This is a genomic window from Oculatella sp. LEGE 06141 (assembly GCF_015207605.1).
Taxonomy (GTDB): Bacteria; Cyanobacteriota; Cyanobacteriia; order Elainellales; family Elainellaceae; genus Oculatella.
On sequence record NZ_JADEWO010000018.1, the window covers coordinates 1 to 57671 of the forward strand.

General features: G+C 51.2%; 49 protein-coding genes (1 of these 49 running past the window's edge). 33 read left to right on the plus strand and 16 right to left on the minus strand.

Annotated elements, in window-relative coordinates:
* From ssuD to IQ268_RS14085, 7 genes are all read right to left on the minus strand, one after another.
* A partial coding sequence (gene ssuD, locus IQ268_RS14055; protein WP_193879866.1) for an alkanesulfonate monooxygenase occupies window positions 1-885 on the minus strand: 885 nt, incomplete at its 3' end.
* Window positions 886-907: 22 nt separating this feature from the next.
* Complete coding sequence (locus IQ268_RS14060; protein WP_193879868.1) at window positions 908-1990, minus strand: sulfonate ABC transporter substrate-binding protein; 1083 nt, start codon at window positions 1988-1990, stop codon at window positions 908-910.
* Window positions 1991-2084: 94 nt separating this feature from the next.
* Window positions 2085-3122 carry a sulfonate ABC transporter substrate-binding protein gene (locus IQ268_RS14065; RefSeq protein ID WP_339383303.1) on the minus strand — a complete coding sequence of 346 codons (1038 nt, stop codon included), beginning with the start codon at window positions 3120-3122 and terminating at the stop codon, window positions 2085-2087.
* 267 nt (window positions 3123-3389) lie between these two features.
* On the minus strand, window positions 3390-4583 hold the full coding sequence (locus tag IQ268_RS14070) for a benzoate/H(+) symporter BenE family transporter (RefSeq protein WP_193879870.1): 1194 nt from the start codon (window positions 4581-4583) through the stop codon (window positions 3390-3392).
* A 74-nt stretch (window positions 4584-4657) separates the two neighbouring features.
* Window positions 4658-5491 (minus strand): AraC family transcriptional regulator, encoded by an 834-nt coding sequence (locus IQ268_RS14075; RefSeq protein ID WP_193879872.1) that lies wholly within the window; start codon window positions 5489-5491, stop codon window positions 4658-4660.
* Between the two features lie 71 nt (window positions 5492-5562).
* Window positions 5563-6621 carry an aromatic ring-hydroxylating dioxygenase subunit alpha gene (locus IQ268_RS14080; protein ID WP_193879874.1) on the minus strand — a complete coding sequence of 353 codons (1059 nt, stop codon included), beginning with the start codon at window positions 6619-6621 and terminating at the stop codon, window positions 5563-5565.
* Between the two features lie 111 nt (window positions 6622-6732).
* Window positions 6733-8673 (minus strand): FAD-dependent oxidoreductase, encoded by a 1941-nt coding sequence (locus IQ268_RS14085; RefSeq protein ID WP_339383304.1) that lies wholly within the window; start codon window positions 8671-8673, stop codon window positions 6733-6735.
* 21 nt (window positions 8674-8694) lie between these two features.
* On the opposite strand from IQ268_RS14085, the gene IQ268_RS14090 reads away from it, so the two are divergent.
* The 3 genes from IQ268_RS14090 to IQ268_RS14100 all read left to right on the plus strand — a co-directional run bounded on the left by IQ268_RS14090 (window position 8695) and on the right by IQ268_RS14100 (window position 11176).
* Window positions 8695-9468 carry an ABC transporter permease gene (locus IQ268_RS14090; protein WP_193879875.1) on the plus strand — a complete coding sequence of 258 codons (774 nt, stop codon included), beginning with the start codon at window positions 8695-8697 and terminating at the stop codon, window positions 9466-9468.
* 50 nt (window positions 9469-9518) lie between these two features.
* Window positions 9519-10415: an ABC transporter ATP-binding protein gene (locus IQ268_RS14095; protein WP_193879877.1), complete on the plus strand. Its 897-nt coding sequence runs from the start codon at window positions 9519-9521 to the stop codon at window positions 10413-10415.
* Between the two features lie 236 nt (window positions 10416-10651).
* Window positions 10652-11176, plus strand: a complete 525-nt coding sequence (locus IQ268_RS14100) for a DUF1822 family protein (protein WP_193879879.1) — start codon at window positions 10652-10654, stop codon at window positions 11174-11176.
* Between the two features lie 234 nt (window positions 11177-11410).
* Here the strand turns inward: IQ268_RS14100 and IQ268_RS14105 are convergent, their stop codons facing one another.
* Window positions 11411-11566 (minus strand): hypothetical protein, encoded by a 156-nt coding sequence (locus IQ268_RS14105; RefSeq protein WP_193879881.1) that lies wholly within the window; start codon window positions 11564-11566, stop codon window positions 11411-11413.
* Between the two features lie 541 nt (window positions 11567-12107).
* Here IQ268_RS14105 and IQ268_RS14110 point away from each other — a divergent pair.
* Window positions 12108-12332, plus strand: coding sequence for a DUF2811 domain-containing protein (locus IQ268_RS14110; RefSeq protein WP_193879884.1), 225 nt, complete (start codon window positions 12108-12110; stop codon window positions 12330-12332).
* Window positions 12333-12513: 181 nt separating this feature from the next.
* Here IQ268_RS14110 and IQ268_RS14115 read toward each other — a convergent pair whose 3' ends face one another.
* Window positions 12514-13119, minus strand: a complete 606-nt coding sequence (locus IQ268_RS14115) for a J domain-containing protein (protein ID WP_193879886.1) — start codon at window positions 13117-13119, stop codon at window positions 12514-12516.
* A gap of 202 nt (window positions 13120-13321) precedes the next feature.
* On the opposite strand from IQ268_RS14115, the gene IQ268_RS14120 reads away from it, so the two are divergent.
* A complete protein-coding gene (locus IQ268_RS14120) occupies window positions 13322-13510 on the plus strand; it encodes a hypothetical protein (protein ID WP_193879889.1) in 189 nt (62 codons plus the stop codon).
* Window positions 13511-13573: 63 nt separating this feature from the next.
* Window positions 13574-15508 carry a tetratricopeptide repeat protein gene (locus IQ268_RS14125; protein ID WP_193879892.1) on the plus strand — a complete coding sequence of 645 codons (1935 nt, stop codon included), beginning with the start codon at window positions 13574-13576 and terminating at the stop codon, window positions 15506-15508.
* Window positions 15509-15567: 59 nt separating this feature from the next.
* Here the strand turns inward: IQ268_RS14125 and IQ268_RS14130 are convergent, their stop codons facing one another.
* The 4 genes from IQ268_RS14130 to IQ268_RS14145 all read right to left on the minus strand — a co-directional run bounded on the left by IQ268_RS14130 (window position 15568) and on the right by IQ268_RS14145 (window position 19647).
* Window positions 15568-16086 (minus strand): DoxX family membrane protein, encoded by a 519-nt coding sequence (locus IQ268_RS14130; protein ID WP_193879894.1) that lies wholly within the window; start codon window positions 16084-16086, stop codon window positions 15568-15570.
* Window positions 16087-16677: 591 nt separating this feature from the next.
* Window positions 16678-18708 (minus strand): glycine oxidase ThiO, encoded by a 2031-nt coding sequence (gene thiO, locus IQ268_RS33405; protein ID WP_193879897.1) that lies wholly within the window; start codon window positions 18706-18708, stop codon window positions 16678-16680.
* 62 nt (window positions 18709-18770) lie between these two features.
* Window positions 18771-19166: a hypothetical protein gene (locus tag IQ268_RS14140; protein ID WP_193879899.1), complete on the minus strand. Its 396-nt coding sequence runs from the start codon at window positions 19164-19166 to the stop codon at window positions 18771-18773.
* Window positions 19167-19437: 271 nt separating this feature from the next.
* A complete protein-coding gene (locus IQ268_RS14145; RefSeq protein WP_193879902.1) occupies window positions 19438-19647 on the minus strand; it encodes a hypothetical protein in 210 nt (69 codons plus the stop codon).
* A 165-nt stretch (window positions 19648-19812) separates the two neighbouring features.
* Between IQ268_RS14145 and cimA the strand changes: the two genes are divergently transcribed.
* The 24 genes from cimA (at window position 19813) to IQ268_RS14265 (ending at window position 52562) form a co-directional block, all read left to right on the plus strand.
* Entirely contained in the window at window positions 19813-21492 is a 1680-nt protein-coding gene (gene cimA, locus IQ268_RS14150) for a citramalate synthase (protein WP_193879904.1), read from the plus strand.
* Window positions 21493-21612: 120 nt separating this feature from the next.
* The gene (locus IQ268_RS14155) at window positions 21613-23241 is read left to right on the plus strand and encodes a hypothetical protein (RefSeq protein ID WP_193879907.1); all 1629 of its coding nucleotides are present in this window, start codon (window positions 21613-21615) and stop codon (window positions 23239-23241) included.
* Window positions 23242-23270: 29 nt separating this feature from the next.
* Window positions 23271-23432: a hypothetical protein gene (locus IQ268_RS14160; RefSeq protein WP_193879909.1), complete on the plus strand. Its 162-nt coding sequence runs from the start codon at window positions 23271-23273 to the stop codon at window positions 23430-23432.
* Between the two features lie 38 nt (window positions 23433-23470).
* Window positions 23471-23683 carry a hypothetical protein gene (locus IQ268_RS14165; protein ID WP_193879911.1) on the plus strand — a complete coding sequence of 71 codons (213 nt, stop codon included), beginning with the start codon at window positions 23471-23473 and terminating at the stop codon, window positions 23681-23683.
* Between the two features lie 59 nt (window positions 23684-23742).
* Complete coding sequence (locus IQ268_RS14170; RefSeq protein ID WP_193879913.1) at window positions 23743-25194, plus strand: serine/threonine-protein kinase; 1452 nt, start codon at window positions 23743-23745, stop codon at window positions 25192-25194.
* Between the two features lie 368 nt (window positions 25195-25562).
* Window positions 25563-27761 (plus strand): polysaccharide biosynthesis tyrosine autokinase, encoded by a 2199-nt coding sequence (locus IQ268_RS14175; protein WP_193879915.1) that lies wholly within the window; start codon window positions 25563-25565, stop codon window positions 27759-27761.
* Window positions 27762-27818: 57 nt separating this feature from the next.
* Entirely contained in the window at window positions 27819-28997 is a 1179-nt protein-coding gene (locus IQ268_RS14180; protein WP_193879917.1) for a polysaccharide biosynthesis/export family protein, read from the plus strand.
* Window positions 28998-29974: 977 nt separating this feature from the next.
* Complete coding sequence (locus IQ268_RS14185; protein ID WP_193879919.1) at window positions 29975-31777, plus strand: ABC transporter ATP-binding protein; 1803 nt, start codon at window positions 29975-29977, stop codon at window positions 31775-31777.
* A 621-nt stretch (window positions 31778-32398) separates the two neighbouring features.
* Window positions 32399-33430: a nitroreductase family protein gene (locus IQ268_RS14190; protein WP_228035359.1), complete on the plus strand. Its 1032-nt coding sequence runs from the start codon at window positions 32399-32401 to the stop codon at window positions 33428-33430.
* A gap of 332 nt (window positions 33431-33762) precedes the next feature.
* Window positions 33763-34968, plus strand: a complete 1206-nt coding sequence (locus tag IQ268_RS14195) for a polysaccharide pyruvyl transferase family protein (protein ID WP_193879921.1) — start codon at window positions 33763-33765, stop codon at window positions 34966-34968.
* A 4-nt stretch (window positions 34969-34972) separates the two neighbouring features.
* Window positions 34973-36265, plus strand: a complete 1293-nt coding sequence (locus tag IQ268_RS14200; RefSeq protein ID WP_193879924.1) for a glycosyltransferase — start codon at window positions 34973-34975, stop codon at window positions 36263-36265.
* An 18-nt stretch (window positions 36266-36283) separates the two neighbouring features.
* Window positions 36284-37354, plus strand: a complete 1071-nt coding sequence (locus tag IQ268_RS14205) for a glycosyltransferase family 4 protein (RefSeq protein WP_193879926.1) — start codon at window positions 36284-36286, stop codon at window positions 37352-37354.
* Window positions 37355-37430: 76 nt separating this feature from the next.
* Window positions 37431-38711: a glycosyltransferase family 4 protein gene (locus tag IQ268_RS14210; RefSeq protein ID WP_193879929.1), complete on the plus strand. Its 1281-nt coding sequence runs from the start codon at window positions 37431-37433 to the stop codon at window positions 38709-38711.
* A 63-nt stretch (window positions 38712-38774) separates the two neighbouring features.
* The gene (locus IQ268_RS14215; protein WP_193879932.1) at window positions 38775-39686 is read left to right on the plus strand and encodes a glycosyltransferase family 2 protein; all 912 of its coding nucleotides are present in this window, start codon (window positions 38775-38777) and stop codon (window positions 39684-39686) included.
* The gene (locus IQ268_RS14220) at window positions 39686-40957 is read left to right on the plus strand and encodes a glycosyltransferase family 4 protein (protein WP_193879935.1); all 1272 of its coding nucleotides are present in this window, start codon (window positions 39686-39688) and stop codon (window positions 40955-40957) included. The genes IQ268_RS14215 and IQ268_RS14220 overlap by 1 nt, the downstream gene beginning before the upstream one ends.
* 98 nt (window positions 40958-41055) lie before the next feature.
* Window positions 41056-42333, plus strand: a complete 1278-nt coding sequence (locus IQ268_RS14225; protein WP_193879938.1) for an O-antigen ligase family protein — start codon at window positions 41056-41058, stop codon at window positions 42331-42333.
* 142 nt (window positions 42334-42475) lie between these two features.
* Window positions 42476-43303, plus strand: a complete 828-nt coding sequence (locus IQ268_RS14230; RefSeq protein WP_193879941.1) for a hypothetical protein — start codon at window positions 42476-42478, stop codon at window positions 43301-43303.
* 63 nt (window positions 43304-43366) lie between these two features.
* The gene (locus IQ268_RS14235; RefSeq protein WP_193879943.1) at window positions 43367-44137 is read left to right on the plus strand and encodes a glycosyltransferase family 2 protein; all 771 of its coding nucleotides are present in this window, start codon (window positions 43367-43369) and stop codon (window positions 44135-44137) included.
* A 20-nt stretch (window positions 44138-44157) separates the two neighbouring features.
* Complete coding sequence (locus IQ268_RS14240; RefSeq protein ID WP_193879946.1) at window positions 44158-45294, plus strand: glycosyltransferase family 4 protein; 1137 nt, start codon at window positions 44158-44160, stop codon at window positions 45292-45294.
* A gap of 126 nt (window positions 45295-45420) precedes the next feature.
* On the plus strand, window positions 45421-46602 hold the full coding sequence (locus tag IQ268_RS14245) for a glycosyltransferase (RefSeq protein WP_193879948.1): 1182 nt from the start codon (window positions 45421-45423) through the stop codon (window positions 46600-46602).
* Between the two features lie 266 nt (window positions 46603-46868).
* Window positions 46869-47942, plus strand: a complete 1074-nt coding sequence (locus IQ268_RS14250; RefSeq protein ID WP_193879950.1) for an acyltransferase — start codon at window positions 46869-46871, stop codon at window positions 47940-47942.
* Between the two features lie 51 nt (window positions 47943-47993).
* Entirely contained in the window at window positions 47994-49193 is a 1200-nt protein-coding gene (locus IQ268_RS14255; protein WP_193879952.1) for a glycosyltransferase family 4 protein, read from the plus strand.
* Between the two features lie 435 nt (window positions 49194-49628).
* Window positions 49629-51059 (plus strand): sugar transferase, encoded by a 1431-nt coding sequence (locus IQ268_RS14260; protein ID WP_193879954.1) that lies wholly within the window; start codon window positions 49629-49631, stop codon window positions 51057-51059.
* 144 nt (window positions 51060-51203) lie between these two features.
* A complete protein-coding gene (locus IQ268_RS14265) occupies window positions 51204-52562 on the plus strand; it encodes a hypothetical protein (protein WP_193879955.1) in 1359 nt (452 codons plus the stop codon).
* A 56-nt stretch (window positions 52563-52618) separates the two neighbouring features.
* Here the strand turns inward: IQ268_RS14265 and IQ268_RS14270 are convergent, their stop codons facing one another.
* The 3 genes from IQ268_RS14270 to IQ268_RS14280 are packed head-to-tail and all read right to left on the minus strand — an operon-like array spanning window position 52619 to window position 54426.
* Window positions 52619-53761, minus strand: coding sequence for a PRC-barrel domain-containing protein (locus tag IQ268_RS14270; protein WP_193879957.1), 1143 nt, complete (start codon window positions 53759-53761; stop codon window positions 52619-52621).
* Window positions 53722-53883 (minus strand): hypothetical protein, encoded by a 162-nt coding sequence (locus IQ268_RS14275; RefSeq protein WP_193879958.1) that lies wholly within the window; start codon window positions 53881-53883, stop codon window positions 53722-53724. The genes IQ268_RS14270 and IQ268_RS14275 overlap by 40 nt, the downstream gene beginning before the upstream one ends.
* Window positions 53884-53901: 18 nt before the next feature.
* A complete protein-coding gene (locus tag IQ268_RS14280; RefSeq protein ID WP_193879961.1) occupies window positions 53902-54426 on the minus strand; it encodes a lytic transglycosylase domain-containing protein in 525 nt (174 codons plus the stop codon).
* A gap of 439 nt (window positions 54427-54865) precedes the next feature.
* Between IQ268_RS14280 and IQ268_RS14285 the strand changes: the two genes are divergently transcribed.
* From IQ268_RS14285 to IQ268_RS14295, 3 genes are all read left to right on the plus strand, one after another.
* Window positions 54866-55243, plus strand: a complete 378-nt coding sequence (locus tag IQ268_RS14285; RefSeq protein WP_193879964.1) for a hypothetical protein — start codon at window positions 54866-54868, stop codon at window positions 55241-55243.
* A gap of 411 nt (window positions 55244-55654) precedes the next feature.
* A complete protein-coding gene (locus tag IQ268_RS14290; protein ID WP_193879966.1) occupies window positions 55655-56050 on the plus strand; it encodes a hypothetical protein in 396 nt (131 codons plus the stop codon).
* A 161-nt stretch (window positions 56051-56211) separates the two neighbouring features.
* Window positions 56212-57671, plus strand: the 5' portion of a protein-coding gene (locus IQ268_RS14295; RefSeq protein WP_193879969.1) for a S9 family peptidase. 436 nt of this gene lie beyond the right edge of the window; the window shows 1460 of its 1896 coding nt (coding positions 1-1460); it begins with the start codon at window positions 56212-56214; its stop codon lies beyond the right edge, outside the window.

Below are 57671 nucleotides of genomic sequence, written 5' to 3' on the forward strand. Positions count from 1 at the left end.
CACTAGCCCCACCCCTGCCCACAAATTGGGACTAATTTCTAGTGAGTTGCGGCTGCCATTATGAAGCTGTACCATGCGTCGCTGGCCTTCAGAATCGGCGCGAGACAGTGCAGCCTGAGCAGCGGCGATCGTTTCATCATCCAGATACTTGATTAAATCATTGGCCGCATCCCACGCCTGGGAGGTAGTTTCGCGCACAATGACATGAAGGCGAATGCCAAATCTGACCGTTCTGCCGTTCTCTGCCGCGAGTTGTCTCACCTCAGCGATCTTTTCGGCTACCTGCGGCGGCGGTTCTCCCCAGGTTAAATACACATCCACATGTTTGGCCGCAACTCGCTTGGCAGGTGCCGATGAACCACCGAAATAAAGCGGCGGATAGGGAGACTGCACGGGTGGAAACAGCAATTTGCCCCCTTTGATCGTGAGATGTTTTCCTTCAAAATCAACGACATCTCCTTGAATGATGCTGCGCCAGACCGCGAGAAATTCATCCGTCATTTCGTAGCGCTCGCCGTGGCTTAAGTGCAGCCCGTCTCCCGCCAACTCAACCGGATCGCCACCCGTGACAATGTTAATGAGCAGCCGCCCGTTGGAAATGCGATCGAACGTTGCCGCCATCCGAGCCGCCATTCCAGGAGACGAGATACCCGGACGAATCGCCACCAAAAACTTCATGCGTTTTGTGACCGCAATTAAGGAAGCCGCCGTGATCCAGGCATCTTCACACGATCGCCCCGTGGGTAGCAATGCTCCGGCAAAGCCTAAGTGATCGATCGCCCCTGCCAGTTGGCGCATGTAATCTGCCGTTACAGCACGTCCACCAACTGAGGTGCCTAAATAACGACCATCACCGTGAGTTGGGATAAACCAAAGTAAGTCCATAAGTCCTCATGCTCGTCAACGTCTACGTCGGTTGCCAAATGGCATCAGCAATTTTGATCTCGTTGGGAATTAGTCCCAGTTTCAAGAACGTATCCGCAATTTCTTGCTGTTGAGCGACAACCTGCTCTGTTAATGGCTCGACCCCGTAACCGCGTCGCTTTTCTGCTAAATCGAGTGCGGCTTTATCAATTCCGAGTTCTGCCGACAAAAACTGTGCAACATCATCCGGGTGCGTCTTTGCCCAATCGCTGACAGTACGCAACTCCTCTAACAGTTTCTCTAACAGGTCGGCATGTTGTTGGCTAAAGGACTGAGTCGATAGGAAAAACCCACGATTGGCTACCAAATCGGTGCCATCTGCCAACACTCGCGCCGCAATGGATGTTTCTGCGGCGGCCTGAAACGGGTCCCAAATCACCCAGGCATCGACGCTACCCTGCTCAAACGCAGGTCGAGCATCACCGGGAGGCAGAAACACGGTTTGGATATCGCTGTACTGTAAGCCAGCATCTTCTAAGGCTCGTACCAGCAAGTAGTGAACGTTCGAACCTTTGTTCAATGCCACCGATTTACCTTTGAGGTCAGCGACCTGCTGCACTGGAGAATCTTGCTGTACCAGGATGGCTTCTGCTCGAGAACCCAACGGTTCATAGGCAACATAAACCATGGGTGCGCCTGCGGCCTGGGCAAAGACGGGTGGCGTTTCTCCGGTGTACGCAAAATCAATGCTGCCTACATTCAGCGCTTCTAACATTTGTGGGCCAGCGACAAATTCGTTCCACTCAACCGAAACGCCTTCTTCACCCAACCGCTTTTCCAATGTGCCTTGATTTTTGAGTAAATTCAGCGCTGTTGACGACTTTTGATAACCAATGCGAATGGTTTGACTGGCCGTTGCGCTAGGGGTGGAATTGGCTGAATTGCTGGATGGAGGTGTGGGGCTACAGGCCGCAACAGACAGGCTCAACCCCAGACCAATCGCAAACCAGAGTAATAGTGACTGAAGCGATTGCCCTCGATGCAGCCCCTGCCATTGAAACCGCCGTTGAAATAGATGCGAGAGTTGCCCAATGAAGGATTGCAGCGATCGCACTTGACTGTTCATTCTTCTAAGTTCCCCCGTTTCAAATCACTCTGCTCAATTCGTTTCAACCGCTGGACTTTTGCCGGGTGCAATTGGCTCATATGTACATCAATGATTAAGGATTCAACACAATGTCTGATACCTGAACCGGTTTTGGAATCAGCTTCAACTCAAAGAAGGTGTCTGCAATTTGCTGTTGCTCTGCGATCATTTCGTCGTTCATTGGCTCAAAGCCATAATTCCGCCGTCGCGTCACCACATCCAGCACAGCTTCATCAATTCCCAACAAGGGAGAGAGGATTTTTGTTACCTCTTGAGGATGGTCATCAGCCCATGCCGCAACCGCTTGCGTCTCTGCCGCTAGAGCCTGAATCACGTTTGAATTCTGTTCGGCAAACGAACGGGAGGCAAGGTAAAAGTCACGGTTTGCCACCAGACCCTCACTATCACGAACCACCCGTGCACCTTGCTGCTCAGCCGCTGCATAGAAGGGGTCCCAAACCGCCCAGGCATCAATACTGCCCTGTTCAAAGGCAGACCGGGCATCCCCAGGCGATAAATACACGGGTTCAATGTCATCAATGCTTAACCCAGCGCTCTCTAACACCTGCACAATGAAGTAGTTAGAACTTGATCCTTTGGCAAAGGCAATTTTCTTGCCCCGCAGGTCAGCCACCGTTTGAATCGGTGATTCTGGTCTCACCAGCACCGCAGAACTTTTGTCCTTAGGAGCGCTGCCGCCGATGTAAACCAATGGTGCATCTGCGGCTTGGGCAAAGACCGGAGGCGCATCTCCGGTTCGCCCGATGTCAATGCTGCCCACGTTCAGCGCTTCCAGCAGCGGCGGCCCCGCTTGAAATTCTGTCCATTCCACGGCAATTCCAAGGGGTTGCAGCCGCTTTTCCAAACCGTTGCGGGCTTTAACCAGGGTCAACGGATCAAACTTCTGATGACCAATGCGAACAACCGTGGTAGCTGGTGCAGAGGCTGGACTGGCAGACCCGGTGGCATCAGGAGTAGGGCTACAGGCGGCGATCGCCAAACTGACACCCACCCCAACAGCAAACAGCAGGGCAAACGATCGGACAGAACGATGCTGCCACCCTTTGAGCCATTGACGAATGCTTCTAAAAACCGCAAATTGTCTTGCCACGCTCACTTACAACCTCCGCACCTGTTGCTTTGTGTGTTCTGTCTGACTAACTCATATTACGGTAACTCGATCAAGTTACCGTACTTTACTATTACAGGAATATGACACACCACGCCAGAGAAATCAACCCTCATAGCTGATACAACCAAACAGCCTGGGAGCGCCAACATGATGGGACTTCCAGGCCGTTTTAGTGCTAGAGTTTCCAGGTTTGAAGATTCGAGGATGCTACAACATACGTCTCCAGGCAGAGATACGTAACAGGCTCTAAGGGCGTTTGAATGGCAACAGCATCTGACGGTAACTGGCCTGCAACACCACGATCGCCATTGCCCCTGCAACCAGTCCCCAAAAGGCCGAACCAATGCCAAATAAGGTCACACCCGATGCCGTTACCAGAAAGGTGATGAGGGCGGGTTCTCTGCCATTTTCCTGCGACAATGCGGTGATCAGGCTGTTGCCGATAGTGCCTAATAGCGCCAGTCCGGCGATCGCCAGCACTAACTCCTGAGGAAAGGCAGCAAACACGGCTGCAACCGTTGCACCAAACACACCAATCACGATGTAGAAGACACCTGCGGCGATCGCTGCAACATATCGTTTGGCCGGATCGTCGTGGGCTTCTCGTCCCATGCAAATGGCAGCAGTGATAGCAGCAAGATTCAGGGCAAAGGCACCGAAGGGCGCTAATACAACGGTTGTGGCTCCTGTCCATCCAATTAATGGAGAGATCGGCACCGAGTAACCAGAGGCGCGAATTACAGCAACTCCAGGCACGTTTTGCGAAGCCATCGTCACTGCGAATAAAGGCAGAGCCACACCAATCAGGGCACCCAGTGAGAACTGCGGCAGGGTCAACACAGGCTGCGCCAGTTCCAGGCGAATGGACTCAATCTGAAGCAGTCCCTGCGCTCCTGCAATCAAAATTCCCAGCACCAAGGCCAACATCACCGCATAGCGCGGCAAGAGACGACGGGCAATCAAGTACATGCCAAACATGGCGAACGTCATTACAAACTGCGTTTGCATGGCAACAAATACATCCAGCCCAAACCGCAACAAAACGCCAGCCAACATCCCCGAAGCGATCGAAATGGGAATGCGGTTTATCATGCGCTCGAACCAGCCCGTGAAGCCGCAAAGCGTGATCAACACCGCTGAGATCAGAAATGCGCCGATCGCTTCTTCCATGCTCACCCCAGCCGCTGTTGTAATCAGCATTGCTGCCCCTGGCGTAGACCAGGCTGTGACCACCGGAACCCGATACCGTAACGACAGGACAATGCACGTTAGCCCCATGCCAATGCCAAGGGCGCACATCCATGAGCCAATTTGAGTTGGAGAAGCACCAAGGGCTTGGGCGGCCTGGAAAACAATAACGGCTGAGCTGGTAAACCCAACTAATACAGTGACGAAACCTGCAATGATTGCAGAGGCAGAGATGTCCTTGAGTAAAGCCATGATTGGGCTAAAGAGCGAAAGTGCCAGAACTCAGATTAAAGGCGCTCAGGCTGCACTGTATTGGATCAAATTGCTCATCGGCTCAAATAGCTCTTTTGATATTGGCCTGGGGCAATTCCAAACGTTCGCTTAAAATAGCGATTCAAGTGGCTCTGGTCATAGAATCCATGTTCGATCGCAATTTCAGCGAGGGATGTTGGGGTTTGTAGCGATCGCTTAGCTTGAAGGAGTTGCCAATGCCGTTGATAGCCATGCGGCGGCAGACCCACCTGTTGATGAAAACTGCGAATCAAGTAATAGGGGCTTAGCCCCGCCAGGTGCGATAGGGTATCAATGGAGATTGGTTCAGTATAGTGGGCTTCCAGGTAAGCCCGAATCAGGGAAATGGCTTTTGTTTCTGGTTTGGGCGATCGCAACGGCTGATGCGGTTCGGTATGCCTCAAAAACAACCGTGAGAGAAACTCAATCATACGAGTCTCTTGCTCTAGCTGAGTTGTGGGTTCATTGAGTGCCTTAAACAGGTAGCCAAAGGAAGATTGTAGTGGCCTATCCCAAACAACAGGTTCAACAAAAGAGGGGAGTCCGTGACTGCGCCATTCCAGTTGAGCCAAAACATGTTGAGTCTGTGGAACGCTAATGTAAATGTTGCGAAACTTCCAGCCAGACGTGCGCTCAGCCTGCCCCGTATGCACTTCCCCCGGATTAATCAGATTGAAACTTCCGGGGTAGGCAAACCGGGCTTCCCCACGATACGTGTAGCACCCCCGCCCGCCGTCATTCATACCAATCGTGTATTCCTCATGCATATGCTTGGCAAAGGAATGACGAAACAATTGAGCGCTAAACAGCTCAACACCGGAGATGCCAGCAGGTTTCCATAAGCGAGCAAATTCTAGACGGGTATCCATGACAAGACGGTGAGCGATGGCGACATGCAGCCCATTCTAGAGGGGATCAGTACGATTCCCTGTCTACTTTCTCAGGAATGGGCTTGAGTTCGCATCAACCGCTGCACGCTGACCAACGCTCGATTCAGTTCATGATTTTTGCGTTCGGGATGTGCCAAGTAGGACTGCTGTTCTTCTTCAATCATCAGCACATCCTGACGTACCAATCCATCCAGCAGCTTTTGGGCAGAACCAAACAGGCTGTCTTTGACGAAGCGACGAAACGCTACAGGCAGTTTGTGCAGTCGCCAAAACGCATTCAATGAAGTGAAGTGAATCAGGTAAGCACGGGTTGCCGTTTGGCTAATAGGACACACTAAACAGTAAATCTTGAAATCACTGCCCAATGTAGAAGTCCAATGAGGATACACATAACTGACATCTAATGGCTCTGGATGCAGTCGCCGCAGTGCCGGGAAGAATAGCTGTGAAATAGACCAAATTTTGTCGATTTTGTAATAGCTTTGGGCTTGATAATGGGCATCAACGCGATCGCCATCTTCCTGTAAGTCTTGCAGCACCGGATCAGCCCACGCCTGATAGTCTTGATGGAGATGACCATGATACATATCCATCAAGTTTTCTATTAAATAGGAATAGTGAGCCTCACAATCAATGACAGAAACCGTAGCAATGTAATTGAGATGATCCCATTCGGGCAGGCTCAATGGAGCCGTTGAATTAACCTGCTCGACCGCACCCGGAAACAGCCAAATGAAGCCGTCTTGCTCACGGATAGGATAAGTGCGGATTTTACAATTTGGCAGTTTTTGATTGTCGGCAAGATAGGGAACAACAGCGCATTCCCCTTTGGCGTTCAATTGCCAGCCGTGATAAGCGCATTCCAGATGATTGCCAATCACATGACCGTGGCTCAACTTCACCTGCCGATGGGGGCAACGGTCTTCTAAAGCGTGAACCGCTCCCTTCCCATCCCGATACAGTACGATCGCCTGTTGCCAGAGCGTTCTGCTGATGGGCTGCGTGGTTACTTCAGTGCTGCGAGCGATCGCATACCAATGATTGAAATTGATGGCGAGCTGCCGCACATCCTGCTGTTGTGTTGATGGTGATGATATTGTTTCTGGCATTAGCAAACCTCCCAAATATCCAACGGCTGTAGACTCCCCTAACGTCCTGTTCTGTTGCGCTGTTTTACGAGTCGAAACCCTGGAACGGTATCGTAGGGGAGAGCGATAAAGTTAGATTTGAAGCACCCCCTCTGGACTGACCGAGAAGATCGATCGCCGCTGTAATCCTTCGCGCCGCAAGATTTCATTGGATGCCAGCAAGCCGCTGCTCACGGCTCGTTCCATCAAGCCACAGGGGAACGGCATCTTCACCCAATCTCCGGCAAACAAGAGATTAGGAATGTTGGTCAGGGTTTCTGGACGTTCCGCATAACTGTTGGGCGGATAGCCAGAGAAGTTCTTTTGATTGACCAACTCTCGATGCAACAGAGTGGCCTCTTGGAGAGAGGGCACAATTTCAAACAATTCCTGTTCAAAGGTGGCTAACAGCGTTTGCTGATCGGGAAACTCTTTTTCTTTGTAGCAGTAAGCATGAAGTTCCACGACGCTGCCGCCTGTCTTTTCCGCCCAGGCAATGTATTCATCCTGAATGCGATGATAGAGCGTAATGCTGTCGGTGAGTTTATAGCCCGACAGTGAGGCAAAATCACTGTGCTGCCAGTCAAAATCGCGATCGAACCAAAAGCGGCAAACCGCAAACGGATCGGCAGTACACAGCTTGTCTACCTGCGACTGTACTGAGGGATCAACATCATTGGTGATGAGCGTGAAGAGTTGCTTGACTCCCGGCACATCCGTTGCAAAGACATAGTAATCGGCTTCCAGCGTTTCCTGCGCCAGGGTTTCGTGTGCGGCACTCACAAGCTGCACCTGATCCGCTTGCCGCTGGGTAATTTGGTAACGAGGCAGATCGGCTTTGGCCGGCCCTTTAACCACTCGCCCCTGACGATCGAACACCGCTCCATGACAGGGACAATGAAACTCACCGTTTTCCTGGGGCTGCACCGTACAGCCTTGATGCGTACAGGTGAGTGAAACGGCTTCGGTTGCGCCCGGTGCCGCTGCATAAACGCGATCGCCTGCGCCAAAATAGTCCAGGCGATCGCCTTCTAAATACGGATTTAGCTGCACCCAAAAGGGTACAGTTTGTTCCGTTCCGGTTTGATAACCGAGGGACTTAATCTGCCCCTGTTTCGCTGAGATATGGCTCACGGTTGCACCCGTGACCACCTTGCCTCCTTTGCGTTCGATCGCATCTGCAATCGGCTGCACCAGGCTAGTGCCCATATCTTGCCGGGTACCATTGAAGGCCAGCCCTTCCGGATTGCCAAAGAAATAGAAGTGGAAAAATTGCATTAACTCGCCCACACTCATAACATCGGGCGCATTCAGACTCGATTTGGCAAAGGGCAGAAAGTACAAATCATACAATCCCCTGGGAAAATCGCCCTCCACCCATTCCGCCACAGACAGGTGATCGAGCCGCTTGAAACTCTTTTGGGGTTGAAATCCGGTAATGGCTCGAAAAACTTGCCAGTGTCCCGGTTTGGTCAGGTCAATTCCCCAGCGCAGGCGATTGGGAGACGAAATCGCTAAATCAACAATATTCCACGGAAAAGCAGAATGGCTGGGGCGAAACACTTCTGGTGCATATTCATTGTTGCGGAATACCACTGAATAGGACTTTAAATCCAGGAAGTTGCCAACAATGCCCAACTCAGTGACCAGGCTCTTGAGGTTATAGTACTGAGGAAAAAAGCCATGAAAGCCATGCTCCATCATGAAGGTTTTACCCGCCGCCTGGACTGACCAACTGGCAATCTTGCCGCCGAGCTGAGGCGATCGCTCCAGTAGGGTTACAGCAAACCCACGCTGGCTCAGTTCATAGGCACAGGCCAGCCCTGCCAAGCCCGCTCCCACCACCACTACCCGCTTTGAACCGTTTTCCAAAAACCGGGGCAAATCGAGAGAGTCTTTTTGGAACACAGTGGGCTGCGGCTTAGAGAAGCGAGAATAGCTAACCGCTCCAGCCACAGTACTAACACCAAACATTTTCAGCAATGAACGTCGAGAGACATTCTGCAACGGTGTTGAATTAGATAATTGACTCACTTAACCGAACCACTCCTCGAAATGAAATACTGGCGTGAAACGTTCGCGGTTGCCCAACGAATCTTAATTGAGTTGCTTCGACGACGGCGAAGCCTGGTCTTCTGGAGTATCTTTCCGATTTCTGTCCTCCTGCTCAACGGCTACATTTTGGCGGAACGGGCAAACCTAACGATGGCGCAAGCCTTTGAGAGTGCTGCCCCGTCCACGCTGGTCGGCGCGGCGCTGTTCTTTAGCTGTTTGGGTGGCAGTGTTGCCACCGTAGTAGCCGAACGGGAACAGCAAACCCTCAAACGTTTATTTATCTCACCCATTAGCGGTACGTCCTACTTCTTAGGGATCTTTCTAGCCCATAGTTTTATTGGCATTGGTCAAACTCTGTTAGTGTATGCTACCGCAGCTTTTTGGGGCGCTCAATTCAATGGGTCTGTGCTGTTGGGGGGATGTATTATCGTGCTGAGCATCATTTCCTATGTTGGGGTTGGTTTTGTGTTGGGCACCCAGTTGGCTCGTCGTACCGAGGATGTTAATGCGCTGGTGGCTGCATTTGGAGTGCCGTTGTTGATTTTGGGAGGGGCATTTTTGCCAACGTCTCTTTTCCCAGAAACGCTGCTGAATGTGGCTGAGTTTAACCCGATTTACCACATGAATGAGGCTTTGTTAGGCGTTTCTGCCGGAGGAGATGAGATAACAGAGATTGAACCACACTTTTTGTTTTTGTGTGCATTTGCGATCGCCATGGTCATAGCCGGATGGTTGTCCTATCGGCGGATGCTCAGCGTTGAGCGCAGGTTATAGTGTCTGCTGCGTTCGCCCCACCCTCATGACCTATTATCAAACTTAAACTTGTGCTGAGAATTGAAACATTAAATAAGTCCTACGGCGATCGCGCAGTGCTACAGGATTTGACGCTCCACATCCCACCGGGCGAGGTGTATGGGCTGCTAGGCTCCAATGGTGCGGGCAAAACCACCACCATCAACATCATCTGCAATTTGCTGAAGGCCGATCGCGGCACAATTCTAATTGACAATCAGCCCGTTTCAAATGCAACCCAACCGTTGATTGGCATTGCCCCACAGGAAAACCTGCTGTATAAAACGCTGACCTGTGAAGAAAATCTGCAATTCTTTGGCCGCATTTATGGATTGCGGGGGCGATCGTTGCACCAACAGGTAGAGAAATGTTTAGACGCGGTTCATTTAGCCAGTCGAGCCAGAAGCCCGGTGGAGACGTTAAGCGGCGGTATGCAGCGGCGGATGAACATTGCTGTGGCGCTGGTGCATCAACCCAAACTGGTGATTTTAGACGAACCAACAACCGGATTAGATATTGAAGCCCGATACGAGATCTGGGAACTGATTCGCACCTTGCAGCAACAGGGCATCACGGTGCTGTTGACCACGCACCTGCTCGACGAAGCAGAACGCCTTTCCTCTCGCATTGGTATCCTCAAAGGCGGGCGAATTGTGGCGGAGGGCAGCATGGAGCAGTTGCGGCAGCGGATTCCAGCACAGGAGATTGTGATCGTAGAAACAGCCGACGAACAGCAGGCGATCGCCCGTGCCCAGGCGCATGGCTTTACCGAGCGACGCTATGGCAATGACCTCGCCTTCTGGTTACCAGAACCATTGGAGTTGCAAGAGATAATTGCCCGATTTGACGGAATTACCTTAAAGTCGATCGCCCGACAGCCCGTGCGGTTAGAACACATTTATATTGAAGTGACGCAGGCCGAACCCTGAGGTTTGCATGGTACCCTGTTGCCAACTTTAAGTTAGGCTCGCCAGGACGCGATACATTAAACGCGATAGGTCGAAACAGTACGCCGTCAATGGTGGCCTATCTGGATTGGTGCCCGGAAATACCGAATCGAGTAGACAGGTTGCACAATACTGCTGCTATTTAGTTGATATGTGGACAGACAACCCACCCTTTCCAAATCAAACGTTAATGCCGTTTAGGAGCAAGGCTTGAGTCCATGTTGAATGCTCCCGGTGATGACCCTGGTCAAAACGGCAGTTTAACAGACCGCCAGAAAGCACAGGCTGAGGTTTTAAATTCAACTCCCACGGTTCATTTAAGCCAGTGGTTTCAAGGTGAGTTTGAAGCAGGCTGGCAAGCAGTGGACGAATTGCTCAGCCCGATGGCGGGTTTAGGGCTTACACAGACAGAGTCTGTGTCTATTCAGCGAGCAACCCCAATCTGGCTAGATCTCCAATCGGCTCGGCAAGCCGACGGCATTTTGGTAGTTACCCTGAGCCAGGGAAGCGATCGCCAGATTGCAATTCAGCTTCAGGTTCATGCCATTGACGACACAACCCCATTGGTCGAACAGTTGACCCTCACGGTCATTGATGAAGCGGGAGCCACTTTTTTGGAGACAGCAGCGGCAGCAGGCGATCGCCTGCTGCAAACGCCCCGGTTTCAGGGTCGCCCCGGCGAACGCTTTCGCGGGTTAGTGGCATTAGACCAGGACAGCGTGGCGCTCGACTTTGTGATTTGACTCAATCCCTGCCTCTCTCATAAAACCAGCTCGCATGAATGCGGCACTCCCAGAAACCAGGTGTGCCACTTTTCCACAGCCTTTATGAGAAAAATAGTTCTTCCGGTAGAAATGAATTGATATTGAAAACTCTGATAGGACGCATGGAGTTTTCTACATTAATCTGAACAAAATAAATTCTTAAGAAACAGCGGAGCTAGGTTAAGGCTCGATCTAAAAAGTTTTCCTGTTTTTTCAGATCTTGTTGCCCAAATCACGGTAATTTACAGAGTAGTTCATGCGATCGCCCTTGATCCCCAGCGTTTCAGCCCTTAATCTTCCCATCTTCTCATTTTTTGCAATTCTTATCTTTTGATCGGTTTTTCCCCATTCATTCCACAGAGTTTCCACAGGGCAAGCAAGGTTTTTCCACAACCCAACCGAAGTTTTCCACAGGGAACAACGCAATAATCACGGCTTGCTGAGTTCTTGGGGATTATTACAGTCGGACGCGATTTTACTCATAAAAGCGGTTTTCCATGAAGTAATGTAACAACAATAAGAGCAAAAGCCGCATTCTTTCGTTAGTTTGTTTTTGTCTCGCATTGCTTCTCAATATTCGGCAACGTTGACAACACCACCCCCCCCTGACGCAAAATGATTCGACTACCAACAAAAGCGTACTGACTTGCCGCCTGCCTGGGGACACCATCAGACACCTGTGGAAAACCTGAGGTTTCAGCACCAGTCAGCTAGCGCTCGTTTTGGCTGCGACAATACGGAACTTTAAGCTATGAACTTTAGGATTAGACATTGATGATTTCAGCGTTCAGTAGAGCGGTTGAGACATCTTGCTAGCCAACGTCGCAGCTTTTCAGTCTCCAGATTCAGTTGTTGCTGTGGTAGCTCCCCCAGAGTTCTCTTTTATCCACACGCTATATCGAGGTTTCCAATGAACGCAACGATCAGCATTCTGGTAGAAGTTCCAGAAGACCTGCACGAATCTCTCGCCAGCTTCTTAGAAGCTCGTCCTGATTGGGATCAAGACCGGGTATTCTCAGCGGCTCTGTCGTTGTTTTTGCTCCAGCACAGCAACAGCAACACCCCCGATCGGTCTTTGAACTATCGGCGGGCTGCGCGGGTTTATCTTGATACGCTGTTCAAAAATGCTGTGTAACGGGTCACTCGTAGAATGGCAGTAAAGGCTAAATGCGATCGGAAAAAGACCGCTAGAGCCGTTGATTGGTTAGAAAAAGTTAGCGGTATTCGTTTTAACCCTCCAACGTTCAACCGTTCTAACCGTCGCGCTGTTTGCCGCTTGAACCCAGTTATTGTTAGGCATTGCTCCTCCATGCCCGTTATTCAGTTTTTGCAACTTTGGCCTCTGAATATGCTCGGTTCAACTCTGCCATCGCTTCATGACTGCCGCCTTGATCAGGATGATAATCTCGGGACAAGCTTCTGTAGGCTGCTTCAATCACGGTTAACGGTGCATCTGGAGATACATACAGGACGCGCCACCACGGTAAGCTACGCGCCGCACCCGGTTTAGGAATAAAGGCTTTCTTTGCCCGATAGCCCACAAATTCCTTTTCCAGGGTAGTGCAGCGACGTTGGCGGATTGAGCGCTTTTGGGCAATGGCTAGCCCGATGTCTCGCATGTTGCCCGTGACCGTATCCCACACACTACAGGTGAACGCATACTCAACGCCCTTTAGCTTGAACGATATCGCAGCGCTAGGGTCGATCGGTTGTTTGTAGTCTTCGGGATAGCCAATGAAACCATTCAACGGCTGCACATCGCACGAAATAACGATATCAGTAGCCTGAAGCAGGGTCAGTTCATAAATTAAATCATCAGCTGCGCGAGCCAGCGAAACTTGAGTTTTCGTTGGCTCGCTTTTCGTCGTCCGCAGCGCACCAGGGGGCAGGATGTGAGGGTACTGAAGTTTGACGGCACTCATAAGAACGGTTCTGTGATGAAGCTAATACGGTTAACAGGGACAGGAGCAAGGGGCACTAACAAACCATCAGGAACAGATCAGGGGATGAAAATTGCATAGATGTCCGGAATGGAACCAGAGAATTGGTTTTAGAGAAAGTAGAGGAACGGATCTGTCTGGGGGGTGAACTGATCGCGACCAGGGCAGACTTGAATTGAGAGGGGTGCTTCAACTGAACGAACGCATTGAAACGAATGCGGTTCAGGCAGACTTTGAGATATACGCTAAACCCCAGAAGACAGGCTATCCAGCGATTATTGTCCATCCAAGAATTGTCTATCCAATAATTGTCTATCGCTGTTTGACGATGAACAACCAGATTGGCGCGAACGACTGGCACATCCTCTACTGAATTCATCCGCCGCCTTAGAAAGAATAGTGAGGCGAATAGCAACTGCTCTGAAGTGGGCAAAGCATGGGACTGAACCTCTTTCGATTCCGAAAATCAACAAACTCTGACCAACCGCTGGCAAGGCGCTATCAAGTTGTCAGCCAGCTTGGTTCCGGTGGATTTAGTCAAACCTTTCTGGCTGAAGATTTGCACCTTCCTGGTCACCCCCGCTGTGTGGTTAAGCAGTTGAAGCCACAGGTGCGTGACCCCAGCGGCCTGCAAACCGCTCGACGCTTGTTTGATACTGAAGCGCAGGTGCTGTACCAACTGGGGACACACCAGCAAATTCCGCGTCTGTTAGCTCACTTTGAAGATAATCAAGAGTTTTATCTGGTTCAAGAACTGATTGATGGCAATCCGCTGACCCAGGAACTGGCAGCAGGGCAAAGGTGGCCAGAGCAAGCCGTAGTAACGATGCTGCTCGATTTGCTTCAGGTGCTGGTTTTTGTCCATGCCCAAAACGTGATTCACCGCGACATCAAACCTTCTAACCTGATTCGTCGTCATCAAGACAATCGCATCGTTTTAATTGATTTTGGGGCAGTGAAGCAGGTTAGCACCCAGATTATTAACCCTAATTCCAACCCGACTCAAACGATCGCCATTGGCACCCAGGGCTACATGCCCAACGAGCAGCTCTGTGGCAATCCTCGGTTTAGCAGCGATATTTATGCCGTGGGAATGCTGGGAATTCAGGCATTGATCGGCATTCACCCCAAGCATTTGAGCATCGATCCCGATACCTATGAGGTGAACTGGCGCGATCGCCTTCCAACCCGAGCAGATGGCACACCGCTGGTGAATGCTGAACTGGCCGCCATTTTAGATCGAATGGTGTTCTACGATTTTCGCGATCGCTATGCCACTGCCGCAGAGGCGATCGAAGCATTGCGAACTGTGGCGATCGCACCCATCCACTTAGAGGTCACTGAACCCTATCTGCCGTCGCCAACCCTACCACTGGCCGCTGGAGTTCCCCCGGATGACGAGTCCGAGTGGACTGAACACGCAGCCGATGCCTCCAGTGAACCATCTGAGGCAACGGCACCGCCCCCAGCAGCGGGTTCATCCTTTCAGGCCGCGTTTAACTCCAGCAGCCCAACCCAGGCTCTTACCGCTTCTAATCGCCTCAACTCGTCGCAGCAGACCAGTGCGTCTGCTCGACCCACTCCATCAACCATTCAAACCCACTCCAACCCATCACCTTTCCTGACCTGGCAACTGGGATTAATTCCACTCGGACTGGGTGCAGCTATAGTAGCGGCTGCCGCCACTGGCCTGATTGCGATTCCGGGGTTCGCACCTCAGTCCAATTCCCGCCCCGACCCTGCGGAAACATCGAGTGAGGAATCGCCCCGAAACGATGCCGTCTCCCAAACGCCCGATCCCCAGGCTCAGCTAGCCGCAGTGTTAAACCAGGCCAACCGTCTGCGAACGGGAGAACGCTACAACGAATCACTGCAACTGTACGACCAGGCGATCGCACTGGATGCCACTAATGTAGAAGCCTTGTGGGGACGCTGCTATAACCTGAACCGCTTACAGCGAGTAGAGGAGGCGATCGCCTCGTGCGATGCGGCCTTGCAGATTGAGCCAAATAACCCACAAGCGTTGTGGAGCAAGGGCTATGCCCTGGATCAGCAGCAAAACCATCAAGGCGCATTGCAGTTATATGATCAGGCGATCGCCCAACAACCAGATTTTGCAGAAGCGTGGAGCAACAAAGGAACGGCCTTGCTGCTGTTGGGGCGTGCGCCTGAATCCATCACCGCTTTTGACCGAGCCATTCAGTTGGACTCAACCCTGGCGGAAGCCTGGAACAATCGCGGAGCAGCGCTATGGAGCGCTGGACGGCAGAGCGAAGCGATCGCCTCTATCGATAAAGCGATTGAGCTGAAACCAGATTATGCAGACGCGCTGAGTTTACGGCAACAGATGCGGGACGCGATCGGGCGTTAACCCTGAAGGATGGAGGGTTTGGAACGAATTTGCCCCGCAACCCGGCACCGCTAATTCGCCTAGCTGTCTTCTTTGGCGATCGCCGACTCGGACTGTTTCATCCACGCTTCAGATCCCGGTTCATGAGGAAACAGCTTGGCCAACCAGGAATAGGGCACGATCGACGCTTGAGGGTAATCTGTGGTGAGTTTGGTATACCAGTAGGCCCAGGCAATTAACACACCCTGCAATGGTAGCCGAATCGCCTGCACCCAGGGAGACGTATCGGGAACCCCATCAATGATGTGAATACGGTTCACGGCCATGTTGATGTTGGCTGGAAATACCGCAATGTAAAGCAGGATCAATCCCCATGCCGCCGCCTGACTGGTTGGCGGAATCATCAACCCAATGCCGCCCAAAATTTCAAAAAAGCCGCTGAGATACACCAAAAACTCCGGCGCAGGCAACGCAGACGGCACGATTTTGGTGTAGGGTTCCGGGACAACGAAATGAGTAATACCGACCACAATGATTGCGATCGCCAGGACAACCCTGAGACGTTCCTTATTTTGCTTACTGGTAAACTTTTGCAGCATGGCAGTTGTGAGCTTATGGAGAAGCGATCGCTCCTCCCCCAAGGTAGGCCAGTAACCGCAATTGAACTAGCCTCTTTCGATAGAACCCTATCTTTCAAGCGAGTGATCCTGCTTTTCCCAAATTCTTGCAAAACAGAACGCCCCAAGAGGTTGGTTCATAAAGTAGCAAATGAGCTGTGTTGACCCCTTACAGCAGTTCCCAATCGAGTCAGCGACAGTCTCGCCAAGATGAATGTGGAGTGTAGGGTTTAAGGCGTGGTGAATGCAAATGATAAATGGCTGTAAATTCCCTATTCTGGGGAATTGAAACAGCATCAGCTCAGAGGTTCTCCAAGTTTGGGGTTGTAGCACCTGCGGCAAGCCAGAAAAGGGAACGGTTCGAGCGACCATCAGTCCTTTTTAAACAGCCTCTAACGACTCAAGCAATGCAACGCGACGGATACCACCAACCCGCAACACCTTACGGAGGGGGGCTGGGGGACGCGCTTCGTCCCTCAGTGGGGATTTGGGGGCTAGCCCCCAAATCTTAAACCAGGTCAGCAACCTGCACGGCTCTCTAACCCCAAACCGAAACAGCCCCCTTCTATACCCCTAACTGTTAATCGTCCCCGTCAACGGCGAACTCGCACTGGCATAGGTTTTCACCGGAATTCGACCCGCCAAATACGCTAACCGTCCCGCTTCTGCTGCCATTCCCATCGCCCGTCCCATTAACACCGGGTTTTTAGCTTGGGCGATCGCTGTATTAATCAACAGCGCATCTGCCCCCATCTCCATCGCCTCCGATGCCTCACTCGGAGTACCAATTCCAGCATCCACCACCACCGGAATCCCAGCATTTTCAATGATAATTTCAATATTCGCTGCATTGCGAATTCCCTGCCCCGACCCAATAGGCGAACCCAACGGCATCACCGTCACACAGCCTACCTCCTCCAGCCGTTTCGCCAACAGCGGATCGGCATTAATGTAGGGCAACACCGCAAAGCCTTCTTTCACCAACTGTTCTGCTGCCTCTAACGTCCCAATTGGATCAGGCAACAGATACTTAGCATCAGGAATGACCTCAAGCTTGACAAAATTATTGTCTTCCTGACCCAACAGTTTCGCCATTTCTCGTCCCAACCGAGCCACCCGCACCGCTTCCTCCGCCGTTTGGCACCCAGCCGTATTCGGCAACATCCAGATTTGACTCCAATCGAGCGCCTCCGCCAACCCCTCATGCCCCGGCGCATTAGTCTGCACCCGACGCACCGCCACCGTCACAATCTGGCTACCGCTAGCCGCAATACTCTGACGCATTAGATCAAAATTGCGATACTTTCCCGTCCCGGTCATCAACCGCGATCGAAACTGCCGTCCGGCAATCACCAAAGGCTGATCGGCTGTAGCTGATGTCGCAGAGGTTAACGGTTGTACCTTGATATCTGAACGAGACTCTGACTGATATTGCACCATTTGAACAGACGTTTGATGAGTTTGAGTTGAATGAGTTTGAGTTAAATGATTAGAAGTCGAACTGGAATGGGTTGGCGTGCCAAAGAAACGGTTCCACGAGAACGACTCCAGCAACGGATCGGTTTGCCGATTGTAGATGCGATCGCCTAACAGCTTTGCCGTAATAGGAGCCAGTAAGATACCGTTGCGATAGTGTCCAACCGCCAACGTTAAATTGTCACACAGGCTGGAGCCTAAAATAGGCAACTCATCGGGTGTTGCCGGACGAAACCCCCACCAGCATTCGTCGATCGGCCACTCCTGCAAACAGGGATAAAGGCGCAATGCCCGATTGAGCAACGATTGGATTCCACCTGGCGTGTTGTAAGGCGTAAACCCAACCGACTCGCTGGTTGCCCCAATCACAATTCGCCCGTCTCGACGCGGCACAATGTAGATCTCTTCCCCAAACAAAATCCGCTGTAGCGGCAACTCTGCCGCCAAACCGTGAGGCACCCTGACCGAAAGCATTTGCCCTTTGCGCGGCTGCACCGGCACCGGCAGCAACGCCTGCGACCATGCCCCCGTGGCTAACACATAATGGTCGGCTTGCCAGTCCCCGGTTGCCGTTCTAACGCTGCGAACCTGCCCCCCTTGCTGCTGAAACGACTCGACCGCCACCCCTTCTTCGATCGCCACACCCAGGGTTTGAGCCGCTACCCGCAGCACATTGGCCAGGGCACGGTTGTCCACCTGCCCGTCTTCTGGAAACCACCAGCCACCCATCACTTCGGCACTCAAACCAGGTTGAGCCAGATGAATCGCCTCACGCTCCAACCATCGCGCCGCAGGGTTGGCGGTAGCCAGCGACGAGGGTTCTGGCAACTGATAAACCGGGGCAAAAATGCCGCATCCCCAATAGTGTGCCAGCAAGCCGCTGGTATCTTCCAGCTTGCGAATCCACTCTGGATACAGCGTTTGGCTCCGAAGGCAAAGGTCTTGCAACGGAGCAGAAGCGATCGCCTCTGCCTGGGGAGCCAGCATCCCGGCAGCAGCATGGGTCGCCGCCTGCTGAAAATCACGGCTGAGCAAAGTGACACTTGCCCCGCGCAGCCGCAACTCAACAGCGATCGCCATGCCAACAATGCCACCGCCAACAATTAAAACGTCAGATGTCGTACTCATAAAATCTTAAAATCAACAGGGGCGGCACACTACCATTGTCACCAGACATTAATCACCGGGACTTACCAAAACGCTCCAACCGCAGGAACAGAATCAGTTTGACCCGTTCCAGAGCCATTTCCAGAGCCATTGGAAGGTGGCGGAATGCGGCCTGGTTGAGATTGTCCTGGAGCTGGAGTCGCTGTTGGCGAGGTCGTTCCCGATCGGCCAAACGGTTGCACAACGCGATCGCTATTTTGAGCGCTATTGCTGTTTGTGGTTCCAGGCCCATAGCCTTGTTGAATGGCAGCATTGGGATTAATGAAGTCTGCAATTCCAGTTCGCAACCGGGGCAGCATCGTAAGCGCCAGGATAGCAATCAACCCGAACCCAATAAGCCGAACGACTCCCTTTGCCAGAACCGAAACAATAAAAATAATGATCGTCAGAATCAGGACAACTAGAACTGATTCAGGCACTCTTCCGCCTCCCTCACGCTACTAATTTCATCATCTCTCAAGCGTTATGTTCTCAACCAATCAATTTTGGCTTGGCAAAACGCTGTTGTTAGTCTAAACGACTCACCCCGCAAAGGTGCCTGACAAAGGGCTGAGTTCAGCATCGGTCGTTATTTAAATGGGTCAATGGGGAGCAGCCCCTACCTCAAAACCGATAAAACTTAATGACTCGAAATGACTCGAAATGCCCCGGTAAATAACTCGGAATGGCTCGGACGTTGCTAGCCGCGAGTTAGTCGTGCCAGCCACCGCTCCTGCACGCCAAGATAGGAGGAAGCGACACCGGGTGCGATCGCACCCATTGGGTTCTCCAAATCTGCTTCAGCACAGGGCAGGTGCCACAGGCAACCAGCACAACAGCGTATCTGCCCAGCTCGATCGTCGTAACGCTTGCCCCCGATTCGCACTCTACCGTTTTTTCCCAAGCTGTTACGTTAAACATGGTACGTTCTCCGCTTCAAGCTGTGGGAATTCTGAAGGTGTTTACGTTCTAAATCTAGTTTAAATTTTGATCTCACTTCTGCGCCATAGCAGTAGGATGAGCGCAATCTCGTTACTCTGTGATCTGGCCTCCATTTGACTTGTATTCCTTTAACACTCCAACCTCATGATCCCAGCGACTACCCCTGCGAACCACATCTGGATTTATGACACAACCTTAAGAGACGGTGCCCAAATGGAAGGGTTATCTCTTTCCATTGACGACAAACTACGCATTGCGCGTCAGCTCGATCGGCTTGGCATTCCGTTCATTGAGGGAGGATGGCCGGGTGCCAATCCTAAGGATGTTCAGTTTTTTTGGCGGCTTCAGGAAGAACCGCTCACCCAGGCGGAAGTCGTTGCCTTTTGTGCCACTCGTCGCCCCGGCAGAACGGCGGCAGACGATCCAATGCTGCAACCCATTCTGGCTGCCGGAACGCGCTGGGTAACGACATTTGGCAAATCGTGGGATTTGCATGTGGTGGAAGGGCTAAAAACAAGCCTGGACGAAAACCTGTCGATGATTCAAGACACGATCGAATTCTTTCGGCAGCACAATCGGCGCGTGATCTACGATGCCGAGCATTGGTTTGATGGATATAAGCAAAATCCAGACTATGCACTCAAAACGCTGGAAGCCGCGATCGCAGGTGGGGCAGAGTGGCTGGTGCTATGCGACACCAACGGCGGCACATTACCCCACGAAGTAACGGCGATCGTTCAACAGGTAGTAGAGGCGATCGGTCTAAAGCAGCCAACCAACCAGGGAGAAGGCGATCGTCTGGCGGTGCCACAGCTAGGCATTCACACCCACAACGATGCCGGAACCGCCGTTGCTAACGCGCTCACCGCCGTGGTCGAAGGGGCACGGATGGTACAGGGCACGATTAACGGCTACGGCGAACGCTGCGGCAACGCCAACCTCTGTAGCCTGATCCCCAATCTGCAACTTAAATTAGGCTACAACTGCGTCCGTGCCGATCAACTGGCGCAGTTAACCGACTCTAGCCGCCTCATTAGCGAAGTCGTGAACCTGGCACCAGACGATCACGCTCCTTTTGTCGGTCAATCGGCCTTTGCCCATAAGGGCGGCATTCACGTTAGCGCGGTTGAGCGCAACCCCCTCACCTACGAACACCTTCAACCAGAGCTAGTTGGCAATCGTCGTCGCATCGTCATCTCCGAGCAGGCCGGGTTAAGCAACGTTCTGGCGAAAGCTCGGAGCTTTGGCATCAATTTAGATAAGCAAGACCCCAGTTCGCGTCAAATTTTGCAGCGGCTAAAAACTCTGGAAAATCAGGGCTATCAGTTTGAAGCGGCTGAAGCCAGTTTTGAGCTGCTGATGCGTGAGGCGCTGGGGCAGCGCCAATCTTTCTTTGAAGTCAAAGGCTTTCAGGTGCATTGCGACATGGCGACGCAAACGGAGATGTGGGAAAGCCATTCGCTCGCAACGATTAAGGTTGCAGTGGAAGGGCAAGACGTGCTGGAAGCGGCAGAGGGAAATGGCCCCGTTTCGGCGTTAGATGCGGCTCTCCGCAAAGCTTTAATGAACTTCTATCCCGTCATCGCCACCTTCCAGTTGAGTGATTACAAAGTTCGAATTTTAGATGGAACCGCCGGAGCCGCCGCCAAAACACGGGTTCTGGTGGAATCCAGTAATGGGCATCAGCGCTGGACAACCGTTGGCGTGTCTGAAAACATTATCGAAGCCTCCTACCAGGCGTTAGTAGAAGGTCTGGAATATGGATTAATGCTGCAAAACCAGGCTAAAACAGCGCTGACCTCTTCTCACGTGGCACAGGATTGAAGCCTGACTCAGTTTGTATCCTGGCGTAGAGACGTTGGTGCAAAACGTCTCTACAATACGGATGGTTTTCATCAGTGAAACCACAACGGCAGTTTAGTGTTAGCTGCTGTATCAGCTAAAATGCGCCCCAAATCTCTGAAGGCTAGCATCACACTTAAAGCGGAACAGGTGGAAGAGGCCGTTGTTGAACTGGCCAATCGCTATCTGCGTGCGACCAAAACTGGATGCAGAGTGATCCGTCAGCCGACTGCGTTTAACCTGGCTGAGCTATGCGAGCCTTTAGTAGAGGGATGGCGCAACGGCAAAGTTGCCTACACCAAAGGAGAAATCACGCTAGTCTTTAGCACGGGCGAACTTACCCCCGACGCAGACTTAATCGTTTATGCCTCAGGAACAGGAGAACGGTTTCTCTATTCCAAGCCGCAGACCTCGATCCCTGACCTGCCCTCCAGCGAACGGCCTGATCTGCCTGACTCACCTGAACTTGAGGTCGTACCGGATATCGAGCCAGATTTAGAACAGCCTGTAGAGTCAGAGCTAGATGTAACGCCAGATTTAGAACAGCCTGTAGCGCCAGAGCCGTCAACCGCACCTGATTTGGCGCACTCGTTACTTACCATTGCCGAAACGCTGGCACAGCTTGTAGCCAAACAAAACTCTCTAGACACGCTGCTAAACCAGGTGCTAACGCAAATGGCAACCGTGGAACGCAAGCTCAACGTTCAGGCGGCTGAGTTTGAAACCGCTGTTCGACAACGCATTGAACGGCAGGCCACCGAATTTACCCACCAGATGCAAACGGCGTTAAAAACCCAGCAGACTAACTTCACCGAGCAAATTCAAGTGGTGTTAGAAGCACAAACCGCTACCTTCGCCCAACTGCTCGCGAAACAAATTAGCGCCACGGCTCTGCAATTTAGCGATCGCCTCGACACAATTACCACCCAACTGCAAGACATCACCACACGCCTGGACGACCTGGACGTAATAGACGAGGCAGAAGACACATCAGCAGAAACAATTCCCATTCCCCAAACCGAAGCCGAATGGCTAACCCGCTTCCGGGATGCCTGGGGCAGCGTCGGAGATTATGAGGAGTTTTTGTTTAACGATCGAATTGCCCATGCCGAGACTCCGCTGTTTTTTACGCCGGATTGGGTCGCGCTTTGCGAATTTGCCTGGGTTCGCAAACTGTCCCCGGTGCTGGCCTTGCTCTATGACTTGATTCACACCGACGATGGGATTGGATATGCCGGTGCCGATATTTTGCAGCAGTTTGGGTTGCACCTTGATCCGCAGACGGGCGATCGCTACTATATCTACCAGCGCAGCGGCTTCACCGCCTATGAGGCACTCTGGCAAACAGCCAACGACCCGCAGCATTCCTGGCTACCTGAACTAGAGCGGCTGTACGCTACGCAACCCAGCCGCCGCAACGAGATTTTTCAGCTCTTTGGTTGGGAACAAGAGGCGATCGACTCCCTGGAGAGCGTAGTAGAGCGAGCCTACCGGGAACGTGACACGGTGCGTAACCCGCAGCAAGAGCGGCAGGAAAAAGCGCTGAGAGATTATTTGATTTTGCTCAACCTTAGCCCATTGACCCCAATCACGCTAGAGTCAATTAAGCGAGCCTATAAGCAGGCAATGAAAGCCGCCCATCCCGATACGGGAGGCAGCAAAGAGCAGGCTCAAAAAGTGAACGAGGCATATCGAGCGGTGCTGGACTATTACTTTCCGCCAACCACTTAATTTGGCTAAGGAGGCAGAGAGTTGCTAACTTGTACCATACCCGATGGCGATCGCTCACCCTGATGCAGTGGACAAATGGCGGGGTTTCAGTCAGGATTAGCAATGGACTCGCGCCCAACCGCCGATTGAGCCAACCATCGTTAAGGGGGTGCCGCCAGGGCGATCGCACGGTTTCACATAACAGGGTCTAGTTCGGTCAAACTATTAATAGAATTACGGCAGTGTGGCAATGGATGAAGATCTACTGATTGCATACGGCTCTGAAGGGTTAATTGAAACCTTTTCGATCCTGCTTCTCCTGAGTTTGGTTGGGGTGCTAGTCGTGGTTAGGCGCAACTTCGAAGGCAGCTTCTTTGTTGAAAGTCTGGCCTTATTCACACTGCTAAGTGCAGCAGCCGTTATGCTGCTGTTGCTGGCAACCAACTTAGCGGCAGCAGACTAAATTAGTCATGCTGACTGTCCAGTTGTGTAACGTTACTGCGTGGTCAGCTCATTCTGCGTATGAACACATTAGTTGGAAAAACTCTGCAAGGGGGAAAATACACCCTCGACCAGGAATTAGGTCGAGGGGGGTCTGGTGTAACCTTCAAAGCAACCCACCATTTGTTAGATCAGGTGGTGGTGATCAAAACCCTGAACGAAACGGCATGGCGTGACCCCAACTATGCCGAGCTAAAACGAAAATTTCAAGACGAGGCTCGTCGGCTCGCCCTGTGCGTTCATCCCAACATTGTGCGAGTGAGCGACTTTTTTGAAGAAGACGGATTGCCGTATACCGTCATGGATTATATTCCGGGGCAGACGCTACACGATATAGTGTTTCCGGATCAGGCACTGCCAGAAACAGCGGCGATTCACTACATTCGCCAAATCGGAGCCGCGCTAGAGGTGGTGCATCGCAACGGCATGTTGCACCGAGACGTGAAGCCACAAAACATCATGCTGCGGCAAGGAACTCAAGAAGCCGTGCTGATTGATTTTGGCATTGCCAGAGAATTTACAGCCGACCAAGCTCAGACCCATACCAGCATGATTTCAATGGGCTATGCTCCGGTTGAGCAATATCTGGCTCACGGCAAGCGAACTCCGGCGATCGATGTCTATGGGTTGGCTGCCACGCTGTATGCCCTGTTAACGGCTCATGTTCCGGTGGCCTCTATTTTGCGCGATCGCCAGCCAATGCCCACCCCGCGCGATCTGCGCCCCGACTTGAGTCCGGCGGTAAACCAGGCGGTGATGCGAGGCATGGCGCTAGACGTACAATATCGACCGAACACCATCAGCGAATGGCTTGATCTTTTGCCAGATAGTACTGTAGTGAGTCGGTCATCCTCCCAGAGTCAGCCGTCGATAACCTCAGCGGCAACGGTAGCCGTGTCCCCTCGCTATCAACCGCAACCCCAGCGTCCGGTACGCTCGGCTCCGCCTCCGTCTCATGCCGCACCCGATACAGCACCGCCTCCGTCTCGCAGCAACAAATGGGTGATCTGGACAATTGCCGCGATCGCCGCCGCCGTGTTGGCCGGGTTAGCAGCGGCGCTGTTGCGCCCTCAACCTCAACCTGACGGTGAACCGGAGTTCTCTCCTTCCCCTCGCCCCAGCCCAAGGATTGAGCGGGTAACGCCGACTACTGAGCCAGTGCCCGATGACTCGATCGATCAAACAACCGAATCGGATGTGCCTCTGGAGGACAGCGAGGATGGCGAGGACGAATTGGAAGAACCTCCCACTCCCCCGTCGGTTGAGGGATCGCCCAGCAACGATTCGCCGATTGACGAGGTAAGCCCCATCCCCACAGACGGACTACCGGAAGCGTCACCGCCGACGGAGGCCGTGGAAGAACCGCCTGCACCGCCCGAACCACTGCCACCGCCACCGCCATCCCCCGATGCGAACCAATCCACCTCCCGAATTCCGGCTAAAATCACAGGCCAGCGCTTGCCAAAACTATAGGCAATTTGTTTCAGGCAGGAACATAATGGGTGAAATGGTCATCAAACAATGAAACCCCTTAGTCCAAGTTGAGGATTGACGGCACAATTCCTAAGGTGACGAATAGAGTGTCAAAATCGGCAGACAGCTATTATTGTGTCTGTATTAGCATCAACCACCCCCGCTTAGGCGAATCGTCAGATCCATAACGCAGGTCGAATCTACCGGGTCGATCAGTATAGTAGATGTCAGATGTTATTCCTCACGTTCGCTAAAAAAACAGCTAGAAAAACAACTGAACTTGCGTTCCGATAATACTGAGTTTCGATCGCCACACCACATCCGTTCCACCCCTTCTGCTAATTGCCCACTCGTTCGGTCATGTTCCTATGGAATCTAGAGAGTTCTCCGAAGAGTTAGATTTCACCAAATACTGGTTGGTGCTTAAACGGCGCTGGTTACCAGCCACAGGCATATTTGGGCTGGTTTTTGCCCTGGCTGCCTTAGCAACCTTTATGCAAGACCCTATCTATGAAGCAAAAGGTAGGCTGCGGTTGAAGATCGATCGTACCTCTGCCCTGGTTGGGTTTGATCAAGGTTCAGGCGAGCTAAAAGCCCTGAGTTCAAACAACAGCCCTCTTGATACTGAGGCCGAGATTATCAAGTCGTTGGATATTGCCGAACGCACGATTGAGGCCCTGGACATCCGCAATGAAGAGGGCGAACTGATGTCGCCACAAACGTTATCCAGTCGGTTGAAAGTCTCGCCGTTAACCGGAACCGACATTCTACAGGTATCCTACCAGGGTACCGACCCCGAACTAGCAGCGGCGATCGTCAATAAAATAATGGAAGTCTATCGCCTCAACAACATTGAGGAAAATCGCCGGGAAGCCAGAGCAGCCAGAGAATTTATCGAAGAGCAGCTACCGAAAACCGAGAAAGAGTTGCAGGCGGCAGATGCTAACTTGCAGCAGTTCAAACAGCAAAATCAGGTGATTGCCCTGGATGAGGAAGCGAGTAAAGCCGTCCAACTGATCGGCAATTTGGACGATGCCATTACCCAGGCGCAGTCTGAATTGGGTGACGTAGGTGCCCGCGCTGCCGAACTGCGGCGGCAGGTTGGTTTGGATGCCGCACAGGCTATTAATATCAGTGCGCTCAGCCAGTCTCCGGGGGTAGCGGAAGCGCTGCGATCGCTCCAGGAAGCACAAACGGAACTAGAAGTGCAGCGAACTCGATACCAGCCGTCTCACCCCATTATTGCTCAGCTAGAAGACCGCACAAACGCGCTTAACGCCCTACTAGAACAGCGGGTACAAGACGTATTGCCATCCGGCCAGCAGCCGAGCAATGGCAGCATCCAGATTGGCGATCTGCGGCGCGACCTGATTGCTGAATATGTGCAAACCGAAATTCAGCGGTTGGGGCTGGCCCGACGCATCAATCTACTCAGTGAAGCACAGCAAGCCTATGAACGTCGAGCCAATAGCCTACCAGAGCTAGAGCGGCGGCAGCGCGACCTGGAACGCAAACTTAATGCGTCTCAGACGACCTATGAAACCCTGCTGTCTCAACTGGATGAAGCTCGAATTGCTGAGAACCAGAATGTTGGCAACGCTAGCATTGTGGCAGAGTCGATTGTGCCGGGAGGACCAATTGCGCCCAATAAAAAGTTTTATCTGGCCGTGGGCGGAACGGCAGGCTTGCTGCTGGGTCTAGCGTCAGCCTTCTTGCTTGATTTGACCGATCGCTCGATTAAAACCGTTAAAGAAGGCCGCGATTTGTTTGGCTACACTCTGTTGGGTGTCATTCCTGCCTTTGGCCGCTCGGGCAAACCGGGCGTGACGGCTCGAGATGTGGAACAGGGTGCAGTTCGTATCATCATTCGGGATATGCCGCACTCGCCGATTCGAGAAGCGTATCAAATGCTGCAAGCTAACCTGAAGTTTCTCAGTTCGGATCGAGAAGTTAAGGTTATTGCTGTAACCAGTTCGGTGCCTCGTGAGGGCAAGTCTGAGGTTTCGGCTAACCTGGCAGCGGCGATCGCCCAGGTTGGGCGGCGAGTGCTGCTCATTGATGCCGATATGCGTAAGCCGACTCAACACCTGGCGTGGGATGTAAATAACGGGGTGGGGTTAAGTAATGTCATCGTCGGTCAAAACAAGTTGAGTGAAGCGATTCAAGACGTTGGTGGTCGATTGCACGTACTGCCAAGCGGCGTTATGCCTCCCAATCCGGTGGCGTTGCTCGACTCTAAGCGCATGGCTTCATTGATTGAGTATTTTTCCAACACTTACGACTATGTCATTATCGACACTCCACCGATCGCAGGCTGTGCCGACGCGCTGATTTTAGGCCGCATGACCGATGGGTTGCTGTTGGTGATGCGTCCGGGTGTGGTCGATTCGGCTAGCGCTACTGCTGCGAAGAATCTGCTGGCTCAATCGAATCAACATGTTTTGGGTACGGTCGCGAACGGGGTGGATGTTCGCAGCGAACCCGATAGCTACTTCTACTACACCACTGAATACGGAGCCAGCCCCGAGGAACTTCAGGCGGCTAACATGCCTGTGCCGAAAGAATAACACCTGAAGGGGTGTGTACCCAGTCCGTTCTATCGTTTTACCAAGGAAAATCACGCTATGCCGAAATCGTTTGGTCTTCGACAGACGACGCGATCGATCGCGGCAGCTGTGACATGCTGTTTGGCTGTTCAGCTACCCGGTCTCGCTCAGGTTCCTGGCTCAGCCTCAGCGCTTGAACCTGCCCCAATAGACCCGGCTCAACTCGCACCCGCTCAACCGCCAGCACCCGCACTACAGCCTTCTCAATTTGGCACGGTTCAAACCAACCCGGCTCAGCCACAGGCCGCTCCAGCCCCGTCGGGTTCTATTTCGTCGGAGTATGTGCTGGGACCCGGCGACCAGGTTGAGATTAGCGTGTTTGGCTATGAGGAATACACTGGCTCTAAAGTAATTTTGCCCGATGGCACGATTACCTTGCCGCTCATTGGTTCTGTCCCGGCATCCCAGCGCACGTCTGATCAGCTCGCACGGGATCTGACCGCTCGTTTAAGCCCGTTCCTGGTGAACCCAGCCGTCACCGTGAGCCTGAGTACGCTGCGCCCGGTGGTGGTAAACGTGGCGGGTGAGGTGCAGCGGCCTGGGCCAGTGCAACTGCGTAGCTTGACCACAAATACCATTAGCAACCAGGTCGGCAGTAGCACCAACAACTCGGTCGATCGCTCCCCTACGATTAGTTCTGCCCTGGTAGAAGCGGGTGGAGTGACCCAAAGTGCCGATATCCGCCAGGTTGTGGTACGGCGTACGTTACCGGGCGGCAATTCTACAACGTCAACGATCAATTTATGGGATGCGTTGTGGTCAGAAAACGCACCCCCCAGTCTGGTTCTGCAAGATGGAGATTCGCTGTTTGTACCGCGATTAGAGCCAGGTGAAACGCTCGATCGCCGATTAGTAGCGCGATCGAGTCTGGCACCCGACACCATTCGCGTCAGGGTGGTGGGTGAAGTGACTCGCCCCGGAGAAGTACAGGTTCCGCCCAACAGCACCATTTCTAGCGCAGTGGCGGTTGCGGGTGGCCCCACGGGCGATGCCAAACTCAGCGAGGTGGTCTACGTTCGCTTGAATGAAGAAGGCCAGATCGATCGGCAGGTGATTGATTTGAGGAACCTGACCGATAACTTCCAGGTACAGGAAGGGGATGTCGTTATTGTTCCTGAAACCCGAACATCCTCTGTCCTGGACTTTGTAGGTCGGGTCTTAAGCCCACTCAATTTCCTGTTTAACGTGTTTCGCTAGGTTGAGCGGCCTCTGATTAGCTGGCAACCCTTCGGCCGTTTAGCGGATGGCAGCGTTTTGCCAGTCAATCCGTTGATCCGCCCACCCTGGAAGACAAGCTGGCAGGATGCCCCAAAGCCTAAACGCACAGGCAAGCGCCATTGATGCTATTTTGGTAGCAAAAACAACTACGTGTGGCGAGAATTAATTGCAAAGTTTTAGTGAAGAACCGCCGTTTTGCTAGTGGAAATTCATGAATTTGACTAGGATCTGACGAGAAAGTTAAGTAATACTACGAAGAGTGAGTAAACTGGTCTTTCAGCCTTGCTCATTCCTGGATGTCAGGCTATGGCTCCTCATAGTCAAGCGTGGTTCAGGCGCTCAACCGGAGCAACTCACCCCATTGCCGCCGATCGGTTGCAGATGATGGTTTGTACTCAACACCCGCCGCTCATTCTCTGGAGGTTCTCTAAGAGAATGCTTGATAAAAGCTGAACGTCGCTTGCATTGCCATCCCCCAACCCTGGGGCTTCGACTTGAGCGCTCAGCCAAAGAGGGAGATTTCAACAGAGCCAGTTCGAAAGCCCCCCGGCCTGGACGAACTCAGGAGGTGAATGCAGCATACTTAGTACGTTTTAAACAACCTTTAGAGGAGCATCTCAAGCAGATGTTTTGGAAGTTTCATCCCACCATTGCTGTTCGATGAATTTATCGTTGAATTACTAATTTCAAGGAGTATCTAATTTCAAGGTTCTCAAGACTGACCGAGTCGTGACAGCCGTTTTAGAATCGCCGACTGAATACCGCTGTTCGATCGCGCCATTCCATTAGCAACTATTTTAATCAAGGCCGAACTTTTTGAGCAGTATTTCGTCATATTTATTTAATGAATCAGTGCTCCTTTCTTGGCATCTACATAGCAATATTTTGAAGCTGAAGCCGTTCAGGTATTGCCAGTTCACTCACCCTAATGTTGTCAGGTTGTCAGTAGAAGCAAAATGATCAAATATCTTGCCAAAGTCCTATACGTTCTAACAGGAACAAAACGAGAGCTGATTTTCCTCTCGCTATTATTCATCTTCACATCGGTCATTGAAGCGGTAGGAATTGGTTTAATTGGCCCTTTCCTCAACTTGGCATCCGAACCCGATGCAGTATTCAATCAAGCCTATCTGGCATGGGCTTACGAAGCGTTAAACTTACAATCGACCGACCAGTTTATTCTGCTTCTGGGAGTTGGAATTATTTTCCTTTTTTGTCTTAAATCTGCTTCCTATTTTCTGGTTCGTTCTTACATATTTAGATACACATTTGATCAAAAGAGACAGCAAATGTCTCGCTTATTAAAAGCCTACTTAATTGTTCCTTATCCGTTTCATTTGAGCCGAAATACGGCTAATTTAATTAAGAATATCATTCTAGAAACCAATCAATTTACGTTGAATTGCTTGCAGCCGTTGTTGGAAAGTGCCGCCAACTTAGTGGTGATCATTGCGTTGCTGCTGCTGTTGGCTCAAACCAACCTGTTACTCCTCGTGATGATTCTGGGGATCTTACTTCCCACCTTCGTGCTGTTTTACAGCATGGGCAACAAGTTCAGGCGGTGGGGCAAAATTGCCTCTGAAGCGCAGCAAGAGATGCTTCGTGCCATTAACCACGGGTTAGGTGGGCTAAAGGAAACGCGGGTCATTGGTTGCGAAACCTATTTTCAGCAGCAGATGGATCGGCACAGTTTGAAGTACGAGAGTGCCGCTACTCGTTTTCAAAGTTCTCAGCTTATTCCTCGAATTTTAATTGAAACGACGCTGGTGGCTTTTGTCATTATCTTTGTCATTTATCAGTTTTTTGTGGGCGATGGCATGGAAGATTTTACCTCTGTGATGGGGGTCTTCGCCGTTGCCTCGCTGCGATTAATTCCAACCGCCAGCCAGTTTACTCAGGCGATCGGCAGATTGCGAAACTCAAGCTATTCTCTGGATATGCTTTATCACGACTTGAAGGAGATAGAGCAGGAGAAACTTGATCCCCGGCTTGAGTCTGCCCTGGAAACCAACGGTCACTCAGCGAACTATCGGGATGCCGACCCGCATTCCATCATGGCGTTCAAGCATCGAGTTGAGCTGAAACAGGTAGCGTATCGGTATCCCAAAGGAACAGATCTGGTACTTACAGATGTTTCGTTAGAGATTCCCAAAGGGTCATCGATCGCCTTAATTGGTAAATCGGGTGCTGGAAAAACAACATTAGTGGACGTTATTTTGGGGCTGTTGACTCCCGAAAGTGGAGACATTCAGGTAGATGGGGTCTCTGTTTATAACGATCTGCGCTCGTGGCAGAATTTAATCGGGTACATTCCGCAGACTATTTTTCTGACGGATGATACCGTCGAACGAAACATTGCCTTTGGTGTGCCAGACGAACAGATTGACTCCGATCGCTTAATGAAGGCAATTCAAGCGGCTCAGCTCGAAGAACTGGTCGCGGAACTGCCGCAGGGTGTAAAAACCGACATTGGTGAACGAGGCGTGCGCTTATCGGGTGGGCAGCGTCAACGAATTGGCATTGCACGGGCGCTCTACCATGAGCGAGAAATATTGGTACTGGATGAAGCAACCGCTGCACTGGACAATGAAACAGAATACCTGGTCAGTGAAGCGATTCGAGCGTTGTCTGGGACAAAAACGCTCATCATCATTGCTCATCGGCTCTCAACCGTCGAACATTGCGATTGTGTCTACCTGATGGAGAAAGGGCAGGTGGTTAAGTCCGGTAGCTACCAAGAGGTTGTTCTACAAAAATAGGGGGCGATCGCTCCAGCCTTGCCAGATAAGCTTGCTGGAGTCTGTATTCAGGTGTAATTCAGGTACTCTACCTCCAACCGTTGTCTATCAGGTCATTCAGTGCTTACATTTCGTTTAAATGGCTCGCCCAAACCAGGCATCACGATTGCACAGTGTCATTCATGGCGGCGATCGCTTTCAATGAACCTACCCGATTTTCATCGCCATGAACAATCTGGCGTTAACCCTTTGGTTTCATCTACTCCTCATTTATACAAGCGCCCTCTCTTCGTTGGAATAAGGCGCTTTTTTATTATCTGTGTGCATCCATTACAAACGACATCCTCCAGCATTGAGGTATTACAATAAATCGGCTGAAGTGTGCAGCCGTTAAGACATTCTCACAATGCTTAATGTGCTAAGTTAATGGACAAGAGCAGGAAACTATCCGCCCAAAAAAGACGCATGTTTCCCGAGTTAGAGTTTACTTTCCCTCCCTGTGTTGATGACGGCTTGCTTGTTGAATCAAAGCTCAACTTGTAAGGAGTAATTTGAATGTCAAATTCACCAGCAGGGCTAAGATCTGACAGCAGAACAGACTTAGCATCGCCTTCTGGGAACGGTCTGTTCGCGGTCAAAGCAATGTTGAAGCGTGCAGTAGGGACTCTTTTATCGTCTAATGTCAAAGACATTCTTCGCATCTTAGGCGTTGCTCCAACGGCGTTATCGGTACCGGCACTGAGCGCCAACTACATCTACGATTTCAGGCAGTTCTTGAAATGGTCTGCCGTTGGCGATCGGCTCGATACGCAAACCAAGCTTAGAGCCGTCATTACAATGGATTACCATCGCATCGAAAAAGGACTGGCGCTGAGAGAACCCAAAATTGGGTTTGGTCGTGATGTAATTCAACGATTGCTGACCAACTTGAAACGGTACCAAACCGCCTATGGCCTGGATGAAACCTGCCAGATTGCCATCAACACATTGACAGCGTACTATCAGTTCAATCAAACGCATGGCATTGACGACCAGCCGCTCAACGTTGCGATCGCAGCATTGAACCAGGCTATTGCCAGCGATCGCCCTCGCACCAATCAAGGTGGCATCGCCCACGTCACGAAGCAGTCGATCCTCAACGCCGCCGCCATCGATTTTGCGACCTTTACCCAATCGCGCTACAGCATTCGGCAATTTGCGCCCGATCCGGTTGAACTGCACTTGATCGAGCAAGCGGTGATCATGGCGCAAAAAACGCCATCCGTTTGTAATCGTCAGTCGGCCAGAGTCTATGTGTTTAGCGACGACGAGGCCAAACGCAAAGCTCTGAGTTTTCAAAACGGCAATCGAGGGTTTGGCGACCAAGCCAGCAAAGTACTGGTTGTCGTCTCCGATTTAAATCATTTCGTTGCCATCGGAGAGCGATATCAAGCCTGGATTGATGGCGGCATGTTTGCCATGTCTTTAGTGTATGCGCTGCATTCGCTTGGGTTGGGCACCTGCTGTTTGAATTGGAGCGTCGAGCGCTGGGCCGATCGCAGTTTAAAGCGAGCAACCGGCATTAAAGAGTCTGAAACCGTAATCATGATGATTGCCGTTGGTCATTTACCAGACGAGTTGACGGTTGCCCAATCTCCGCGCAAGCCGTTAAGCGAAGTAATGCTGGTTAGATAATGCTTCTGGCCTAACTGGCTGCATGGAATTTTGAGAGGCATACGGTTCAGGGTGTGGGGCAAAAGCCAATCCGAACGGCTTCAGTCTGGCTGTCCCAAACGTGAGCATTTTGCTGCCGTTGACACATTGAGTCTCTACCGTAACGGTGAGTGAGGTTGGCATCGGGCTACCTTGCTCGTCAACACGCGGTTGCGGTTAAACCATCAGCCCATGTTTAACGGCCTGCACTAACCTGCCCTCAATAGAGCAGCAGACGTTGAAGAGCCACCACGGCTAGCGTTCATCTGGCTCATTGCTCAATGGAATCTATCAACCACTATCGGAGTTTGACTATGAAAGCAGTCATTACAGGAATCACCGGGCTACGAAATCGAGGGGTCGAGGCCATGGTTGATGTCACTGTAGAACAGCTCACTCGCCACCAACCCACCCTCACAGTTGATGTTTTGAGTGAAACACCAGACTACGATCAGGTGCAGTTACACCACGACAATGTTAGTGTCATTGGCCGCAAAAACTCCCTGGACTGGAAGCGCTTGCTGTACGCAAAAGCCTCCAAATTTTACACACCGCTGGCTCCAGACTATGGGTTAGTCAAAGATGCGTCCGTGGTGATTGCCTCCGGTGGAGATGTGTTTAGTTCAGACTATGGGCTGGCCTTTTTAGAACAAGAACTGAAGCCGCTCAAATTCGCGCTGAACGCGAAAATACCCGTTGTGTTTCTGGCTCATTCTATTGGCCCATTTAAAACCGAGGCAGAGGCAAGCGCATGGCTTGAGGTTGCCCGCCAATCTGCACTGGTGACCGTTCGCGAAGCGCTATCTTACCGCTATGTCACCAAGGAACTGGGTCTCTCAGAGACGATCGTTGAGCATACTGCCGACCCTGCCTTTTTGCTGACGCCGCCTCCAGCCGAACTGAGCAAAGCCATGCTGCGCTTTTATGGCATCACTGACGATCGCCCCGTTGTTGCAGTGGCACCCAGCCAGGGTATTACCAAGTACACCGGAGCAAACCAGGATCAACATCTAAACACCTGGTGTCAAATTATTCAAACGATTCTAGAAACCCTGGACGCGCAGGTGCTGCTGGTGCCCCACGTCCAGGAAATTAAGTATCGCAACGACGATCGCATCCTGGCCACCAACCTTCTGCGCACCCTGGGGTTTGATTCAAGAGTCTGTCTGGCGGGCGGTAACCACTCGGCCAGCGAGTTTAAAGGACTGATCGGCGCATGTGACATGGTAATTGCAGAACGAATGCACGCCTGTATTGCCGGTCTATCTAGCTGTGTTTGCACCGTTCCTATCGGTTATTCCGTTAAAGCAGAAGGCATTATGGCCGATTTGTTGGGAGACAATCATAAAGGGTTGGTGATTTCATTCCAGGAATTCTTGGATGCAGATCAAACCTGTGCCATGATTCAGAGTGCTTGGAAGCGACGGCATGAGGTGGTAGAACAGTTAACGCAAACCATGCCGCAGATTAAGGAAAAAGCTGAGAAGAATTTTGGATTGATTTCCAGGATTTTGGATTAACCTGATGACGGTTAAGGGCATGAAGATCGGTTATTTACATGTTGGGCCTCCTGAACACGGTGTCTGTCGTTATGGCCGCCTTCTGGCAACAGCAGCGCGACAGCACAACGATGTAGCTGTGATTGAAGCCAGCGTTATGCTTGGCAACAATCGTAACCACAACCGCACCCTGCTGATACAAGCGGCTCAAACCCTATCAGAAGCGGATGTCATTCATTTTCAGTTCAATAAGTTTGGTCGGACGCTCTGGGGCGAAGGCTGGGCACAAATTCATCACCTTCGCCTGTTTATGGATCACTGCTCAGCACCGCTGGTCGTGACGCTCCACGACGTGTTTTATCCGCCTTACCGTCTGGCTACCGTGTTGCGGCAGGCTCAAGCGAAATGGCAAACGGGAGGAGCAGCACCGAAGCCGTCTGTGGCACAAGCGCTATCTGCGCCAGCAGTCCATCCGTCCCATCGTCCTCGTTGGCGAAAAGGGGTTGGCTTTTTGCAGAGCATTTTCAATGGCTGGTTTGGTGCAGAAGCGATCGCTCTACAGGCCATTGTGCGACGAGCGGCGTTGATATTGGTTTGTACCCGCGAAGAGGCCACTCGGTTGACCGATCGGGTCGCTCGGCAAACCTTGCAGGTCATTCCTCATTTTGTCGAAGAACGCTCGATTCAGGTTAGCCCAACCGCCGCCCGCCAAACCTTAGGGTTAGAGAACACCCGAATTGTCACCCTGCTGGGCTTCATTTATCAGCCCAAAGGACATCACCTTCTGGTTGAAGCCATTCCTGCTCTGCCAGAGGATGTGACAGTGGTTTTGGCAGGCGGTTCTAGTTCCAGTTATTATGATGCCTATGTTGAGAGCTTAATTGCCACGGCTACTGCAAACGGAGTGGCTCACCGTCTGCGGATCACGGGCTACTTATCAGAGGCCGACCTGGAGCTGTATTTAAGGGCAACCGACCTGGCGGTGTGTCCGTTCACGCGGTTTTCGGCATCAGGGTCATTATCCACTTGGATTTCGGTTGAACGTCCCATTTTGGCATCCGACCTGCCCCAGATTGCAGAGTACAACCAGTTGGAACCCAACGCCATTCATTTGTTTACGCCATGCACCTCTAGCGCATTGGCAGCGGCGATTGAGCGTGTGTTGCCGCAGTGTACACCGGAAGGCAGCCCTGCTGTGAGCCGTCTGCGGCAGAAATTGTCAATGGCTGTGATTTTCAATCAACATCTGGCTCATTACCGTCGGCTTGGGTCAACGGATCAAGGGCGATCGCAAACCATGCTCAAATCGGTCACTTAAGTTTCAGGAGTTGGCACTGTGACACTTAGGGTTGTCTTTCTATCCGACTGGCTAGGAAATCCTTACAAACGGCTGTTGGCTGACCATCTCAACCAGGAAGGAATCGAAGTCAAGGAGTACTTCCGCCGTAATTTTTTCCTGCCAGAGGTGTTTCAGTTTATCGGGGTGGGAAACCCTGGAATTCTGCATCTTCACACCCTACATCCATTTCTGTTAGGGCGAAATCCGCTGTTTCAACTCCTAAAAATTCTGCTGTTTATCAGTCAGCTATTTATATTAAAGCTAAGCGGCATTTCAACCGTGTGGACCGTGCATGAGTGGTCGAACAAATTGGGCAGCAACCGCCACGATCTCTCGCCTAAAACCATTAAAGTTCTGAGCCGCTTTATTAACGGATTTATCACTCATTGTCCTTCAACCCAGGCCGAAATCGCGGCCAGCTTTGCAGTTCCCGACCGGGTTTGTACCATTCCTCATGGTAACTACATTGGCACCTACGAGAATACGATATCGCCTGCACAGGCGCGAGCCGAGCTAGGCATCCCTGCGGCAGACCTGACCTTTCTCCTGTTTGGCAGCATCTATTATTACAAAGGATATTTAGAGGCGATCGATGCCTTTCAGCAGATCCATCCAGATAGAGTGCGCTTAATTGTAGCGGGCAATCCTCAAGAGGCCGGATTGCACGAAAAACTCCTTGCCAGAGCGCAGGAAAATGACGCTATCCAACTCATTTTAAAGCGAATTCCTGATGACGAAATTCAGCTTTATATGAATGCGGCAGACTGTGTAATTGTGCCCTACAAAGTGTTTACAACATCGGGAATTGCCATTTTAGCAATGTCATTTGGTCGGGCTTGCATTGCGCCAAATGTTGGCTTTTTTAGCGATATGTTAGATGAATCAGGTTCCTTCTTATACGATGCCGACCACAGCGATGGCATCCGCCATGCGATGAAGGTAGCGATCGAACAACGAAACCAAATTGCAGCAATGGGAGACCATAATCTGGCTTTAGCAAAACAATGGAATTGGAACTTCGTAGCGAAAGAAACAGTCAACGTTTACCGTAAATGCCTTGATCATTAAACACTCTTAATTAATTTCATTTCTGACGGATAGTGCATCATTGAGCGTTAAAACACTGACGAGAGAGGCATCAAAAATGCGAGTACTGCTTTGCGTTTATTCTTGCGATCCGAACCGGGGTAGAGAACAGGGAAGCGGTTGGAATAGTGCATGGCACCTCGCCCAATTGGGTCATGAGGTTTGGGCGCTCACTAAACGAGAGGGGCAAGCGTCAATTGAACGAACGATGGCGGCTCAGCCTATGCCCAACCTGCATTTTGTTTATATAGACGATCATCCGTTCATTGCGTGGCTCACGGCTATAAAGTCTGACCTGGTTAAGCGGCTCAACCCCTACATTGTTCGGTTGGGGTATCTGTTGTGGCACTGGCAAGCCTATGCGGTGGCAAAACAGCTCGATCGCGACCACGATTTTGAGATTGTGCATCACTTAACCATGTCTGTGATTACAGGCGGGTCGTTGCTGTGGAAGTTGAACAAGCCGTTTATGATGGGGCCGGTAGGTGGCGGGCAAATTGCCCCACCCGCGTTCAAAGGCTACTTCCAGCACTGGTGGCCGGAGGAAGCGCGGCGATCGTTCATCATTCAAAAGCTGATCCCGTTGCACCTGTCTTTGCGTAAAGCGATTCGCCATACGGATTTGATCCTGGCGATCAATAGCGATACGGCTGACTTAGCCAAACAGTTGGGCGCAAAGCAAACCGAACTGTTTTTAGAGAATGGCGGCATTCCCAAAGGCTTTTTGCTGGATGAGATTCCAGTACGGCCACCCTCCCCAGAGCTACGGTTGCTGTGGGTCGCGGTGTTGGAACCCCGAAAAGGGTTAGTGCTAGCGTTAGAGGCGCTGTCAAAGGTAGACCCGGCGGTGCCATTTAAACTCACGATTCTGGGTAGTGGCCCTCAAGGCAGCTCGTTACCGGGTTTAATTCAGCAGTACAACCTGGAGGGCAAGGTTGACTACCGGGGCTATGTCGCCTGGACAGACGTATTCAATGCCTACCAGACCAGTGATGCTCTGATCTTTCCCAGCTTACGAGATACCTTTGGCGTGCAGTTGTTTGAGGCCATGTCCCAGGGATTGCCGCTAATTTCCTTAAACCACCAGGGGGCAGGCGCATTTGTGCCTGAAGCAGCGGGAATTAAGGTGCCTGTAACCACTCCAGCAGAAACGGTGGAGGGCTTAGCCAAAGCGATCGAATACCTGTATCACCATCCAGACGAACGCCTCAAAATGGGTCGCGCTGGCTACGACTTTACCCGAGAGCAAACCTGGGATAAGCGAGCTAACCAAATTGTCCAATACTATGAGACGATTCTGGCAAAACGATCTCAATCTAAAGACCTGCAACCGGTATAACCCCAACCTGAACCGCTGCGCCTACGGCTCTGTAATCAATTCTGTATCAATGACCCCATCGTTATGCAAACTCCCGTCGTTTTCCTGATCTTCAAAAGAGCAGATGCGACTGAAACCGTATTTGAAGCGATCCGGCAGGCGAAGCCGTCTCAGCTATTTGTCATAGCAGACGGCCCTCGCGCCGATCGTCCGGGTGAAGCAGAAAAGTGTGCCGAAACCCGCGCCATCATCGATCGCGTTGATTGGGATTGTCAGGTGTTTAAAAACTACGCCGATCAGAATTTGGGCTGCGCTAAACGGGTATCGAGCGGCTTAAATTGGGTGTTCGACCAGGTGGAAGAAGCGATCATTCTAGAAGATGACTGCGTGCCGCACCCCAGTTTTTTTCCGTTTTGTGAAGATCTGCTCGATCGCCACCGCACCGATCAGCGCATTTTTTCAATTTCTGGACAAAACGTGCAGTTTGGCCGCCGCCGAACCGAGTATAGCTACTACTTCTCGCGGTTTTGCCACTGCTGGGGCTGGGCAACCTGGAAACGCGCCTGGCGCTATTTCGACTTTGACATGACGCTGTGGGAAGAGGTAAAAACCCGCGACTTTTTGCGCGATCTGTTAGTCGATCCGCGTGCGGTCAAAACCTGGACGAACACCTTTCAAGCCACCTACGACAGACGGATAGACAGTTGGGCAAACCGCTGGATGTTTGCCTGCTGGACGCAAAACGGCATTAACATTCTGGCGAATCGCAACTTAGTCTCTAACATTGGCTTTGGGACAGAATCAACGAATACAGGCAACCGGGTCAGCCGATTTGCCAACATGCCCAGGGAAGCGATCGAACATCCGCTTCAGCATCCACCGTTTGTCATGGTCGATCGTGAGGCCGATACGCTGACGCAAAACACGCTCTACTCTCAAAGTTTGCTCCAGCGGGCTAGAGCCAAGCTACGAAAGTCACTGCTGAGGATGGGTTAATGAAGGCTTTGCTGATGAGTACGTCTGATATCAGCGGTGGGGCAGCACGGGCGGCCTACCGCTTGCATCAGGGGCTTCAGCGCGCCTCGGTAGATTCTAAAATGCTGGTGCAGTTCAAATCCAGTGACGATGCCACGGTAATTGCCCCACGATCGAGCCTATCGGATGCGATCGCCAAGCTGCGAGTTGCCGTTAACGCCCTGCCGCCCAAGCTGTATTCACGTCAGCCCGAAACGCTGTTTTCAACCCAGTGGCTACCCGATACGGTGTTGCCCGCCGTTAAACGCTTACAGCCCGATGTTGTTAACTTGCACTGGATTGCGGCTGGGTTTACCCGCATCGAAACGATCGCCAAATTCAAACAGCCAGTGGTCTGGTCGCTGCACGACATGTGGGCATTTACAGGGGGATGCCACTATGATGATGGCTGCGATCGCTACCGCCAGTCGTGCGGATCGTGCCCCCAGCTCAACAGCCAAACGAACTGGGATCTATCTCGCTGGACGTGGCAACGCAAAGCCAACGCCTGGAGAAACACCAACCTGACGATTGTAGGCTTGAGTCACTGGTTGGCAAAATGCGCCCACTCTAGCCCTCTGTTTCACGATCAGCGCATTGAGGTGATCCCAAACGGCATTGATACCGATGTCTATCAGCCGCTCGATCGCCAATTTGCCCGCAGCGTCCTCAAGTTGCCCCAGGATAAACGGCTGGTGCTGTTTGCCTCTATGTTTGCCACCAGCGACCAGCGCAAGGGCTTTCAGTTTCTGCAACCTGCCTTACAGGAGCTAAGCCAATCAGGGTGGCACGACCAGCTAGAACTGGTGATTATGGGGGCTTCTCGACCACAGCAACCGCCCGACCTGGGGTTTAAGTCTCATTATCTGGGGACATTAAGCGACGATCTGCTCCTCGCGCTGGTTTACTCTGCGGCAGATGTATTTGTGCTGCCCTCGACTCAGGAAAACCTGGCGAACACCGTGATGGAAGCGATCGCCTGTGGGGTGCCCTGCGTCACCTTCAACATCGGCGGAATGCCCGACATGATTGAGCATCAGCAAAATGGCTATCTGGCGCAGCCCTATCAAGTTGAGGATCTGGCTCGCGGTATTGCCTGGGTGCTAGAGGACGAAACCCGACATCAAACCTTGCGCTATCGCGCCCGTGAGAAGACCGAACAGGAATTTACCCTGGATATTCAAGCACAACGCTATCAGTCGCTGTTTGCCGAGCTAATCGAGGAACAGCGATCGCCCCCCAGCAAAATATGAAGTTTTGATGTTGCTACAAACCAGAGAAACCCGTTTGCACCTCGGTGAATAAACTGAAGTTAAGTAAATCTCAGCCGTTTTGAAAAACTGGCAGGTGTGTGTTGATTGCAAAATTGATTCCGTACCTATGGAAAAAAGGGGAACCAGCCATCACCGTTTTGTTTCTGCTGGTCATCTCTGATGTTCCGCTGCCAGGGCCATTTTCTAAACTGGTTAGCGTCGGCAGCTACGGTATTGTTGCCCTTCTCATTCTTCCCCATTGGCGACGATTGCTGTACGTTGCGAGCCGCGACCTTTTGCTTTGGTCGTTGCTGGGTGTTGCTCTTTTTTCCTACTTTTGGTCTGCCGACCCAGGGGCAACGACGGCTTCTGCCAAGGCACTGGTTCGCTCGATGGTGTTTGGGGTATATCTTGCGACCCGCTACACCCCAATGGAACAAATGCATTTATTTGCCTGGATGACAGGGTTAGGGGCTATCCTCAGTGCGGCCATTGGTGCGGCGATCCCTTCCTACGGGCAGGCGGGTGGTTTGTGGAGGGGCATTTATGCCCACAAACAGTATTTGGGACGCATGATGGTTGTTGGTGCCGCCACGCAGATCCTCACCTTCATTAGCTGTCGCAAATACCGCTGGCTGAACCTGATGATTCTGGTGCTAGCGCTGGCACTCATTCTGCTGTCTCAGAGTAAAACGGCTCTGGTGCTGTATGTCTTCTCGATTTCTGCCCTGCCCCTTTATCAAATGATTCGCTACTACTACAAAACTCAGGTTGTTCTATACCTGTTGTTTTTGTTAGTGGGCGGAGCAATCGCGGTATTTGTCGCGGGTAATTGGGAAATGATTGTGGTGGATGTTTTGGGCAAGAGTCCCAACTTCACCGGACGGGAAGAGGTGTGGGAACTGGCGTTTGATCAAAGCCTACAGCGTCCCTGGCTGGGATATGGTTATGCTGGCTTTTGGGGATCGCCAGAGGGCGATTTTGTGATGAGACATACCTGGGCGGCAGAAGCCCTTGCCCGTAAAAACGAAACGGGTGGATTCCATGCCCATAATGGCTTCCTCGATCTGTTCCTGTGGCTAGGTGGGGTGGGGTTAGTTTTGTTCGTTGTTCATTACATCACGGTGTTGATTAGAGTCATCCGCTTATTCAGAATCACGAAAGGGGTTGAATATTTTTGGATGCTGCAAATCATTGCTCTGATGTTGCTCTACAACACAACGGAGGTGGTTTTAATTCTGTCCCAGGGGCATCAACTCTGGTTGGCATACATTGCTATTTCCTTTTCAAGTGCTTTACAACTAGAGCGAATACGCCGATCGCCACCGCAACCGTCTGCGTCTGAGCCATCGGCATTAGTCAGTCAGACCATTTAGACAGACCATTCAGACAAATTTCACTGGCAGATCTCATTGGCAGATCTTATTGAAGGAGAACGATCGCGATCGCGGCTGCTTCGGTTAATGCTCCTGTGCGTTATTGAACCTATCAAAATTTAGCAACTGAAACGATCAAGCTATGAAAGCAGAAACGGCTATTGGAACGGTGTCGTGGTCGAGAGCAGACATGATTGCAAAGCTTGAGGCTTTCTCTGAGCTGTATCGCCGCCGACCTATTCCAGATAATGAGGGTGGAATGCGATCGCAGCACATGTTTCTCACCTGGTTCGCGCTTCAGGAGCTTCAGCCACAGGCCGTAATCGAGAGCGGAGTTTGGCTGGGGCAAGGCACCTGGCTCATTGAATCCGCCTGTCCTAACGCTCAAATTTACTGTATCGACCTAAACCTGGATCAAATTCAATACAAGCCTAAACAGGCAACGTATTTCAATCAAGACTTTGCCACCATCGATTGGAATCACTTACCCAAGGAAGACACGGTCATCTTTTTTGACGATCATCAAAATGCCTACGAGCGAGTTAAAACAGCCAAATGGTTTGGCTTTAAGCATCTGATGTTTGAAGACAACTATCCGGCCTTTCAGGGCGATTGCTACAGCCTCAAAAAGGTGTTGATGCAAATGGGGCACGGATCGGCTGGTACTCACAATCCAATTAAATCTATCGTCAAACAGAAAGTAAAAGAAGTGGTTGGTATTAAAGAGCATACCCTTACAGAGATTCGACCCAATGAGGTTGATGCTGCATATTTGAAACAAAACCTGGAAATTTATTATGAATTTCCGCCAATTTACAAAACCGCTCTAACGCGGTGGGGCGATGCCTGGAATGACGAACGTTACCCCACTCCAGAACCCTTGCTACAAACTGTAGAAAAAGAGTACCAGGCGGTGTACCAGGCAGAAGCAACGTCCTACAACTGGATCTGCTACGCCAAGCTGCGTTAACCCTTTACAGTACTCATTCCTCTATCAATTCCAATCAAATTGGCGGAACCACCGACTGAAGCAATGCACTATCCCAAGATCAGCATCATTACTCCTTCCTACAACCAAGCGCAGTTTCTGGAAGCTACCTTACAAAGCGTTTTAGACCAGAATTATCCCAATCTGGAATACATTGTGATTGACGGTGGGTCAACAGATGGCAGTGTCGATATCATCCAGCGCTATGCCGATCGGCTGCACTATTGGGTGAGTGAACCCGATCGCGGTCAAACCGAAGCGTTAGAAAAAGGCTTTCAAAAAGCCACGGGTGATATTCTTGGCTGGCTTTGTTCCGACGATTTGCTTGAACCGTGGACATTAAAGGACATTGCCGACCTGTTCAGCAATCAACCGTCCATGCAAGTGGTGTATGGCGATACCACCTGGATTGATACAGACGGGCAAACGATTAAACCCAGAAAGGAACTCCCCTTTAACCGCTTCATCTTTCTGTACGAGCATAATTTCATTCCGCAACCGTCTACCTTCTGGCGGCGCAGCCTGTATGAGAAAGTGGGTGGACTCAACGATGAGTTTGATGTCGCGATGGATGCGGATCTGTGGCTGCGGTTTAGCGAATATGCTCAGATTCACCACATTCGCAAATCCTGGTCAAAAATGCGAATTTATCCAGCCCAAAAGACGCAGCGGTTACTTGTTCGCAAAAATGTCGAAAAACAACTGCTGCGCCAGCGCTATTTTGGCAACGAACCGACATGGTCGATCGCCACTAAAAAGGTGGTTGCAAAAGGAGTACGGCTCTCCTGGAAACTGGCAGCCGGTTGCTATTGGTAAGGACAACGCTAGATAGAACTATGAAACTGGCATATGTAACGGTATACGACGCATCTGATATTCGCAAATGGTCGGGTTCAGCCCACTACATTACTAAGGCATTGGAACAACAGGCCATCGAAGTCGTGTATGTCGGTTCATTGCGAGAATACCAGGCGTATTTCTTTAAAGCCAAACAGCTTTTTTATCAGCGGGTGCTGGGCAAGAATTACCACCGCGATCGCGAACCGAGCATCCTCAAACACTACGCCAAGCAGGTTGCCCACCAATTAAACAGCCTGAATGTTGATGTGGTGTTTAGTACTGGAACGGTGCCCATCTGCTATCTAGAGTGCGATCGCCCCGTTGTCGTCTGGACCGATTGCACCTATGCCGGGATGGTTGACTTTTACCCACGCTGGTCTAACCTGTGCCGGGAAAGCTTAATCAACGGCAACCAGATGGAGCAACGGGCACTGTCCAACTGCCAGCTAGCCCTGTTTACCTCACAGTGGGCGGCTCAAACGGCCAAAGATCATTACGCCATTGCCGATTCCAACATTAAAGTGGTTCCTTTTGGTGCCAACATTGAGTGCGATCGCACCCTGGAGGACGTTAGAGGGCTGGTGCAGCGGCGGTCTAAACAAACCTGTAAGCTGCTTTTCCTGGGGGTAGACTGGTATCGCAAAGGGGGCGATCTGGCGGTGCAGGTGGCTCAAGCGTTGAACGACCAGGGGCTACCTACTGAACTCACCATCGTGGGCTGCACCCCTCCGGCGGATGTGCCTGATTTCGTCACGGTCAAAGGGTTTATCTCGAAAGCAACCCAAGACGGACGAGACGCGATCGATCAACTGTTAGCAGAATCTCACTTTCTCTTGTTTCCATCCAGAGCCGAATGTTATGGCGTGGTGGTTGCCGAGGCCAACTCGTTCGGCGTACCCGTTGTAGCCAGCAACGTTGGCGGCATTCCAACGGCAGTACAAACTGGAAAAAACGGCATTGCTGTGCCGCTCGATACATTTGTAGCGGAAGCCTGCCGCTTCATCCTGGAGGCGATGAACCACTTCACCCACTATGAAGAACTGGCCGACAGTGCCTTCATTGAATATGAAAGTCGGCTCAACTGGCAGGTGGCAGGAAAAACCGTGAGGGAATATCTGGAGGGGCTAGTGTAATGACCTACACGCTGCGTCTCTTGATAGCTAGCTGTCCCTGATCAAATGATGCAGTGGCTAACTGAAAGCCATTTCCACGACCCTGTGGCTTCATGCTTAAACTAGCAAATTGTTATTGAGAGTCTGATGAAAGTTCTTCAAGTTCACAACGAATACCAATTTTCAGGTGGGGAAGAAGCGGTACTGGATGCAGAACACACCATGCTTAAGCACTATGGGCATGAGGTGCGGCAATGGGTGGTAAGCAGTTCTGCCTTGAAGAATGCCAATGTGTTAGCCAAGGTTGGGCTATCGCTGAAGTCGATCTGGTCTATTGATGCCTATCGGCAGATGCGGCAACAGTTAAACCACTTTCGCGCCGATGTGGTTCATGTTCATAACACAATACCGCTGCTCACGCCCTCGATTTATGCCGCTTGCCACGATTCGGGGGTCGCGGTGGTGCAGACCTTGCACAACTACAAATTGATTTGTCCGGGATCTAATTTATATCGCAACGAACGCCTCTGCGAAGATTGTGTGGGTAAAGCGTTTACCTATCCTGCGCTCCTGCATGGCTGCTATCGTCGCGATCGCCTCAGCACCATCTTTGCCGTCACCGGGTTGAGCGTCAATCGCCTTCGAGGCACCTATCGCAACGACATTGACGTTTACATCGCCTTGACCGAATTTGCCCGACAAAAAATGATTGAGGGTGGCCTGCCGCCTGACAAAGTTGCAGTGAAGCCTAACTTTGTTAACGCCGATATCCAAGTGGGATCGCACCAGGAAGACTACGCGCTGTTTGCCGGACGACTCATTCCGCAAAAGGGAATCAAAACGCTGTTACAAGCGTGGCGATCGCTGGATGGCACTATTCCACTAAAGGTCGTGGGGCGAGGAATGCTTGAATCAATGTTGACCACCGATGTGCCCAAAGGAGTGGAATATCTGGGTGCTGTACCGCGCCAGGAGGTGCTCAGCCTGATGCAGAAGGCCAAGCTGTTGATCTTTCCGTCTGAGTGGTACGAGGGCTTTCCAATGACCATTGTTGAAGCCTTTGCCACAGGCTTACCAGTGGTTGCCAGCCGATTGGGCAGTACAGCCGAAATTGTTAGAGAAAACCAGTCAGGCTGGCTGTTTCAGCCAGGTGATGCCAATGATTTAAGCCGTGTAGTGCAGCGTGCCTGGTCTAACCCGACCGACTTACAACAGCGCGGATTTTTAGCACGTAAACAATACGAAGAAGAATATTCTATCGATAAAAATTATTGTGCTACTATCGGTATTTATCAGAAAGCGATCGCTTCCATCAAACCAAAAGTTTGAGTATTTAAGCATACATTAATCGACGAGCAGACCGCTTGAATCTCTTTAGTTACCTGATGTGTTAGTTATCTAATACCTTAACACCGTCCCTACTTGAAATTCGTTCTCTAACTATCCGGATTCTACAGTTCTTTTATGAAAAATAAAACGTATCAAGGTTTCAGATTTCGCTATTAGCAATTGAGCCAGAGTGACAGATTTAAAAGCTGCTTACTTATTGAAGCAATATCTTAGCTGGTTTTTATTGATTGAAACTTTGAGTTGTAATGCAAACCTTCCCCCAACCCGAGACTCCGCTATCTGCACAACCGCAGATATCAAAATTAAATAACTTTGACTTGCTCAGACTCATTTGTGCCTTTGCTGTGTTTGTGTTTCACATCAACACTCTAACAGGCGAGTTTGAAAGCATCAACCGGGCGATCGTTTTACTCTCTGGATCGGCTGTCCACATCTTCTTTATCATGAGTGGATTTCTGATCTTTATGAGCTTTGAGCGATCGAAATCACTCAAGGAATACACCATCAAACGGGTTCGCCGGATCTATCCTGCCTATTGCCTCATCATTCTTTTGGCCGCGATCGGTGGTGTTTTCATTTCGACTTTAGCCTGGTCTCAATACTTCACCGATCCGGCTCTTTTTCGCTACTTGGGCTTTAACTTATCGTTTCTCAATTTTGGGCAGTTGACTTTACCCGGTGTCTTCACCGAAAACCTTAAGCCAATCGTCAACGGCTCTCTATGGACGATTCGTAGTGAGGTCGTTTATTACGCGTTGACTCCAGTGTTTGTTTATCTCTATCGCAGAACAAACAAGCTGCTCGTCTTTTCTGGAGTGTACTTATTTTCTGTTGTCTACACAGAGGGATTACGCCTCGTTTCTCATCTCACTGGCGATCTCCTGTTCTATAAACTAGCCATTCAGTTTCCAGGGCAGTTGTCTTATTTTATTTGTGGTGCATTTCTGTATTACTACATCGAATTCTTTAGGAAGCATACCAACAAGTTTTTACTGGTTGCAGTTCCTCTGTATGTTGTCAGTTTCTTCCTTCAAATTCGACCACTGCAACCCATTTGTCTCGCCATCATTGTTTTTTACATAGTCTTCCAACTACCGTACATTAGCGGCAGCATCAGCAAATTTGGAGATCTATCCTACGGAATCTATATCTTTCACTATCCGCTGATTCAGCTTCTGTATCCCTATTTCAAGGCCAATCCCTATTTGGCATTTGGCTATGCAACAGTTTTATTGCTAGTAACGTCCTATAGCTGTTGGCATTTGATAGAAAAGCCGTTTCTGTCTCAAAAATCTCACTATCGCTTACGATCGGGCTAATCTTTGGTGACGTTCGTTCGACGGCCTGACTCGTTTAGGAGTTTGTTTCTCATGGGTGATTTCAGCAGAGTACTCATTATTGTGGAAAACCTTCCAGTACCGTTCGACCGTCGGGTTTGGATGGAAGCAACCACATTGCAAAAAGCGGGATACCAAGTCTCTGTGATTTCGCCGCAAGGGAATGGGTTTGATCAAGAGTATGAAGTGCTGGAGGGAGTGCATATCTACCGCCATCCGCTGCCGCCAGAGATTAGCTCTGTTACAGGGTACCTGCGGGAATACGCTTGGGCAGTAGGGGGAGAGTTTCGCCTGGCCAAGCGGGTTTGGCGAGAACGAGGAGGGTTCGATATTGTTCATGTTTGCAATCCGCCCGACCTTCTGTTTCTCGTTGCCAGTTGGTTCAAGCTCTTCCATGGCGTTCGCATAGTTTTCGACCATCACGATCTCAGCCCGGAGATGTATGAAGCGAAATATGCGCGCAGAGACATCTTCTATCATGGCTTGCGCTGGGCCGAACGATTAACCTACGCGGTTGCTGATATCGTGATTTCGACGAACGAATCCCACCGCAAGGTTGCCCTGACCCGTGGGCACAAAAAACCAGAAAGGGTGTTTGTGGTTCGCAGCGCTCCTGATTTGGCGCGGTTCCGTTTGCTGCCGCCAAACCCAATCTATCGCCAGGGACGCACTCACCTGGTTGGTTACATGGGGGTAATGGGTGAACCAGAAGGGGTCGATTACCTGCTGCGGGCGATCCAATACATTACCCAAACAAAGCAGCGTCGAGATATTCATTTCATGCTGATTGGTAGTGGGCCAGCGGTTGAAAAGCTGAAAGCCTTGGCGATCGCTCTGGGATTGAGTGAGTTTGTCGAATTTACCGGGTTTCAAATGGGTGACTCGCTGCTAGAGCGGCTGTCGAGTTGTGATGTGTGCGTCGAGCCGTCGCCAACCTCTACCTACAACGAAAACTGCACGATGAACAAAATCCTGGAATATATGGCGTTAGGCAAACCCATTGTGCAATTTGAGCTGCGAGAGGGACGGCGATCGGCAGAGGATGCGTCGCTTTATGCCACACCTAATGATGAGGTGGAACTGGCTGAGAAGATTCTAGAGTTGCTGGACGATCCCGGCTTACGTCAACAAATGGGAGCCAAAGGGCGACACCGGATGGAAACCCAACTGGAGTGGCGGCACCAGGCTCCAAAACTGCTCGAAGCCTATCAGTCGATCGCCCAAAGGCGATAAGCGGGCTTTACTCTGTTGCTGCAGATTGCGATCGCTTAAACCCTCTGATTAACCCAACGCAACCTGTCGCCTAGAGTACGTTTTCATCCTATGAGATCTATCAAAGTAGGTAAATTCGCCATGTTAGTCAGGCCGCTCTTTCTCAGTAAAACCACTGTATTGTTAAATATTACTGAGGAAACCGCTCATCGGGAACAAAATGCGCCTATCAGTAAATCGAAGAGGTTCAGGGGACTTTCTCAATTTATCGCCATCGCCAGGTGAAACCCAGTACTTTCACCCGACTTTCATGCCTTAATGTTTGGTAAAAAGCGTCGTCCTGGCAACGTCAACGTTTTACCCCTGACCCGATGAATCACCAAGTTTTGTCTTGCTTCGTTCATTACCGTTGACGTTGTCCTCGACCGAATGCAACTTTCGATAGGAACCTAAAGGATGGCACCCAATATCTCGGAAGTAGGCTCTAAGCCAGATTTACGTTCACCTTCCTTCGCGGGACTGCGGCGGGGAACGACCGTAGGATGGCTTCGCGTCCTGGTTCTCGCTGTAGTAGATTCCCTGCTGTTAGCTTTGGCCTGGATGATGGCTGAATCCCTGGGAACTCAAACTACATCCTTTTGGAGTACTCGCCAAGAGCCAACCTCACTGTTCCCTATTGTTGGCATTTCCATCGGTATTATTGCCGCCAGAGGATTATATAAACCGGGGGAAAAACGGCGCGATTACCTGGGGCTATTCAAGGCGATTACGCTAGCGGACGCCCTCTTGCTGCTCACCGCCTATTTCTATGCCCCCGACCAGTTTGTGTCGCGATCGCATTTTGTGCTGTTTTGGCTATTCAGTATTCTGCTAACGTGGGTTGGCCGCTGCGTTGTCGATATCACCACAGAACAACTGCGCTCGAATGGCGCAATCCGCTATCCGGCTTATCTCATCTCTGATCCCCAATATGTAGAACCCTGTGTCAGTTTAATTGAACGAGAAAATCGATACAACATTTTAGGTGTGGTTGATGCCCGTGCGCTCGATCGCAATCGGCGAGAGGCCACCTTTGCCTCGATTCGCGGCTTGGGTATCGTTGAAGCGTTTGTCTCCTGGGATGCCATCAAGAACCGCTTGTTCCTCTGCTGGCATTTTCAAACCGCAGGCATTACCCTCCACGTGCTGCCCATCGGCATCGAGCCGCTGTTTAAAGGATCAGAGTTTTGGATGATTGGCGGCTCGCCCTCGCTGACCTTTCCCCCTCCCGTGATTACGGGCATTGATTTTGGGGTGAAGCGTGCCTTCGATTTCTGCTGTGCTGCTCTGATCTTAATCCTGGCCTTTCCGCTCTATCTGGCGATCGCCATTCTAATTAAACTGGACTCACCAGGCCCCATCTTTTACAAACAAACCCGGATTGGTCTACACGGCAAACCGTTCAAGGCATGGAAGTTTCGCACAATGGTGGCTAATGCCCACAAGTTGCAAAAGGAACTGGAAGCCTTTAACGAGATGAAAGACGGGGTGATGTTTAAGATGAAAGACGACCCGCGCATTACTCGTGTTGGCAAGTTTTTAAGACAATACAGCTTGGATGAACTGCCGCAAATCTTCAATGTCTTGTTTGGAGAAATGAGCCTGGTTGGGCCACGTCCCTTCCCAACCCGAGATGTGAAGCGGTTTGCCGAACACCACTTTATTCGCCATGAAGTGCTACCTGGCATTACTGGACTCTGGCAGGTGTCTGGCCGCTCAGACGTAACAGATTTTGATCAGGTGATTCACCTCGACCTGACCTACATTGAGAACTGGTCGGTCTGGCTCGACCTCAAAATCCTGATTCAAACGGTTCGCGTTGTTTTAAACAAGACAGGAGCGTACTAAAGGGTGGCCTGAAAAAGGGTGGCCTGAAATCAATTGCCCATAGTACGGAAATTACTGAACAATTGCACTAACCTTTTTTAGACTAATTGCACTACCATTAACTCAATTTTCTGTTCTACGGATCTCCGACCTCGACTAACTGCTATGACTAAACCCATCGACGAACAGGACTACTCTGCTGAATCAGATTCATTTAACTTGTACTATTCCAAGTTTTTGGGTTCTCGAAGCGAGCCAGCAAGTCTAACGAGTTTAAATAGTAGTCCGACGGCTGCGATCGCTGGGGAAGTGCCATCCCCCAAAGTGTATCTAAACCGACCCAGTTTGCTGGCTAGAAACAGTTTGGTGGGTGCGGGCAGCTTAGTCGCAACCTTGGCCGTTGGGTTTGTTTTAACCGATGGTGCCAGCAGCCAGTTGCCATCGCAAGCGGCAAATCCGGTTGCTCAACCTCAGCCCGACATCAAGGTGGCCGACAACAACTCGGCCACACGAACCGCTGAGTTACTGCCAGTACCCACCTCTCCTGAGCCGATTGTGGTACCCAAGTCCACAGCGGCACGGCGACCCATGCGAGAGGTGCTGGCGGAACGGCTGAGCAAACTGCAAGCAGCAGACGAAACCCGTTTGAATCAAGAACAGGCTCAGATGCAGCGAACGGCGATCGCCGACCGCAACCAGGAATTTAACCGCAGGCTTCAGCTTCGAGCGCAAGCCCAGCAGCAACAGGCTCTTGCGGCAGCAAATGCTGCGAGTCAGGCCACCGTAGCTTCGACGGCTGCGCCTCAGGCGGGTGGTGCCCCATCTGCTATCTTATCGGCCACATCTAGCCATTCAGCTCCAGCGAGTGCAACCTCGCCTCAGCCGCAACAGGGTACGTCTACCCCTATCCTCTCTGCTATGGCAGGATCAGAGTCAGCCGCAGCTTCCAGTGCGATCGCCCCCCATTCTGAAGCGGGACACACAAGCCAAGCCCATCGGCTAGAACTCGACTCAAGCGTAGCGATAGAGGGGTATGACCTATCTGTCTTTAACCCAACCATGCTTGAGTTCACCAACGAACAGAACCCGGCGGTGGCCGTGGCCAGCCCTCAGCCTGCGGAGCCGCAAGCCGCCCCTGCTAGCTCGGGTTCTGAAGAAGCTGTCGCTCCAGCAAGCAACCCACATGCGGTTCGGACTCTGCAAGGGCGCGGCATTCAAGACTATCTGGAGTTACCTCAACGGCTTTCTGAGGACGATCGCTCTACCCTGCCAGCGATTCTACCCTTGTCGCAACGAGCTGCTGCCGAAGCGGGAACGGTAGATTATCTCAACCAGTTTCTCGTTTTTCACCTGTCCCCGGCTGAATATCAAAAGCTGTGGGGTGCGAAGCGGTTTAACACTGTTTCTAAAACCATGCCAACCTACGGCGTGATCGATTATCAGCGGCGAGTGGTCATTGTGCCTTCAGCCTCAACCGCCACCGTAGCGCATGATGCCACTGCTCCTGCGGCTAATGTGCAGTAATGCTCGGCACAAACCCACCTTCCAATAGCAGCAGAATGGCGACGCAGTCATCTGGATTAGATCCAGGGTTCATCGTCATCATCGTCGTCTACGGCTGATGGCTCAGCCTCGGTTACAGTTGCCTGATTCGTGACCGCTAAGGGTGGTTCTGAGGTCGGTTCTGGATTGGGATCGGCCTCCCGATCGATTTCTTCCAGAATCCAGGGATCATCATCCAGAACGAAGGGATTAGCAGCAAAGGGATCGGGTTGAGGTGGGGGTGGCTCACTGATGAGCGAGGACGGTGGCTCTAATGGAGGCTCTGGACTGGGAGTAACGTCTCGCTCAAAGATTTCTTCGGCGTGAACCGTTAGGGTTTGAATGCCTTCTTCGACCTGTCTGTTGAGCAGGTGTGTCCGTTCTCTTACCTGTTCGGTAAAGTCCTGACTGCTCTCTTTGGCGCGTTTTGCCAGCGTTTGTGCGTCTTCCTGTAACTGTTCGTTGAGGGTGTGCAGTCGCTCTTTTGCTTGCTGCGATAGCCGTTGGGCTTGCTCTCTGGCACGTTCAGCCAGCGTTTGAAACTGCCCTTTCGCTTGTTCGGTTCTCGTTTGAGCATCCTGAGCGATCGCCTGTAGCTCTTGCAACGTTTGCTGTTTCAGATGCAGGTAATCGTCTTTCAAAGCGGCTCTGGCTTTGTTGAGCTTTTGCTGTAGCCCTTCACTAAACACAGTGAACGTTTGCACGGATGACTCTGCCACCAACAGGCGCGATCGCCCAATGCTGCTAATCTGGTCTGGCGGCAGTTGGTAAATGTCACCCGCAATACCGCTCCAGCCATTAGACAGGAAAAGATACTGAGTAATTTCTCCGGTTTGCACGTTAAACAGGCAATCGGTGATTTTTCCCAACTGGTTACCCGCATCACTCCACAGGTCGCGATTTAACAGAGATTCGAGCTGTCGCACCTTGCCAGCATCCGTTTCTTCGGGCTGAGAGTGGGTCAATACACCGTTTGCTCCAAGTGCCTCGATTTGCGCCAGCTTAAACGCGGTTTTTTTAGCACCCATCAAGCCCGATTTACAAATGAATCCCAACACACGGTGCGCCTGTGGGTACATCCACAGCACCTCAACTCGCCCCAACTCCTCTAAGGTGGTGCGATCCAGCACGAGTTGATTGATCAAGTCGCTTTGTCGAATAACCTCTGGTCGAATCGCCATTTGACTTGTCGCCCTCCTGGTGGCACGATATCTATTTCCAGAATATCGGCTGACGATTGGGCATGCCAAAAGGACTGGCGATCGCGACTATTTTTGTCTGCCGATCGCCACTCAATTGCCAATTAATGCCAATCGACCAATCAATAGGTATAGCTTCTCATGCCTCTGACATGGGCCACATAACGCTGCAAAATTGAAAAGCTGTATTCGGCAATACTGGGGTAACGGCGGCCTGCATAAAACTCTGGTGCCGTGGAGGTGTAGTTTTGGGGATTGCCGCTATACCAACGGGAAGCAACCTGGCGAATGGCGATCGTCACATCTCCACCGCTAGTAGCCCATGCGTCTTGCCAATATTGGTTCAGCTTATAGTCAATCACCTGAAGCTGAATGTCTGGACTGTTCAAAAAGTCAGCTTGGGAAATGGAATGCCCCAACGCCTCTCGCGTCCAACTAGCCACGTTAGCAGGCATAACTTGACCATAGCCAAGCGCTCCTGAGTAGGGATTAACAGCCCGAAAATTGCTGCTGCTCTCTTGCCCAATAATGGCACGGCGCAACGCTACCAAATGATCTGACAAAGTGACATACTCTTGCGAATTGCTAGCCACCTCAGCCTGAGCGATCGACGGATTCATCGATAGAGCCAACCCAACTCCAAGCATGCCGCTGATGAGTGCTGAAGTTAAAGTTCTTGAGCAACGGAGCGCTTTCGTAATCACCATTAAAGATTTGTCCTAATCAAAAACACAACAGGCTAAGAAACGGTATGAGCGGTAAGTTCCGTTCAAAGCTTTCCTACAATGCCCGTCTCTGTGAATTAGGTGGACAGTAAATTTACGGATCTTACGGAATTTATACGGAGTAGTAGTTTATTAGAAGCGTCGTAATACTGGGTTTCGTTACTCAAACTTTGCTGTTTTTTACAAAAAATTAATTTAGCTGTCGTAAAGCCTTAAAAAACCGCGCATGAGTGGCTGGTATCTTAATAATTGGTTACCCTAGAACTAGCAAACTACCTAGAAATCAAGGAAGAAATCAAGGAGATCCTTACAGCCCCTGCTCCTGCTTTCAACGTTGACGAACTCTTTAGGAGAGCAAACAATGAAAGATATTTTGAAAGGCGCAATTCTCCCAGGTCTACTGGCAACTGGCCTGGTTGGAACCAACATGCTGGTCGCACAACCGGCTCAGGCAAATGATTTGTTGCGCGATATTGGTATTGGTGCGGCGGCGGGTGCTGTTTCTGGAACGATCACCAATAACGATTCCCTGTTAGAGAATGCGATCGACGGTGCTGCCGCTGGTGCCGCTGTGAATACGGTCAATCGCAACTCCGATAACCGCAACCTTGGCCGAGATGCCGGGGTGGGCGCGGCAGGCGGTGCTGCCTCTGGAATCATCCGCGATAACGACGTTCCAATCGATAATGCTATCAATGGAGCAGCAGCGGGTGCAGCCATTCACCTATTGAGAGATTAGCAGCGTACTCGTTTCGGGTAGCGATCGCTCAGCAGTTCAATAGGTTTAAGGCTCCTCAGCTCAGGCAAATCTCAGGTAAATAAGCCACTGCAGTTTTCTGAAAATCCCCTAGAATTCTCTGGGGGATTTTTCATTGCCCCCTAACTTTGGGAATACTGATCGCAGGAGCATCGCTTCATAGATACGACCGCCATTGAAAAAAGCTCATCCAAAATGCTCATCCAAAATGCTCACCCAAGGCAGTGGCGATTGTTGAGCTAATTCGGGTTAGTGTGGCTAATGGTTGCATCTGCCAAGACACGCGCTAGAACAGATGAGTGTGTCGCAGAAATTATTTAAACAGCGTTAGTTGTAGAAAAACTAAGATATCCATACTTCCAAGAACTAGCTTGACGTAAATTAGCATCTCCTATGTCCCGCATCCCACACAAAATCAGTCCTAGAACGCTGTTTTGGCTCTGGTACGAGCGTGCGACCCTGGCTCAGAAAGAGGTCGCTAGAGCCGATTTCCAGCGTTTTGTGGCTCAAGCTGAAACCCTCAGCCAAAATCAACCATCCAGTTCGTCTCATACCGATGCGAAGAATGGCACTGAGACGACCAAAGCCGATGCAGTAGGGCTAGAGAACAACCCATCCCTAGCCTTGCGACTGCGGAGCCAACGGCTGAGAGCCAAAAGCCAGGAACAGTTGATTCGGAGCCAGGAATTACGCCGTCAAAGCAAACTACTGACTCGGAACGCGCAACACGCCAAATTCCAGTGTTCCAACAACGCAAGCGGCCATTCCTATACCTTCCATAAGCCGTAGTTTAACGGTAACGCCCGCGCCGTTACACCAGATCTACTGACCTTTCAAAAACGGCACGGGATCTATAGCCCCGCAAACGCTCCGTTAGTTAAACTCAAAACAACACGTGTTATCCCTGAATTGCATTGATTGCTATCCTGTTGTTGATTGTTGCCTTAACAATGCCCGCTATACCTGCAACTGAAATTAGACCCAACGACAATCTTATTGCGGAAGGCATTCCGCCCATTTCAGCGTCATTGGCAGAAACGGTCGATCGCTACACTGAATTTCGGGCGGCCAGTCTGGCAAGTTGGCATCCAATTGAGCGAGAAATGCTGATCTCAACTCGATTTGGAGATACAGCGCAGGTGCATCAGGTGGCCTTTCCCCTGGCAAGCCGCAAACAGCTCACGTTTTTCCCAGAACGAGTATCCGGAGCATCCTATCAGCCGATTCAGGCAGATTTTTTTGTTTTTAGCAAAGATATCGGCGGTAACGAGTTCAGCCAAAACTATCGATACGATTTTGCGACTGGAACCGTCACTCTGTTAACAGATGGGACATCCAAAAACAGTCGGGGCATCTGGTCTCATGCTGGAACACAGATGGTTTACACTTCCACCCGACGCAGCGGTGCCGATTCTGATTTTTATCTAATTGATCCCTCACAACCTGAGAGCGATCGCCTCTTTGCCCAAGTTGAAGGTGGCGGTTGGTTTCCCTTAGGCTGGTCACCGGACGATCGCCAGATCATTGCTATGGAGTATGTTTCTATTAATGAAACCTATTTATGGCTGTATGACGTAGCAACGGGTGACAAAACGCTGCTCACGCCCAAACAGAACTCTGAAATCGTCTCCTATCAAGCGGCGGTATTCAGCAAAGACGGACGTGGGCTGTATGTAGTCAGCGATCGCGACTCTGAATTTCTGCGGTTAGCCTATTTCGACTTTGAAACGCAGCACTACACCTACCTGACCAACCACATCCCCTGGGACATCGAAGATATTGAGTTGTCGGACGATGGCAAACTGTTGGCCTTTACAGCAAATGAAGCGGGAGCCAGTGTTTTACATCTGCTGGATACAGCAACGGGCGAGGAGCGATCGCTGCCCCCGCTGCCTGTGGGTCAGGTGTTTGGGTTGAACTGGCATCGAAATAACCAGGACTTAGGATTCACGCTGATCTCAGCTCGATCTACGGCAGATGTGTACTCGCTGGACGTGACGACGGGTGTAGTCGAACGCTGGACTGAGAGCGAAACGGGTGGCCTCAACACCGAATCGTTTCCAGAAGCGGAATTAGTCAGGTGGCAAAGTTTTGACGATCGCACCATTTCCGGTTTTTTGTATCGGCCTCCTGCTCGTTTCGTCGGCAAGCGTCCGGTGATCATTAACATCCACGGAGGGCCTGAAGGCCAGTTCCGACCAACGTTTTTAGGCCGCAGCAATTATTACCTAAATGAATTGGGTGTGGCTCTGCTGTATCCTAACGTGCGCGGCTCATCGGGTTATGGCAAGACGTTTCTGCAACTCGACAACGGCTATTTGCGCGAAGATTCCGTCAAAGATATCGAAGCCTTGTTAGATTGGATTGCCACCCAGCCCGATCTGGATTCCGATCGCATTCTGGTCACGGG

Coding starts and splice junctions, on each gene's coding strand:
- IQ268_RS14060 (WP_193879868.1), bottom strand. CDS start 1,990: ATGAACAGTCAAGTGCGATCGCTGCAATCCTTCATTGGGCAACTCTCG.
- IQ268_RS14070 (WP_193879870.1), bottom strand. CDS start 4,583: ATGGCTTTACTCAAGGACATCTCTGCCTCTGCAATCATTGCAGGTTTC.
- IQ268_RS14075 (WP_193879872.1), bottom strand. CDS start 5,491: ATGGATACCCGTCTAGAATTTGCTCGCTTATGGAAACCTGCTGGCATC.
- IQ268_RS14080 (WP_193879874.1), bottom strand. CDS start 6,621: ATGCCAGAAACAATATCATCACCATCAACACAACAGCAGGATGTGCGG.
- IQ268_RS14090 (WP_193879875.1), top strand. CDS start 8,695: ATGAAATACTGGCGTGAAACGTTCGCGGTTGCCCAACGAATCTTAATT.
- IQ268_RS14100 (WP_193879879.1), top strand. CDS start 10,652: ATGTTGAATGCTCCCGGTGATGACCCTGGTCAAAACGGCAGTTTAACA.
- IQ268_RS14110 (WP_193879884.1), top strand. CDS start 12,108: ATGAACGCAACGATCAGCATTCTGGTAGAAGTTCCAGAAGACCTGCAC.
- IQ268_RS14115 (WP_193879886.1), bottom strand. CDS start 13,119: ATGAGTGCCGTCAAACTTCAGTACCCTCACATCCTGCCCCCTGGTGCG.
- IQ268_RS14125 (WP_193879892.1), top strand. CDS start 13,574: ATGGGACTGAACCTCTTTCGATTCCGAAAATCAACAAACTCTGACCAA.
- IQ268_RS14130 (WP_193879894.1), bottom strand. CDS start 16,086: ATGCTGCAAAAGTTTACCAGTAAGCAAAATAAGGAACGTCTCAGGGTT.
- thiO (WP_193879897.1), bottom strand. CDS start 18,708: ATGAGTACGACATCTGACGTTTTAATTGTTGGCGGTGGCATTGTTGGC.
- IQ268_RS14145 (WP_193879902.1), bottom strand. CDS start 19,647: ATGTTTAACGTAACAGCTTGGGAAAAAACGGTAGAGTGCGAATCGGGG.
- cimA (WP_193879904.1), top strand. CDS start 19,813: ATGATCCCAGCGACTACCCCTGCGAACCACATCTGGATTTATGACACA.
- IQ268_RS14155 (WP_193879907.1), top strand. CDS start 21,613: ATGCGCCCCAAATCTCTGAAGGCTAGCATCACACTTAAAGCGGAACAG.
- IQ268_RS14165 (WP_193879911.1), top strand. CDS start 23,471: ATGGATGAAGATCTACTGATTGCATACGGCTCTGAAGGGTTAATTGAA.
- IQ268_RS14170 (WP_193879913.1), top strand. CDS start 23,743: ATGAACACATTAGTTGGAAAAACTCTGCAAGGGGGAAAATACACCCTC.
- IQ268_RS14175 (WP_193879915.1), top strand. CDS start 25,563: ATGGAATCTAGAGAGTTCTCCGAAGAGTTAGATTTCACCAAATACTGG.
- IQ268_RS14180 (WP_193879917.1), top strand. CDS start 27,819: ATGCCGAAATCGTTTGGTCTTCGACAGACGACGCGATCGATCGCGGCA.
- IQ268_RS14185 (WP_193879919.1), top strand. CDS start 29,975: ATGATCAAATATCTTGCCAAAGTCCTATACGTTCTAACAGGAACAAAA.
- IQ268_RS14190 (WP_228035359.1), top strand. CDS start 32,399: ATGTTGAAGCGTGCAGTAGGGACTCTTTTATCGTCTAATGTCAAAGAC.
- IQ268_RS14195 (WP_193879921.1), top strand. CDS start 33,763: ATGAAAGCAGTCATTACAGGAATCACCGGGCTACGAAATCGAGGGGTC.
- IQ268_RS14200 (WP_193879924.1), top strand. CDS start 34,973: ATGACGGTTAAGGGCATGAAGATCGGTTATTTACATGTTGGGCCTCCT.
- IQ268_RS14210 (WP_193879929.1), top strand. CDS start 37,431: ATGCGAGTACTGCTTTGCGTTTATTCTTGCGATCCGAACCGGGGTAGA.
- IQ268_RS14215 (WP_193879932.1), top strand. CDS start 38,775: ATGCAAACTCCCGTCGTTTTCCTGATCTTCAAAAGAGCAGATGCGACT.
- IQ268_RS14220 (WP_193879935.1), top strand. CDS start 39,686: ATGAAGGCTTTGCTGATGAGTACGTCTGATATCAGCGGTGGGGCAGCA.
- IQ268_RS14230 (WP_193879941.1), top strand. CDS start 42,476: ATGAAAGCAGAAACGGCTATTGGAACGGTGTCGTGGTCGAGAGCAGAC.
- IQ268_RS14235 (WP_193879943.1), top strand. CDS start 43,367: ATGCACTATCCCAAGATCAGCATCATTACTCCTTCCTACAACCAAGCG.
- IQ268_RS14240 (WP_193879946.1), top strand. CDS start 44,158: ATGAAACTGGCATATGTAACGGTATACGACGCATCTGATATTCGCAAA.
- IQ268_RS14245 (WP_193879948.1), top strand. CDS start 45,421: ATGAAAGTTCTTCAAGTTCACAACGAATACCAATTTTCAGGTGGGGAA.
- IQ268_RS14250 (WP_193879950.1), top strand. CDS start 46,869: ATGCAAACCTTCCCCCAACCCGAGACTCCGCTATCTGCACAACCGCAG.
- IQ268_RS14255 (WP_193879952.1), top strand. CDS start 47,994: ATGGGTGATTTCAGCAGAGTACTCATTATTGTGGAAAACCTTCCAGTA.
- IQ268_RS14260 (WP_193879954.1), top strand. CDS start 49,629: ATGGCACCCAATATCTCGGAAGTAGGCTCTAAGCCAGATTTACGTTCA.
- IQ268_RS14265 (WP_193879955.1), top strand. CDS start 51,204: ATGACTAAACCCATCGACGAACAGGACTACTCTGCTGAATCAGATTCA.
- IQ268_RS14270 (WP_193879957.1), bottom strand. CDS start 53,761: ATGGCGATTCGACCAGAGGTTATTCGACAAAGCGACTTGATCAATCAA.
- IQ268_RS14280 (WP_193879961.1), bottom strand. CDS start 54,426: ATGCTTGGAGTTGGGTTGGCTCTATCGATGAATCCGTCGATCGCTCAG.
- IQ268_RS14285 (WP_193879964.1), top strand. CDS start 54,866: ATGAAAGATATTTTGAAAGGCGCAATTCTCCCAGGTCTACTGGCAACT.
- IQ268_RS14290 (WP_193879966.1), top strand. CDS start 55,655: ATGTCCCGCATCCCACACAAAATCAGTCCTAGAACGCTGTTTTGGCTC.